This is a genomic window from Enterococcus faecalis (assembly GCF_029024925.1).
Lineage (GTDB): Bacteria > Bacillota > Bacilli > Lactobacillales > Enterococcaceae > Enterococcus > Enterococcus faecalis.
On record NZ_CP118962.1, the window covers coordinates 1,476,717 to 1,534,387 of the forward strand.

A 57,671-nucleotide genomic window follows, 5' to 3' on the forward strand; every position below is an offset into this window, starting at 1 on the left:
GTTTAAATCCTCTTTGCTAGCACTACTTCCTGTAGTTTCTGAGTCACCACCAGTTACGCCAACTTCATCGCCACGACCTTTATAGAGTAAATCATTGATAGGAATGAAATAGGCTCGTTTTTGCTCTTGAACCATTTCTTCGGTTGCTTGATTCCAGTTATCAACGATTTCTTGCATTTCTGTAATTTCGGAAAAGTTTAAGTAGAAGGGATTGTAAATTCCTAAGACATAAATAGGGGCCTTCTCGTTGTACTCTCGGATTTCTTCAAGTAGTCGTCTTACTCGGCGTTGATAGGCTTTTTGTGGACGATTGAACGAGCTGACTTTCAAGTCGAAAATATTACTACTAATTACTTTCATTAAGTCATTTCCGCCAACCGTTAGCGTAATCACGTCCGCAGAGGCAAGGCCTTTTTGAATTTCAGGTTTTTCTTTGATTCGTTTTAAAATTTGATCACTACGATCCCCATTTTTCCCAAAATTGTCTGTTTGAACACCGTTCAAGTTGTAGTGTTCTTTTAAATCATCTGCCACAATAGGAACAAAACCTCCACTATTCGTCAAATCGCCAATTCCTTCAGTTAAAGAATCACCGATTGCTGTATAATGAATGACTTCTTTTTGATTTTTTTGAGCAGTTGTGGCCACTTTCTCTTGCTTTAATAGTGGCTTTGCTTTGGGGATGGCCACACTTAACAATGTAAAAACACCTAGCGCAATGAGGATAGGTGTTAAGACGGTCAGCAAAATATGCTGTGTTTGTTTTTTCATCTTCGTCACTTCCTTTTAAATAAACCAACAAGAAATTTTCCTTTTCTTGTTAGAAAGAGGTTGCGTCTACTCATTTAAGAGTGAGACCCAACCTCGTTATTTCTTAGTCTGTATAGTACATAATAGCAAAGGCATTTTTTCCTGTATGTGTTGCAATGACTGGATTCGTATGTAATACGGGAATATCCATGTCTTTAAAGATTGCTTGTAATCCTTCTTTGAATCCATTTGCTAGTTCTAGCCCATCCGCATGAGAAATGCCAATTTGTCGAACATTTGGAATCTTACTTAATTCTGATTTCAATTCGTCAAACCATTTATTAAACGTTTTAACGCCGCGGCCTTTCGCTACAGGAATCAATTCCGTATTTTCAAAGTCCATGACAACTTTCATATTAAAAATGTTTGATAATAATCCTGTTGTACGGCTGATTCGTCCACCTTTAACCAAATTATCCAATGTTGAAATGCCAATGTATAATTTAGTATTTTGTTTGACGCGTTCAATTTCAGCTAAAATTTCTGGAACACCCGCTCCCGCTTGTGCCAATTTTGCTGCTTGAATGACTTGGAAAGACAAACCTTGGTCTGTAAAATCGCTATCAATCACCGTTACTTTACTTGATGATAAGTTGCTCGCTTGACGGGCCGCTTCAACCGTTCCACTTAAGCCTTTTGTCATGTGAATCGAAATTACTTCACTGCCATCTTCACCTAAGCGATCATATAATTCTACAAATTCACCAATTGGTGGTTGACTCGTTTTGGGTAAGGCCTTCGCATTAGCCATCATGTCCATAAATTTTTCGCCTGGCAAATGATCATCATCTGGATAAACAACGCCATCAACCATAATTGATAAAGGCATCATATGGATATTTAATTCATCTCTAAGACTTTTTTCCATCGTACATGAAGAATCCGTTACGATTTTAACGTTTGTCATAAATTTATCACTCTTTCTTTAAAAGGAACCTGTTTTCATGGTAGAATACCATTAAACGGTTAATTATCTAGTTATAGTATAACAGACACTGCCGAATTTTTCATCAAATTAAAATAAAGGAAGTGAATTTATTGGAAAAAACGCATTTCTCAAAAAAATACCTAATCGTGAACGAAGTCTTGAATGCAGTTACACATGGCATAGGCGCAGGTTTAAGTATTGCTGGCTTAGTCATTTTACTTGTTAAAGGAGCTCGTTTAGGCTCACCGATTCACGTGGTATCTTATGCTATTTATGGCTCCATGTTGATTCTACTTTTTTTATCTTCAACGTTATTTCATAGTTTAATTTTTACAAGAGCCAAAAAGGTCTTTCAGGTCTTCGATCATAGTTCTATTTTCTTATTGATTGCTGGTAGCTATACGCCATTTTGCTTAATTAGTATTGGCGGCTGGTTAGGTTGGACTTTATTCAGTTTAGTTTGGTTAATCGCCATCGTCGGTATTGTCTATAAATCCCTCACGTTGCATAAACAAGAAACAGTGAAAAACATTTCAACGATTATTTATATTGTTTTAGGTTGGCTCTGTATCATCGCTGCTCGTCCGTTATATGAATCTCTTGGGTTTACAGGAACAGCGTTATTGGTCGCAGGGGGTGTGTCTTACACATTAGGTGCAGCCTTCTATTCATTGAAAAATGTGCGGTTTATGCATGTGGTTTGGCATTTGTTCGTCATGCTTGCAGCGATCCTCATGTATTTTTCTGTTCTCTTTTATACGTAATCACAGCACAATAAGAACACGATGCTCAAAGCATCGTGTTCTTTTATTGCCCTAAATCTCTTTATTATAAAGGATTATTCTTCTTTTCGAATTATTTTAACATAAATTAGTAGAAAAGACTTTACAAAACGAACATACATTCGTATAATAACAATACGAACACTCGTTCGAATCAAATGAAGAGGTGATACACATGGAAGCAATTCGTCGTGTTGGATTTTTATTTTTTGTATTGGTTATAGGTATTTTTTTGGGAACATTAGGATTACGTCTTGCTTTTATGATCGTGACGCCGTTATTTATTCTTTGGTTTATGTCATGGGATGAGAAGCGTTATACACGTACACGTAAACAACAGCAAGCAAGATACGTTTATCGTAAGTTCCCTTAATAAATAATAAAACGGTGTGTTCCCCCCAAGCTACGCTCCGTTTTTATAAATATGTCAAAGAAAGAGCGAAGGATTAAATCCTTCGCTCTTTCTAATTAAATTAGATTAGTATTCCATTAAGGTAACAATATCGTAGCCATCAATTTTATCGCGGCCATGTAAATCCATTAATTCAATTAGGAACGCACAACCAACCACAATACCACCTAATTGTTCGACTAATTCGATGGTTGCTTTAATTGTACCACCAGTTGCTAACAAGTCATCACAAATCAAAACACGTTGGCCTGGTGTGATGGCATCTTTGTGCAACGTTAATGTATCTGAACCATATTCTAAGTCATAAGTCACTTCGATGGTTTCACGAGGAAGTTTTCCTTTTTTACGAACCGGAGCAAAGCCAACCCCTAGTTCATAAGCCACTGGACAGCCGACAATAAAGCCACGAGCTTCCGGTCCTACAACCATATCAATTCTTTTTTCTTTCGCGTAATCCACGATTTGTTTCGTTGCTTCACGATAGGCATCCCCATTAGCCATTAATGGAGAAATGTCACGGAACACGATCCCTTTCTCAGGATAATCTGGAATGCTTGCAATGTAATCTCTTAAATCCATTTTTATTTGTCCTCCTCATTCCACAGCCATTGTTGTATTGTTTGACAATCACTGTAAAGTAGAAATTCTTCTGTTTTTATTTTTTTCAATCGTTGTTGGTACACTTGACTTTCAGTCAATGGTCGATTGTCGGGTTTCTCAATACTGTTTAAAACACCGCTTTCTATTGTAACAAATCCTAAGTCAAAAAACACCTGTATCATGAAAATTAATAATTTTTCTTGGATATTTAAGTAATTTGCCACCTTCGATAGCTGGGAACGTAGATTTACTTCTTTTTGCTGCAAAATAAATTTATACAATGTTGCAAATTGTTCACGTGAAGCCATACCGTTTAAATAAGCTTCTTCTGGTGAAATAAACATCATGTATATACGTTGTATCTCAGTCGCTTCAACAATTTCTTTAACCGTGATTGCTTCCACAGGACAGTCGACAAAAACCAGTTGTTCGATTTGATTTTGAGAAACAGCTTCCACCAATTCTTCTTGGTTTGACCAAACAATAATATTAGCGGTTGGATCTGAAATGAATTTTTGATTTTTTTCATCAAACAAAAGATAAGCTGTTGCTTCTGAAGGAATTGGTTTCGTTTGATTATTTTTGCCACGAAAATCAAATAATTGTCTTTCCAATACAGCAAAATCAGTCACCATTAATTGTGGTTTCTTACGACCATTCCATTCATTGATGGAAAGTTGGCCTGCCACATCGGCGGTTCCTTGTGCTAGTTCATCCGCTTGAGGCCCCATTTGAAAAGCAATTGCATCCAATTGTGCCCCTTCTTGATTCATTTGAAATTTCAGATGTGCATTATCTGCACCAATTTGCCGAATTTGCGTAGGCGTGATTTCCTTAAATACAAAAGTTGGCACAGTATTATCAGTCCCAAAAGGCGCCAAAATACGCAATTGATCAATAAAAGTAGTCGTTGCCTGCGAAACCGCTAAGCTCTCACTAATGAGCAACTCTTGTCCATTAGCCATATCAATTTGATTTTTTTCAATAAAGTGTGCCAAATGTTCTTGAACAAAAGGAATATTTTCAACAGGTAAAGTCATTCCCGCTGCCATATGATGCCCACCAAAATGAGTGAATTGCTCACGCACTTCGTTCAACGCCTCATAGAGATTCAATGCGCTAATGCTACGTCCAGAGCCTTTAGCGGTCGTACCAGATTCATCTATTGCTAAAATAATGGTTGGTTTCCCCGTTTCTTGCATAATGCGGCCCGCGACAATCCCTAAGACGCCTTCATGCCAGCCTTGTTTCGCTAAAATATGGACCGGCGCATTCGGGTCGATTAAATCCAGGGCTTCTTTGGCAATCGTCGTTACAATGTCTTTTCGTTCATTGTTTTGTTGATCAATATATTTAGCGATTTCCAGCGCTTGTTCTTCATCAAATGTAGTCATCAATTCAACACCTGGTGCAGCTTCCCCTAATCGACCTAATGCGTTTAAACGAGGTCCAATGGTAAAGCCAATTGATTCTTCTGAAATAGCTTCCTTTTTCACACCCGCTTCTTGTAATAAAACGTCTAAACCAATTCGATCACCAGTTTGAATCATTTGAAGGCCCATTTTGACAAACGTTCTATTTTCATCGGTTAATGAAACCAAGTCAGCAATTGTCCCAATTGCTACCAAATCTAATAACTCAATTGGCAATTCACCAAGTAACGCAGTAGCGACTTTGAAAGCCACACCAACACCAGCTAAATCTCCAAAAGGATAGTCTCCTTGCGGATGTCTAGGGTGGACAATCGCATAGGCTTCTGGTAATTGTTCAGGCAATTCATGATGGTCAGTAACGATTACATCTACTCCTTGTGCCATAGCGTAGTTAATTGCTTCATGTCCGGCTACACCATTATCAACGGTTACAATTAATTGGACTCCTTGTTCAATTTGTTCAGCAAATACGTCTTTATTAGGCCCATATCCATGAACAAAACGATTCGGTAGAAAGTACTGAACCATGCCACCGACTAATTCGATTGCTTCTTTCATAACCGTGGTACTAGTGATGCCATCTGCATCATAATCCCCATAGACAAGGATTTGTTCACCCGCTTCGACGGCTTGCTGGATGCGGGCTACCGCTTTCTCCATATCATGCATTAAGAACGGATCATAAATATCTTCGATAGTCGGATGTAGAAACTTACGTAATGCTTCTTCTGTCCGGATATTGCGGTGCCATAAAAGTTGGCCAATTAATGGATTAATTTCTTCTTTTTTTAATTGTTCTATAAATTCTACAGGTAATTCTGTCTTTGTCTGTAACTGCCATTGATAGTTTGATTTTTTCACGACGTCACTCCTAACCAAGTAATTATAGCAAAATTTTTCCAAAAACTAAAGAAAGCATTTTTTTAAATCTGAGAAAAAAACTGTGATATCTGTTAGATAAATAGCAGATATCACAGTTTTATTTTAAAAGAAACTTAGTGATAAAGTCTCTTCCTTATTTTTGTTCCTCTTCATTCACACGAGGTTTCACATAACGATCAATACGACTACCTGACACAGGCGTTGCGTCTACTTCTGTGTTTGATGTTTGTTCGTTGACCACTGGTTCTGCGACTTGTGGTGCTGCCGCTTGTTTGGCTTGCAAATCAGCCAATTGATTATCAAAAGAACGTTGAACTTTTTCCGTTTCTTCTTTGACTAATTTATCCATATCATTTTTATAAATATCCAACTCTTTTTGTACAGCTTTTAATTCCTTACGTTGGTTCCAAATGGTGGTTGTGGAGGTTAGTAACCCAACTAGTGCGCCAATAATTGCAGAACCTAAAATAATTAAGATTAACGGTCCACTAATTTTAGTAAAACCAAAGTTTACTGGAACAGCTTGATTATTTAAAACAGCAAAAATAACAACAATTAAGACCAACACAAGGCCCAAAATAACACGCCATTGATTTTTCATGACTTGATCGACTCCTTTATTTTTTATTTAAAATATTTCCCGCTATGAAATCTCCTAAATGTGGAAACAATGTATAAAAGCGGGCAGCTGCTTCCATGACAAACGGACGATTAATCTCACGTCGAGAAGTCCCCATACTCCCAACCACTTCTTTCGCTAATTTCGTAGGGTCTAAAACAATTTTATCCACCGCAGCTAGATAAGTGCCTGTCGGGTCCGCCTTATCAAAGAATTCTGTTTGGATTGGTCCTGGATTGACAGTCGTTACTGCTACACCCAACGGTTTCAATTCTAAACGTAAAGCATTTGAAAAACCTAACACAGCAAATTTCGTTGCAGAATAAACGGTTGATTTAGCTGTAGCCATCTTCCCAGCCATTGAAGCAACGTTGATAATATGTCCTTGCCCAGCTTCAATCATTTTAATAGCTACTTTTTGAGTAAACGTCATCATTCCTAGAACGTTGACATCAAACATTTGGCGTGCGACAGCCAAGTCAATTTCAACAAAATTTTCAAACAAGCCAAAACCAGCATTGTTGACTAAAACATCTATAGAACCAACTTCTGCTGAAATAGCTTCAACCACACGTTCAACACTTTCTGGATCGGCAATATCTAATTGATAAGAAAATGCTTCTCGTCCGCTTAAAGCGGCACACTGCTCGCGAACTTTACCAATCAAATTAATTCTGCGGGCGCAGACAACGACGACCGCTCCTTGTTTAGCTGCTTCATAACAAATTTGTTCACCTAAACCAGCTGAACCTCCAGTTACGACAACGACTTTATTTGTTAAATCCATCTAAGCTCCTCCTTCATTGGCAAATGGAATCTCAATGATATCCATATCTTTCACGATTTTTGTATTGGGGAAAATTTCTTGGGCTTCTTCTTGAAGCTGATAGGCCTCTTTGGTTAAATAACGGGCACTAATATGCGTTAAGATAAGTTGTTTTACTTGCGCTTCTTTTGCAACTTCAGCTGCTTGTTGACTGGTTGAGTGGAAGTAGGCTTTTGCCATTTTTGCTTCGTGTTTATTAAACGTACTTTCATGGACTAAAACATCCGCTCGTCGTGCTAAAGTTACACTATTTTTGGTTTTGCGAGTGTCTCCTAAAATCGTCACGATTCGCCCAGGTTTACGCTCTCCCACAAACGCTTGTCCATTAATTTCCTGTCCATCAAAAACAATCGTTTCACCACGTTTGAGTTTGCCATACAATGGCCCAGAAGGAATCCCTAAAGCTTGAAGTTTCTCTACTTGTAATTCTCCTTCATGCGCTGCTTCCTCAATTCGATAGCCAAAGCTCGTGATGCCATGGTCCAAGATATTACAGCGAACAGTGAATTGTTTATCTTTAAAAATAACGTCATTTTCTTTCGTTAATTCAATAAATTTCAGTGGATAGGACAACCGCGATTGCGAGACCCGTAAAGAAGTCTTGACAAAGTCAGCAACCCCAACTGGTCCATAGATTTCTAAAGGTTCTGTCCCGCCCTGAAAAGAACGACTACTTAACAAACCAGGTAAACCAAAAATATGATCCCCATGTAAATGTGTAATAAAAATCTTTTCAATTTTTCTTGGGCGAATACTACTTTTTAAAATTTGCAATTGCGTCCCTTCACCACAATCAAAGAGCCAAACTGCATTTCGTTCATCTAATAATTTCAACGCAATTCCTGTGACATTGCGATGTTTTGCTGGTACACCAGCGCCAGTTCCTAAAAATTGTATTTCCATCTGCTACCATACTTTCTTTTAAACTTCCTTTTTATTTTAGAAGAAGTTTGCTCCTTTAGCAAATAATAATTTATCTATTTTCTCAAAGTTTTCTTCTTATTTTACCGTATTTTACGATAAAATAACAAAAAATTAGCAAACTACCATAAAAAACCGTGATTTCTTAGTATTTTAAAAGACTGTTTCCCTTTATTCAGAAAACAGTCTTTGATCCTTATTCTTCTTTCGATGTCGCTTCTTTATGTTGTTCTTTTTTTGCTTGCCACGATTGTTTCGCTTCATTTGCAACTTCGTTCGCATCGTTAATTTCTTGTTGGACTTCCTCTAAATCAAGCCGCGTGATTTCGCCACCTAAGTCAAACATAACCAACTGGTTGAGTGGACGGTTGTCTTCTTCTTCTGCAATTAATAACAATCCCGTTTGTCCTTCATCAATCTTTTGAATCACATGTTCAAAAACCGTTTGTGCTTCTTGAATTTCTTTGGCGTCTTTGCTTGCACCATACATACTTCCAGCAAACCAGCCAAAAAGAATGCCCAGAGGACCACCTAATATGCCTACTAGCATTCCAATCATGCTATCTTTTGATGTATGATTGTTGCCTGTAAAATCGATAAAATCATTGATTTTAAATTGATGCTGGCCATCATTAACATGCGTAACAACCGCCATTTGCTCACCTTTAAGCTGTCTTTCTGCCTGCATCTTTTTTATTTCGGAAAATGCTTGGTACGATTTACTTTCAATATCAAAGTTCATAATGATAATTCGTTTTGCCATACAAATCGCTCCTTTATTCTGGATACATCTATTTTAGCAAGAAAGGCCTGTCTCTAGCAATGAAAACTTTTTGGTTATGTATAAAAAAAGAAGATAGCTAGGCTACCTCCTTGTTAATGCTTATTTACCATCAAGAATATTTAAACGGACCTTTTTCGGACCATCGATACGTACACTATAAACAATTGTCCGAATTGCTTTTGCAACACGCCCTTGTTTACCAATGATACGTCCAATATCTTCTTTGGCCACAGTCAAATTATACTCGAGGAAATCAGTTGATTCCTCAATTTCTAATGAGACTGCTTCAGGTTGACTGACTAACGGACGGACAATAGTTAAAATTAACTCTTTCACATCTGCCATATTCAATCACCTTATTTCTTAACGTTTTTAGCTTCATGATGTTTTTTCATAACGCCTTCTTTTGAAAGGATGTTACGAACTGTATCAGAAGGTTGCGCACCTTTAGATAACCAATCTAAAACTAAATCTTCTTTTAAAACTACTTCTGCAGGGTCTTTCAAAGGGTTGTAAGTACCTACAGTTTCGATGAAACGTCCATCACGAGGAGAACGAGAATCAGCTACTACAATACGGTAAAAAGGACTCTTTTTAGAACCCATACGTTTTAAACGAATTTTAACTGCCATTATTAAATACACCTCCATTAACTTAATCACAAGAGTTAGTTTAACAGATTAACAACAACCTGTAAAGAGTTTTTTCTTGACACCTTTACTTTTTTTCAATTTTTTTAGCCAATTTGCAGGAAAACAAACGAAATAATGAAGAATTTTTACAAAATTTGATAATAGTTGTACTGGTTTCTCACTTGAAAGCCTTCTGTTTGATAGAGATGAAGCGCTGCTTGATTTTCTGTTTCAACTTCTAAAAAAATAGTCGCTGAGGCTGACTTTTCTAAAATCATTCGGAGCGCAGACTGTAACACTTGACGGCCAAGACCGCGACCTCGTTGCGTTTTTGTCACAACAAAGCCATAAATCCCCCATTCGTTTTCAAAATGATCCAAACGTAGCGTGGCTAAAAGTTGATTGTTTTCTTTATAAATAAGTGTTCGTTGAAGGTCCTCCGGCAAAGGCGTACCTTCTAGTAACCTAGCCAAGGAATGCAAATCAGCCACTTGTGGTCGGAGAAGTGTCAGCTTCGCCAAATCCTGTGAGTAAGTTTCTCTTTGAAAAACCAGATACTGTTCTGAAAAAGCTGGCACAATTCCTTGTCTATTAAAATAATTCAGGCCAACAGATTGCTTGTCGTCCATCACGAGAAAGACTTCTTTCATTCCCCACAAAGCTGCTTGCTTTTCGAGTTCTTGAACAAGTTCTTCAAAAAATGGCCCTACATTTGGCGCAACAATCGTCGCTTCCAAGGTTTCCCCATCAAAACAATACCCTACGATATACGCTTGTATGGTTTGTTCCTTCCTGTATAAACCATAATAAGTATAAGCTGATTCCTCAGGAAATGTTTGTTCCAATTTATAAAAAGTTCCTTGTTTAATCATTTCCTTGTTTTTTAATTCAGTCAATGTTTGTTTCTCCAACTGTGTTAACTGTCGGCGCCAATTTATTTTTTTATTCAAGCAGTTGCTCCTTTACTCATCCTTTTACTAGCTATTATACGTGAAGTTACGAAGTTCAACAATGTACAAGGATAAAACGTTTGCGCTTTTTTTGAAAAAGTACTATCATAAAGTAAGTAAAAGAAAAATGGAGGGATTTACATGACAAAAAAAATTGGTATTTTTGTAGGGAGTTTAAGAAAAGATTCATTTAACAAATTGGTAGCAAAAACAATGGCGGACTTATTTCCAGCTGATTTCGAACCTGTTTTTATTAACATTGGTGATTTAGAATTATACAATCAAGATTTGGATGATGAAGGAACCCCCACCGAAGCTTGGACAACATTCCGTGAAGAAGTCAAACAAGTAGATGGTGTGATGTTTGTAACACCAGAATATAACCGTTCAGTACCAGCTGTTTTAAAAAATGCATTGGATGTCGGTTCACGTCCGTATGGCGAAAGCGTTTGGGATAAAAAACCAGGACTTGTGGTGAGTGTTTCACCAGGTGCAATTAGCGGATTTGGTGCGAACCATCATTTAAGACAATCATTAGTCTTCTTAAATGTTCCAACTTTACAACAACCTGAAGCCTATATTGGCGGTATTACGAACTTAATTGGTGAAGATGGTAAAATTATTGATGGCACTGTTGGCTTCTTACAATCAATTGTAGATGCTTACGTGGATTTCTTTAATCGCTTAACTGCCTAATTGAATCAATCGAGAAAAAGTGAGGCAACTTTTTACAGGTTGTCTCACTTTTTTTATTTTTTTGCTTGACCCTCTCGTTACGTAAAGGTTTATGATAGATTTTGTCAGGAGGAATGAATGATGGAATATACAATTAAAAAAATGGCTTCACTATCTGGCGTCAGTGCACGGACGTTACGATATTATGATGAAATTGGTCTTCTTCAACCAGCCAGAATTAATTCTTCTGGTTATCGAATTTACGGGCAAGCCGAGGTGAATCGTTTGCAACAAATTCTTTTTTACCGTGAATTGGATCTGAAACTAGATGAAATTAAAGAAATTTTGGAGCAACCTGACTTTAATGTTGAACAGGCTTTATACGAGCATCAACAAAAACTATTGGAAAAGCGCAATGAAATTGATCGTCTTTTAGCCTCTGTTCAACAAACCTTACACCATTACAAAGGAGAGATAAACATGTCAGATCAGCAAAAATTCGAAGCATTCAAACAACAACGAGTTCAAGAAAACGAAGAAAAATATGGTAAAGAGATTCGGGAAAAATATGGCAACGAAACGATTGAACAAGCCAACAAAAAATATTTAAACTTGACGGAAAAAGACATGCAAGCAATGCAGAACGTGGAAAAAGATTTATTTTCTAAGTTAGCCATGTATCAAAAATCACCCAAGTTGACTAGTCAACTTGCGCAAGAAATTTTCCAATTACACAAAGATTGGTTAATGTACTCTTGGTCAAGCTATTCGCCAGAAGCACACAAAGGGTTAGGCCTTATGTATGTTGGCGATGAACGATTTACGTCATATTATGAACAACACGGTGCTGGTTTTGCCGAAGCGTTAAACGCAATTATCCAAAACTACGCTTAAACAGAAAGTGCGCCATCAGTCTCTTCGACTGATGGCGCACTTTCTGTTTCTTACGATAATTAACTAAAGCCTGTTTATCTTTTTTTCTTTTTCTTCTTTTTGTTTTTCTTCATCATGCGATTCATGGCCATTTTACCTAGCTTGCCTTTAACGCCGCCACCTAACATTTGATCCATACCAGGAATATTCATATCCCCTTTGGACATTTGTTGCATCATTTTTTTGGATTCTTTAAATTGTTTAATCATGCGATTGACTTCAACCACACTATTTCCTGAACCAGCTGCAATTCTGCGGCGGCGACTAGGATTTAATAGATCAGGATTTTCACGTTCTGCAGGGGTCATTGATAAGACCATCGCCCGTTTCCGTGCCACATCTTTTGGATCGACTTTGACATTTTCAATACCAGGCATGTTACTCATTCCAGGGATCATTTTTAATAAGTCTTCAATCGGTCCCATGCCCATAACTTGATCCAATTGCTCAATGAAATCGTTAAAGTCAAAACTGTTTTCTTTCATTTTTTGAGCAAGTTCTTCTGCTTTTTTCTCATCGTAATCTTGTTGCGCTTTTTCAATTAGCGTCAACATGTCCCCCATACCTAGGATACGACTCGACATACGATCGGGATGGAAAATTTCTAAATCAGTTAATTTTTCACCAGAACCGACAAATTTAATCGGAGCGCCCGTTACTGCCCGAATTGACAGCGCAGCCCCCCCACGAGTATCGCCGTCCATTTTGGTAATAACAACCCCAGTAATTCCAAGCTGTTCATTAAAACTATCTGCAACGTTGACAGCATCTTGCCCCGTCATCGCATCAACAACTAACAGAATTTCATTGGGATTAGCCAACTCTTTAATTTGTTTCAATTCGTCCATTAAAGCTTCGTCAATGTGTAAACGGCCGGCCGTATCAATTAAGACATAATCATTTTTCTTTTCTTTTGCTAATGCTAACCCTTGACGAACAATTTCCACTGGATTAGCATCTGTTCCCATATCAAAAACGGGAACTTCTAATTGTTGACCTAAAACCTTCAACTGATCAATCGCTGCTGGACGATAAACGTCACCAGCGATTAAAAGCGGACGAGCGTTTTCAGTTTTCATTAAGTGTTTGGCTAATTTACCAGTAAAAGTTGTTTTACCAGCCCCTTGTAACCCTGTCATCATAATCACTGTTGGGATTTTTGAAGATTTATTCAATTCAACCGTTTCTGAACCTAACGTTTTCGTTAATTCTTCATCAACAATTTTTACAATTTGTTGGGCTGGTGATAAGCTTTCTAATACTTCGACTCCTACTGCCCGTTCTCTGACGCGTTTTGTGAAATCTTTGACCACTTGTAAATTAACGTCGGCTTCTAATAAAGCCAAACGGATTTCTCGCATCATTTCTTTTACGTCGGCTTCGGAAACTTTTCCCTTACGACGGATTTTACTCATTGCCTGTTGTAGGCGGTTTGTTAAACTCTCAAAAGCCATAGTTTCATTCCTCTATTTCTTGAATTTGTTCAATATATTTTTTGATTTCACTATCTTTGGGATAAGTTTCTTGAACATACTGCTGTAGTTGTTCAAGATATTCTTTCCGTACAACATAGTTTGAATAAAGATGTAACTTTTTTTCGTATTCTTCTAAAATTTTTTCGGTTCGTTTAATGTTATCATAAACCGCTTGGCGACTAACCTCATATTCTTCCGCAATTTCTCCTAAAGAAAAGTCATCAGCATAGTAAAGCTCCATATAATTCATCTGCTTTTCCGTTAATAATGTCGAATAAAATTCAAATAACGCATTCATGCGGTTTGTTTTTTCCATTTCCATGAGCCGTGCTCCCATCTTCAATCCCTTATAGGTTACCGATTTCATAGGGAATAGTCAATCTTTTTTTACTAAGTTTTTACCTTTTAAAAAGAAATGTCCGCAAGTTGCCATGTTTCTTCAGAATAAACGGTCATTCCTTGTTGAATAAAATAAGCAGTTGCGACTCCAACTCCAGCTTTTTTAATGCCAGAAAATTGTCCATCATAAATCAGCTGGCTGCCACAGCTGGGACTTTTTTCTTTCAAGATCAAGGTTGTAATTTGTTGAGTTTTTAATTTTTGATACGCGCGCTGTGCCCCTGCTTTAAATGCCTCAGTGACATCTTCCCCATTATCCGTATATACATAAGCAGTATTCGCCCAAACATCAAAGCCGTCCCCGCCAATGATTTCTGCTGGCGGACGTGGAATGGGCAACTCTCCTAAAACTTCGGGACAAATCATTATTGCTTTTCCATTAGTTACAAGTTGTTTTAACGCTTCTTGTTCTTGAGATTTTCCATCGTAACGGCAACAAATCCCACCTAAGCAACTACTAATACCAATCATTCGCTTCTCCTCATTTCATTTCTCTATTATACCATGAGTTGACTTTTCTCAAAAGTAGCATTCTCGCTTACTTTAAAGTACGTTCTTCCTCTAAAAATATGTTAAACTAACAATAGTGAAATATACACTTATTTTCAGAAATTTCTTGAAGGAGTTATGTAAATGAAAAAAGTTCTTGTCGTCGATGATGAACCATCGATTTTAACTTTGTTAACCTTTAATTTGGAAAAAGAAGGCTATCAGGTGACTACTTCCGAAGATGGTAAAAACGGCTTCGAATTAGCTTTGTCTAATCAATATGATTTTATAATTTTAGATGTAATGCTTCCTGGTATGGATGGCTTAGAAATTACCAAAGCACTTCGTCGAGAAAAAATTGACACGCCTATTTTGATTTTAACTGCCAAAGATGAACAAGTAGATAAAATCATCGGCTTAGAAATTGGGGCAGATGATTATTTAACAAAACCTTTTAGTCCCAGAGAAGTCCTAGCACGCATGAAAGCTATCTTTCGTCGTTTAAAACCTACCACGACCGAAACGCTTCAAGAGGACACACCTAAAGCTCCGCTTGTGATTGGCGAGATTCGTGTAGATGAACAAAATTATGAAGTCTTTGTGCGCAATCAGCCCATTGAGCTAACACCGAAAGAATTTGAATTACTCGTTTACTTCATGAAACGCAAAGATCGGGTCATTAATCGGGAAACCTTGTTGGAACGAATTTGGCAATATGACTTCGCTGGACAAAGTCGCATCGTCGATGTCCACATTAGTCATTTACGTGATAAAATCGAGCCCGATCCCAAACGGCCCGTTTACTTAGTAACTGTCCGTGGCTTTGGCTACCGTTTTCAGGAGCCAAAACGATGAAAAAGAGACTGCGGATTGAATATTTTTTAGTTGCGGCAGTCATGCTTTTATTATTTGTCGGAAGTATTGCAGCGACCAATTTTTTCTTTCAAAAAGAAATGGTTGCTCAGCAAGAAACCTATTTAAGAAGAAAAAATACCCTTTTAACAGACCAGTTGCCCCCTTCCGTTTTCGAAAAAGGGCAACTGACAAACCAACAACAACTCCTTGTCACCCATGCGTTAGATGATGCAGAAGAACGGGTAACTTTGTTGCAAAAAAATGGTACCGTCTTTTTTGACAGCAGCCAAAATGAACCGCTAGAGTCGCACAAAAAACGACCTGAAATCGCTGCGGTTCTATCAGGAGCTACCTATGGTTCAGCTTTACGAAAGAGTAAAACGTTAAATAAAGAACTTCTGTACGTTGCCACGCCTGTTTTAAAATCAGGAGAAATCGTTGGAATTATTCGGATTTCGGAACAAACCGCGCTATTTTCTAAAAATATCCAATCTTTTCGTCGCTATATTATCTTTACATTTGGCATCTTGTTCCTACTAATTACCTTGTTTATCTTTTTATTGTTACGGCAAAAAAATCAACCGCTAGTGACTGTCTTACCGATTCTGAAACGAATGCTTAAACATCCAGATGAAAATCGATCCATTATCCAGCAATCTTCTGAATGGAATGAACTTTACGAAACTATTAACTTACTGAGTCAACAAGTAAGTCAAACGTATAAAGCGTATACGTCTGCGGATGAGCAATTTCACGAACTTTTAGATGAGTTGATGATTGGTGTCTTTATCATTGATACGCAAGGACGGCTTCGTCTGTTGAACCCTAAAATGCAGGAAATGTTAGGACTCTCTGCTAAAAATATGCAAAGCAATTATCTCGAAGTGATTCAAGACGCCGATTTGATTCATTTAATCCATCAAGTCGTTGCTGAAAAAAACAGTTTACATCAAGAAATCACTGTGACACAAGGACCCACACCTTTACGATTAGATCTTTCTCTTCGTTACTTGGATGATCAAAGCGCCAATGATTATCAAGTGTTAGGAATTGCCTATGATTTAACGCGCGTTCGCCAACTAGAAAAAATGCAAAAAGATTTTGTATCAAACGTGTCTCATGAATTAAAAACGCCTGTCACTTCTCTTTTAGGCTTTACCGAGACACTCATAGACGGCGCCAAAGAAGATCCGGAAGTCCTTAATCAATTTTTGCACATCATGCAAAAAGATGCCCAGCGTCTGCAACAATTAATTCAAGAAATTTTAGAACTTTCTCGGGGCAGCGCGACAATTCCTTATGCAGAACAAGAAATTACTTTAGAAAAATTTATTACAGAAATTCTCGGTTCTTATCAGCAACAATTGGCAGCAAAACAGCTGAAAACAGTCGTTCATGGTCTGCCAGAGAGCCAGTTTTTCACCAAATACGAATTGTTTTATCCAATCGTGAAGAATCTAATTGAAAATGCCATTCAGTATTCCCAAGAAAATGGACAGATTACTATTTCTTATGCTATTGAAAATCAGCAATTACGTTTATCTGTTCAAGATACTGGCATTGGCATTAGTCAAAAAGACCAAGAACGGATCTTTGAACGGTTCTATCGTGTCGATAAAGCACGTAGCCGTCATTCTGGTGGCACCGGTCTAGGTCTAGCTATTGTCCAAAATTACACAGAATTATTAGGCGGTAAAATCGCCATTGATAGTCACTTAGGCTTAGGGACCACTTTTACAATCACCTTGCCTTTAACAAAAAAAGAAGCCTAAAAAAACTCAGCCAATCCTGTTTATTGGCTGAGTTTTTTTGTTTATTTTTCAGTTACTTTTCCATTTACATCACGTTCTACTTGCATGTCTGTGATGGCTAAATAACCTAAGTCTTTGACAATTGTCTTTTGAACATCATCGGTGACCATATAGTCTAAGAAGGCTTTTACTTCTTTATTAGGCTCCCCTTTTGTATACATATGTTCATAAGACCAGATTTTCCATGAATTGTCTTTCACGTGTTCTTCTTTTGGTTCAACACCATCAATGCTTAAGGCAACGGTGGAATCATCCATATAAGAAAAAGCTAAATAGCTGATTGCTCCTGGTGTTTGTTCAACAATTTTACGAACTGTTCCCGAAGAATCTTGTTCTTGTGATTGAACTGGTTTAGCTCCATCTAAGCCCCATTTTTCAAATGTTGCTCGGGTGCCACTTCCGTTTGCGCGATTTATTACGACGATTTCTTGATCTTTGCCGCCCACTTCTTTCCAGTTTTTGACTTTGCCAGTAAAGACATCAATCAATTGTTGCTTCGTTAAATTCTTCACGCCGACTTCTTTGTTGACCACTGGTCCCATACCAACCACGGCCACCCGATGATCAACTAATTTAGAGGCATCCACGCCATCTTTCTCTTCGGCAAACACATCGGAATTTCCAATGGTCACTGCGCCATCTGCAACTTGCGAAAGTCCTGTTCCGCTGCCGCCACCTTGGACAGAAACTGTATAATTGGGATGTTCTTGTGTAAATTGATCTTTCGCAGCATCTACTAACGGTTGTAAAGCGGTGGAACCAACAGCGACAATTTTAACTGGTTTGTTACTATCCGCTTCGCTGGATTTTTCAGTTGTGCCTCCTTGAGCTCCGCACCCAGTTAATAATAACCCTAGACTCAGCATAGTTGCTGCAATTACACGTTTTTTCATCTTTGCACTTCCTTTTCAATTAGTTACAAGTTTAGTCTACCAAGACTCTGTTAATTCTGTTTCAATTAAATGTAAATAAAAGGTAAAGGTGTGTAAAGAATCTATAAAGGCTAGTGCGTTACGCGTTGTGTCGCCATGTAATGTGCGATTCGTTCCATGGCCGTTGTTAATTTATCCATATCGGACGCATAACTAATTCGGACGTATCCTTCTGCTTCTGGACCAAAAGAAATACCTGGAATCAACGCTACTGCTTCTTTTTGCGCTAAATCAATACAAAATTTCATAGAATCTTGTTCATAACCAGTAGGAATCTTAGCAAAAATATAAAAGGCGCCATTTGGACGCGCAACCTCAAACCCCAATTGAGTCATCTGTTCATAAACAAAATCGCGCCGTTTCCGATACTCTTCTTTCATAATTTCAGCATCATGCATTCCTTCGATTAAGGCACGAACAGCCGCTTTTTGAGACACTGTTGCAGCCGCAGTAACTAAATACTGATGAACTTTAATGATCTCCGCTGTTAAAATCGCTGGTGCAAAAATAAAGCCAATCCGCCAGCCTGTCATGGCATGTGATTTCGACAAACCGTTAATTAAAATCGTTTGGTCACGTAACATTTCAGCAATCGAAACATGACTCTCATCATAAGTTAACTCACTATAAATTTCATCACTAATCACAAAAATGTCGTATTTTTTTAGAACATCAGCAATTGCTTGCAACTCTTGGCGGTTATAGGTGACACCAGTTGGGTTGCTAGGATAATTTAAAATAATTGCTTTGACTTGTTCCCCATGCTCGGCCATTGCCGCTTCAATCATTTCAGGGGTCAAGACAAAATCGTTGCCTCGTGTATCCAAATATACCGGTTCCGCCCCCGCCAATGTAATAATTGGTTCATACCCTGGGTAAATAGGTGCTGGCAATAGCACTTTGTCACCTTGTTCTAAAATTGCTAATAACGAAGCTGAAATCGCTTCTGTTGCTCCAACTGTTACTAAAATTTCTGTCCCAGGCTGGTAAGTCAAATGGTACTTTTCTTTCATAAAATAAGCGGCTGCTTCACGGACATCTAATAAACCAGACATCCCTGTATAATGAGAAAAATTCGCATCAATTGCTTCTTTGGCTGCTTTTTTGACATGCTCAGGTGTGTTAAAATCCGGCTCTCCTAGCGTTAATTTTAAAATACCTTCAATTCCTGAGACTTGTTCGTCAAATTGACGAATTAAAGAAACAGCAATTTTATTTACTTGACGATTAAAACGATTGGTTAAATCCATTTAGCTTCACTCCTTCAGTTGACGTTATAGTAGCACAAATTGACCGTAAAATGAATGATTTTCTCATTGTTTCGCTAGATTTTTATTATAAATATCTCAAAAAAACGACAGAGAAGAAAATAGGAGAACTTTGTCCTTTTCAACAAAGTTCTCCTATTTATTTATTTTTCGAAACGCCATGTCCGAATTTCAAACGGACGTAATGGTGCATCAACTTCTATCGCTGGTGTCAACGGTTCTTCTAATACATTTGTTAAACAAGTCGCTGGTTGTGTCTCTTTGTGAAGTTCACAAGGAATATTTTGCGCTGTTAGATTAAAGCCACGAACGACTAAATGATTTGTTTGCTCTTGACGTTTAACGGCTGTCCAACCAATTGGTCCTTCTGCCGTTGTCAAATAGACATGGTTCGGTGCTAGTTTACCTTCATGACGCGTAGTAGTAGCTGCAGTAAAAGGAATTTGTGCACTATAGGCTTGTTGATACGTAGCAAAGCGTTCTTCTGGTTTTCCATGCAATGACAAACCATATTTAAAGGTATATTCTCCTTGGCATTGTGCTTCTGGTGTCGCAAAATAGCCCCAATCACCTAGTTCGCCAACACAACGAATTAATGTGACCGCAATGGTTCCATCTGCCAAGACTTCATACTCATTTAAGCCTTCATTGAAGATAGTCACGCCTTTATTTTGGTCATGAACATTCACAAACGCTTGTTGGTGCTGCGGGTTTGTTGGATTTTCCCATGCGTCGCTTACTTGATTTGGTCGTGTCACGACTTCATAAATACTATCCGCTTCGTGTGTTTCTGTGACCATGCCAGTTGGGAAAAGCACGCGTAAACGATGATCTTTGATTTGATTATTAATGGTTGTTTCAAAGAATAATTGGTTACTTTCTTTGATCATTGTAACCACTGTCGTTATTTCGAACGGGCGAAGCGTCGTTGAACGTTGTGCTTGGCGTTCTCTAAACTCACGAACAGCCTTTTGTTCTTCTTCTAATCGTTCATCTGCTGAAACTGGTAACATGACGGTTTGTTTAATTTGATAACTTGCTTTTACAGGGGAATTTTCTTTATTCGTAATTTCAGCCGTTACATTTTCGGTTGTAATTCCTTGGTCTTCGGTCGGTTTGAAAAAGATATATTCATTCCCAATGTCGCCAGTATCTTCAAATGTTAACAATTTTGAAAATGTTTCTCCTGTTTTTTTGTCAGCAATGGTTAAGCTACCATTGTTTTCAATTTTCACTTGAATAAATTCGTTTTCCATTTCATTTGTTGCTGGTTGAGCCAAAAGACTTCCTTCAAAAGCTTTCGTTTTTCCTTGAATCAATGCAAAGCTATCCCAAGAGAATGGCGCCATTTCTTTGACAGATAATTCGACCGTTAAGTATTTAGCCATGTACGGTTGACGGAAAGCATCTTTAGGTAAATCGTAACCAAAACGAACATCTTCTTTGACAATACGGCTTGCAACGGCTTTTCCAGTTGGATCAATCACTTGATAATCTGGGGTGGCTTTTTGTTTTAATTCATGATAAAGATCTTCAGGTTTTCCTGTATAAAATGGCAATCGTTCAATCTCCACTTCCACAGTGACAACCTCCGTTTTCTGATAGCCACTAGTATTAAATAAAACAAACGGGTGCGCTTTTTCTGGGAAAACACTTGTATCAATTGCTTCTGTTAATTGTCGTGTTGCTTCATCTGCTAAGAAATGCCCGACATCATTGGCATTTTCAAAGCGAGTCATCATGCCTCGGTGAACCTCGTCGACAGAACAGCCACAAATACTATCGTGCGGATGGTTTTGAAGCAATGTTTTCCAAGCATAATCAAATTGGTCATGTGGGTAGTCGCCAGTTACTTCGTAAGCCATCGCTGCTAAAGGTTCTGCGATATTTTCTAATTGGCGTTGGACTTTTGTGTTCCACTGTTTTAAATAGACGCGAGCAGAAGAAGTATTGGCTAATGTGTACCAGCCGTCCGTTTCTTGACTCGTTAATTCGCCTGTTACTGTTCCTAAATCTTCTGGTAACTCCTCTTGAACAGCTTTCAAATAGTCATCGAAATTGGAATGAATAAATTCATATTCTGGGAATAGTTCATTGGCTAAAGCGATGGCCTTAGTAATATCTCTTTGTACCGGTTGGTGGTCGACCCCATTCATCATTAATAAATGGTTTGTGGAAGCGTAACGTTCCACATCAGCCAATTTTTGTTTCCAAAAAGCGATTGCCGCTTCTTTTTCTGAAGGAATTTCGTTCCCGTTACTATACCAGTTTGCAAAAAGCAAGCCGAAAATTTTGGTTTGGTCTGGACCTTCCCACCACATTTCAGAATATTGTGAGCTATAGTCGCTTTCTAAGACTTGATTATCAAAGCCAATCGGTTTCACCCCGCGTCCAAAGGCAGCCGCAGGCAGATTTGCTAATTGCATCATTTGAGGCGTTTGACCCATGTTACCAAATGTATCCGGGAAGTAACCTAATTGAACTGGTGCTCCCCATTTTTGACTTTCTAAATGCCCAATCAGCATGTTTCGAACATTGGATTCAGAGCTAATTAAAAAGTCATCTTGTAAAATATAAAATGGTCCGATTTTTAGTTTGCCTGCTTGGACAGCTTTTTTCACGGCTTCTTTTTTCTCTGGGCGAACTTGTAAATAGTCGTCTAAGATAATCGTTTGTCCATCTAAATGGAAACTGTTAAACTCTGGATCATTTTCAATTAAATCTAATACATTATCCACTAATTCAATTAAGCGCATATGATGTTCTTCATAAGGAAGATACCATTCACGATCCCAATGACTATGGGAAACAATATAGACTTTTTTCTTTGTCATCACTTTTCCTCCTATTTTTCCACTCGGATGTCAAAATAATCCATAACTAATTCACAAAACATCATATTAGCCCATGAAAACCATTCTCTTGTATAATTTTCAGGATTATCTACGTCAAAACCTTCATGCATCAAATGAGTCCCCGCATCTGTGGCAACTAATAAATCTAAAATCCGTTCTTTTTCTGCTTTATCTTTGGTTGTCATTCCTTCCATTGCTAAAGCAATCGGCCACACGTAATTTTCTGGTGTATGCGAGCTACCAATCCCTTTCGCGTATTTACCTTCATAGAAGTAAGGATTTTCTTTACTTAATAAGGTTTGACGGGTTGTTAAATATTGTTCATCCTCTGTTGAACAATAACCCAGATAAGGGGCTGCTACTAAATTGGGAACATTACTGTCATCCATCACGCTTGCATTGCCTAAGCCATCCACTTCATACGCATAAATCGTTTCGTTATTTTGATTTTTTGTTCGTCCAAATGTTTGGATGCCTTCTTCAATCTCTTCTTGTAATTTTTTAGCAATCGCCACAATCGTAGCATCTTCTAAAACATCAGAGAAAATTTCTTGAATATAGCCTAAAATTACGACTGCAAACATGTTAGAAGGAACTAAGTAACCATATTGGCAGGCATCATCACTAGGACGGAAGCCTGACCATGTCATCCCTGTTTTGCCAACTGGTATTCCTTTCCCTGCTTCAACCAACGTATCTTCTTGACGCCACGTATCTCGTTCAAATAAATAAGGTGACTGTGCGTGATCTTGTTCTGTTGTAAAAACGTTGAGAATTTTTTTGACGCCTTCCACAAAATCTGAATTAAATTGTTCGGTCATCCCAGTATTTTTATAAAGTAAATAGGCTAATTGGACCGGGTAACATAATGAATCAATTTCATATTTCCGTTCCCAAATCCAGCCATTCATTTCGGTCTTATCAGTTTGATGGCCTGCATGATTATCTGTTTCATTAAACGCATTGGCATATGGATCAATGCAAATATAACGAAACTGACGCTTAACCAACCCAGCAATCATTTGAGCAAGGTCTTCGTCTTCTTTCGCAATCACTAAATAGGGACGAACTTGTGCTGTTGAGTCTCTCAACCACATTGCTGGAATATCGCCTGTTAATAAAAAGGTAGTACCATCTTCTTGACGTTTCACTGTTGTTAGTAAAGTATTGGCAAAGGCCGCCTGAAAGTTTTTTGCCCAATCTTGATGTGCTTCACCGCATTTTTCTGTAATTGTCTCCATAAATGTTGCTACGGATTTTGGAACTTCTGTATAAACCATTCTCGTCACCTCTTAAATTTGATATATCATTTCACAATTGAATTATAGCGTTTACATTTCACTTTGTCTAGTGATTTCAATCATTTTTTTCATTTTAAAACCAATTAATTTATGGTAAACTATAAATAAGATATATCTTATTGTGAGGTGAAATGAATGAAGCAGCCATTATATCAACAAATTATTGATTATTTACAAAATGAAATTGATTCAGGGCGATTGCCTGTTGGAGCGCAAGTGCCTACCGAAAAAGAATTATCGGCTCAGTTTAACGTCAGTAGAATTACGTCCAAACGAGCGCTAACTGAGTTGGAAACGCAAGGCGTAATCCAACGTCACCAAGGAAAAGGAAGTTTTGTTCAAGCACCAAAGCATCCTCTTCATACCTCTTTAAATAAAGTTCTTTTTTTATTGCCTTTTGCAGACGATTTATCAGTAGGAAATTTCTATAGCGGTTTGGCCCCTACTATTCAAGCAGCTGGTTTAGAAGTCTTTATGACCTCGCCTAATTTTTTGAGAGAGAAAAATGCTGCGGACATTGTGAATGAGTTTGCCGGGCTTGTCTATTATGCTGCTACTAGTAATGACTACCTCGACTTATTGTTTGAGTTGGCTTTGATGAATTTTCCAGTCGTTGTCTTGGATAAAAAGATCCATGATTTACCTTTTGCAACCATTCAATCAGACAACTTTGCTGGTGGTAAAACAGCAACCGAACGCTTAATTGGCTTAGGACATACAAAAATTGGATATATCCTTTCAGGAAGTCCGGCCCTACAATCCGTTCGGCAACGTTATTTAGGTTATCTCCAAGCTTTAAAAGAAGCCAATCTGGCGTTCCATACAGCAATCACGGAAACCAATCTCTTAGATGAACACAACTTTAAACAGTATTTTGAGGCGCACCAACTCACAGCCGTGGTCTGCGATAATGACTTCAGCGCGTTACATTGTTTACGAAACTGTAAAAACCTAGGTATTCATGTGCCTGAAGAATTATCGATTATTGGTTTTGACGATATTCAAGCAGCAGCATTTGTCGAACCGCCATTAACAACCATGGCGCAAGACTTTAAAGAAATGGGAAAACTAGCTGGTGAAGTGTTATTACAAACGATGCAACAAGACATTCAAATCATAGAAGACATTCAAGTACCTGTCACATTAATTGAAAGAGAAACCATTTCTACTGTTTCAAAATGAGCCAAAAAAGAAGAGCGTGGGACAAAAATCACTTTGGATTTTTGCTCCACGCTCAAAAACTAATAAACGGCGGGAACAGAAGCAACTCCTTCGGAAATAAGCCGAAATTCTCCAAAAATTAAAGAACAATTTTCGGAAATTCCTTCTTATTTCTCGGAGTTAAACACTTCTATCCCGACCTCTTCTTTTTATTCCTTAGTGCTAAACGTTTTGGTATCTACCTCTTTTTTAAACAACGCTTTTAGTTCTTTGATAAAGTAGCGACCAATCGGACTGATTTCCCGATTTTTGGGAAAGAGTAAACAAATACGATTTTCCAAGGCTGGCGCCAATGGTACTAACCGAATTTCTTTCTTCGTAAAACCCGTTACGACACCTGAACCAGAAGCATAAGCATTGGTTTCTACCAACAAATTCATTAAAGTTCCACGATCCGTAGTATGAATGACCGATTCCTGTTCAGGAATTTCAACTAAATCTTCAGAAAAATAGGAAAAATTGCTTCCTTCTTGATTAAAGCGAACTTGTGGATAGGGAACTAATTCCTCTAAATGAATTTCTTTTTGCTTGGCTAAAGGATGATGATTTCCTAAAAAAATGTGTGTATTAAAAGTACTAATTACCTCGTAGGCTAGATTAGCTTGTTCTAAATACCGTTCAATACTGACACTATTTTGTTCATTTAAATAAATAATCCCCAACTCACTGTGAAATCCTTTGACGTCTTCAATTACTTTTAAGGTTGTGGTTTCAAAGACACGAAAATCTTTATATTGATCCCCATACTTTTTAAGAACTTTGGCAATTACTTCACCTAAAAAATCGTAATGTTGCGAAGAGATGGAGAATCGTTCGCTGGTCACTGTCTCACGATAGCGATTTTCCAATAACTCCATTTGAACTAAAACTTTCTCTGCTTGTTCTAAAAAAACCATTCCTTCTTCTGTTAAAAAAGCACCCTTATTGGTACGTAAAAAGAGGGAAATCCCTAGTTCTTCTTCTAATTCCCGAATACTATTTGACAAGCTAGGTTGTGTAATAAATAGTTTTTTGGCTGCTTCCCGAAAACTCCCATTGTTAGCTATGGCAGCAACATACTTCATTTGTTGAATATTCAACCCTTTTTCCTCCACACACTAATCATTTGAAAAATAAATCTTACGCCCATTCAACGGCTGAAGGGGCCGATTGTTAAAGGCCAACATACCTTCCTTGATCTTATTTAAAAAGGCTTGATCCATTTTTTGAATGGTATCAAATACAAACCATTTCACTGGACCCTTAGTTGGCGGTGTTGTTAACGAGCCTACATAATGGTAGTGTAGACGCTCCTCTGGTAAAAAGATTGACGGATTAAACCATTGTTGGTGCGTGCCGTTTTCCCAGTCCATCGGATGATTCGCTTCTGAAAAACGATTTTCTTCCTCTGTGATGGTAAACAGGCAACCGACAACTAAATTTTCGCCAGCATCATTCATATGAACCAAATGGAATTCTAGCGGATACTGCTTTCCCGACAGCAAATGTTCGCTAGGCATATGAAAATGGATATCGGTTAAATGATACGCAACATTTTCAAACATTACGTAACTTTCCGTATTTGGTGGTACAAAATGAAACGTATTTTTGAATTCCTTTTCAGTGAATTCTTCTTTTTTATAATGAAACGTAATCTGAGAATTTACTGTCTCAGCACTTTCTTTTTCTAAAGCAATTGGCGATTGATAAGCAAACTTAGCACCTTCTGCAAACCAGTCACATAGCGTATGCCAATGTTCTGGTCCATCGTTGCCTGTATAGCTCCATTCAACGTCCATATTTTTTATTTTTTTCATACACTCTTCCTTCATTTCCACATAGTAATCAGGTAAAACTCATGTTAAAACTCTATCCTAACATCTTTTCTACGTCAAACAAAAGAACTTAGATCATTACGCTCCTCGGCAAATGACCTAAGTTCTCCTACCGTTAAATCTGGTTACTGAAAATGACACTAAAAATCAGACGACAATAACCGTCTTTAGTTCAACGGTTATTTGCCCCAGTTTTCAGGATCTTTTTTCCATTCTTGTAATAAGGTAACATCTTTTTCTTCGATATAATTTGCTTCTAATGCAGCATCAATTAAAGTTGAATAATTGGTTAACGTTAGTAACGTCATCTGTTTATCTGCAAAATTTGCCGTTCCTTTGGGTAACTCATAAGTGAAGATTGCCGCAACACCTAAAACCGTTGCTCCTTCACGTTCCGCCGCTTCTGCCGCTTCTAACACGCTACCGCCTGTTGAAATTAAATCCTCGATAACTACCATTTTTTGTCCTTCAGAAATTCGGCCTTCAATTTGATTCCCTTTGCCGTGATCTTTGGCTTTACTGCGGATATAAACCATTGGTAATCCTAAAATATCGGCTACCCATGCCGCATGTGGAATCCCTGCGGTAGCTGTCCCAGCAATCACTTCGACTTCTGGGAAAGTCTCTTTAATTTTTGCCGCTAAGCCTTCTGCAATTTCTTTACGCACAGCAGGATAACTCATCGTGATACGGTTATCACAATAAATCGGGCTTTTTATGCCACTAGCCCAAGTAAAAGGCTCATTAGGGTTTAAAAATACCGCTTCAATATCTAATAAATCTTTGGCAATCTTTTTTGCTACTTTTGTCATGTTACTTTCCGCTCCAGTCTTTTTTGATTTCTTGATAGGCTTCATAAGGATTTTCTGCTTGGGTAATAGGTCGGCCAACAACGATATATGTGGACCCGATTTCGCGAGCATGTTGCGGCGTAACGACCCGTTGTTGGTCACCTACTGCACTTCCTGCTGGACGAATACCAGGTGTTAAGCAAATAAACGTTTGCTTGGTTGCTTCTTGAATACCACGTGCTTCTAATGCTGAACAAACCACGCCATCCAGACCCGCTTTTTCCGCACATTTAGCATAATGAATGACACTTGTCTCTAAAGGAACGTTGATTAATTGATCATGGTGCATCTCTTCTTCACTAGTAGAAGTCAACTGGGTTACAGCAATTAACTCAGGAACCTTAGCGCCTGGCTGAGTCCCTTTGATTAGACCTTCCTTAGCTGCTTGCATCATTCGAACGCCCCCTGCTGCATGGACATTGGTAATGGCAACGCCTAATTTTGCTAAATTTGTCATAGCTTTTTCCACAGTATTCGGAATATCATGTAATTTTAAATCCAAGAAAACATCGTGTCCTTGTTCTTTAAGCCAGCGAACAATCGCTGGTCCTTCTGCGTAAAAAAGTTCCATCCCCACTTTAACAAACAAGGCTTCTTCCTTAGGAAATTTTTCTAAAAAAACAGCCACTTCTTTTTGCGTGGGAAAATCTAACGCAATAATTGGTCTATCGTGCATTTTGCTGCCCCTCTCTCACTTCTTTAATTAATTGTTCCAACGATTCAATGCCTAACTCTTCCATTCGCTTAGGTAATCCGTCAATCAACTTCGGACAAATGTATGGATCTGTAAAGTTGGCCGTACCAACCCCGACAGCGCTAGCACCTGCCATGAACATTTCCAAGACATCGTCCACTGTTTGAACACCGCCCATTCCAATAATTGGCAACTGAGAAACACTGGCGACTTGTCGGATTAAGCGAATAGCAACAGGTTTAATGGCTGGTCCAGATAGTCCACCAGTTTGATTGGCTAAAATAGGTTTTCTCGTTTTTAAATCAATGCGCATCCCTAGCAATGTATTAATCATAGAAAAACCGTCTGCGCCCCCTGCTTCAATTGCTTGGGCGATCGGCACAATGTCCGTTACGTTTGGTGATAGTTTAACATAAATCGGAACAGAGGCGACTTTTTTGACTGCTTGTGTTAATTGAAAAGCAATGTCTGGATCTGTACCAAAAGCTATGCCGCCATGTTTCACATTAGGACAGGAAATATTCAGTTCAATTGCCTTGACGTTAGGCGCTTGCCCAATTTTTGCGCAAACAGCCACATAGTCCTCTTCGCAAGCACCTGCAACATTTGCGATAATCGGTAAGTTAGGGTATTTTTCTAATTTTGGTAATTTTTCTTGCATAACCACGTCTAAGCCTGGATTCTGCAATCCAATGGCATTTAGCATACCACTGGGTGTTTCAGCTACACGTGGTGTGGGATTTCCATATCGTGCTTGGGGCGTTGTCGCCTTAATCATAATTGAACCTAATTGATCAAGGTCATAATAGTTAGCATATTCTTCCCCGAACCCAAAGCAACCACTGGCGGGAATAATTGGATTTTTTAATGTTAAACCTGGAATTGAAACAGCTAAAGGATTTTTCATCATAAGATAACCTCACTTGCTTTAAAAATCGGACCTTCATCACAGACCTTGACACTTTTTGCTCCAGTAGTGTCTCCTTTTTTATGGCAAACGCAGGCATAGCAAGCCCCAATTCCACAGGCCATCCGTTCTTCTAAAGAAAGGTAAACGTGTGGATGTGTTGGAAATAAAGAATCAATTGCTTTTAACATACCATTCGCACCACAAGCATAAACTGCATCAGGGATCCGTCCTTTTGCTAACGCTTCTGACAATAAACGGCCCACGTTGCCATGAGCGCCAAACGAGCCATCATCTGTGGCAAAATGTGTTTCTCCTAATGCCATAAATTCTTGTTGGTAATAAGCAGCCTCTTTTGATGCATAACCAAGAAAATGAATCACTTTCACGCCTTTTTCATTGAGTTGCTTTGATAATTCATACAATGGGGGAATCCCGATTCCTCCGCCAACGATAAAAGCAGTTTGACCAGCTGCTACGGTAGTTATATCAAAGCCGTTTCCTAAAGGACCTAAAATATCTAATTGTTCACCAGCCTTCATGGTGGCAAACACTTCCGTTCCAGCGCCTTCGACTCGATAAATCAAACGACAGGTTTCGTTCGAATGATCAATTTGGTTGATGCTAATCGGTCGCCGCAAAAGTAAATCTGCACGCGGAACCTTGATATGCACAAACTGTCCAGGTCGTGTCATCTCTTTCACTAACTCGCCTTGTAAGTCTAACTGATAAATCCGTGGCGCTAACTGTTTTTGAGCTACAATGGTCATCATTTCTTGCTTTCTCTGCATCAGTATCCTTCACTCCTTTATTCTCTGATTCCCCTATAAATGATTTTCTATTTCTTCGTAAAAGAATCTGGAACAGTCCTCCTCAGACGATTGTTCCAGATTTTTGCTTAAATGGCTTCTGTCGTAAAGGCTCTTGATTCTAAAACTTTTAAAATCGCATTTGCTGTGTCAAGTGAGGTAAACAATGGAATCCCATGTTCGACTGCTTCCCGACGGATTGAAAACCCATCTTGGTTGGCACTGGAACGATTTTTATCCATGGTATTGATTACCACTTGTGCATTCCCATTGCGAATGACATCCAGCACGGTTTCCCCTTCAGGATTAGAAATTTTCGTCACTTTCTTAACAGGCAACTGATGCTTCGCTAAAAAGTCAGCGGTTCCTTCCGTTGCGACTAAACTATAGCCAATTGCTGAAAAACGCTTAGCAATTTCTAACGCCTCTTCTTTTGTTTCATCAGCAATGGTGAAAAGTACAGCCCCATAACTTGGCAAATGCAAGCCAGATGCTTCAAAGGCTTTATACAAGGCTTTTTCTAAATAATAATCACTACCCATCACTTCCCCAGTTGATTTCATTTCAGGCCCTAAGTACGTATCTACTTTTTGTAGTTTCGTAAAGGAGAATACAGGGGCTTTCACATGAACTTGTTTACTTTCAGGATATAATCCATCTTGATATCCTAGGTCAGTCAGTTTCTCACCAAGAATCGCTTTTGTAGCAACTTGGGCCATCGGAATCCCTGTGATTTTACTTAAGAAAGGAACTGTTCGACTCGCACGAGGATTCACTTCAATCACATAAACACGATTTTCATGAATAACAAATTGAATATTCATCATACCTACACAGTTTAAACCAAGTGCCAGTTTTTTTGTATAATCGGCAATCGTTGCTTGAATTTCTTGAGAAAGATACTGCGGTGGATAAACCGCCATTGAATCGCCAGAATGCACGCCAGCTCGTTCAATATGTTCCATAATCCCTGGAATTAGTACTGTTTCACCATCACAAATGGCATCAACTTCACATTCTTGTCCCAATAAATAGCTATCAACTAAGACAGGATGTTCTGGAGAAGCTTTGACTGCATGTCGCATATAATCTTCCAAATCCTTTTGATTTTCGACAATTTCCATTGCACGACCACCTAAAACATAACTTGGACGCACTAAAACGGGATAGCCGATACGATCAGCAATCACGACTGCTTCTTCTGCACTTGTGGCTGTATCTCCTGGTGGTTGAGGAATCGCTAACTCTTGCAAAGCTTGTTCAAATAAATCACGATTTTCCGCACGATCTAAATCTTCAATCGTTGTTCCAAGAATTTTAACGCCTTGTTTTGTGAGCGGCTCAGCTAAATTAATCGCTGTTTGTCCACCAAATTGGACGATCACGCCAATCGGATTTTCTAAATCAATCACATTCATGACGTCTTCTAAAGTTAATGGCTCAAAGTATAATTTATCAGAAACAGAGAAATCTGTTGAAACTGTTTCAGGATTACTATTCATAATAATTGCCTCATAACCAGCCGCTTGGATCGCTTTGACAGAATGAACCGTTGCATAATCAAACTCGACCCCTTGACCAATGCGAATGGGACCAGAACCTAATACTAGTACAGAAGGCTTTTTCGAAACATTGCTTTCGTTTTCCACTTCATACGTGCTATAAAAATAAGGCGTGTGTGATTCAAACTCTGCAGCACACGTATCCACCATTTTATAGACGGGCACAATTTGATTGGCTCTGCGGAAGTCAGCGATGGCTTGTTCTGTTTGTCCCCAAAGTGCTGCGATTTTCCGATCAGAAAAGCCATTTTGTTTGGCTTCTTTCAAGATAGCTACGTTGTCCACGTGACTTTCAAGGGTCGTTTCAATTTCGATAATGTGTAAAAGTTTATCCAAGAAGAATAAATCAATTTTCGTTAAACTTTGTAATTCTTCGATGCTATATCCTCTACGAATGGCTTCTGATAAGTAGAACAATCGATCATCTTGCGCATGGACCATTTTCTTCGTTAATTCTAAATCACTGACATGACTTAGTTCTGCTAACTCGTTGTGATAAGCACCAATTTCTAAAGAACGAACTGCTTTTAATAAGGATTCTTCAATATTGCGGCCAATTGCCATGACTTCCCCGGTTGCTTTCATTTGCGTTCCTAGTTCTCGAGCACCTTTTTCAAATTTGTCAAAAGGCCAACGAGGAATTTTGGAAACAACATAGTCCAAAGCCGGTTCAAATTCGGCATAAGTGGTTCCAGTAACTGGATTTTTCATTTCATCTAATGTTAAACCAACAGCAATTTTTGCGGCTAACTTCGCAATTGGATACCCTGTGGCTTTACTAGCAAGTGCAGATGAGCGAGAAACACGAGGATTCACTTCAATCACATAATAATTAAAGCTATGCGGGTCCAAAGCTAATTGAACATTACAGCCACCTTCAATTTTTAATGCACGAATAATTTTCAAAGACGCATCTCGCAACATTTGGTATTCATAATCTGATAAGGTTTGACTCGGAGCAAAAACAATCGAATCCCCAGTGTGAATACCGACAGGATCAAAGTTTTCCATGTTACAAACCACAATCGCATTATCGGCCGAATCACGCATCACTTCATATTCAATTTCTTTAAAACCAGCAATACTTTTTTCAATTAAACATTGTGTAACTGGTGATAATTTCAGACCGTTTTCGGCAATCTGACGGAGTTCTTCTTCCGTATCACACATGCCGCCGCCTGTTCCACCTAAAGTAAATGCGGGACGAACGATAATTGGATAGCCAATTCGTTTGGCAAAAGCCACGGCTTGTTCCACCGTATTGACAATTTCACTTTCTGGAATCGGTTGTTCTAATTCTTCCATCAATTGTTTAAATAAATCACGGTCTTCCGCTTGGTCAATCGCACTGAGCTTTGTTCCTAGCAATTCTACATTTAGCTCATCTAAAATTCCTGATTCCGATAATTCCATCGCCATATTTAATCCAGTTTGACCACCTAATGTTGGTAGAAGAGCATCAGGACGTTCTTTTCGCAAAATTCTTGAAACAAATTCTAAAGTAATCGGTTCGATATAAACATGATCCGCGATTTCCTTATCGGTCATAATAGTCGCTGGATTTGAGTTTACTAAGACAACTTCATACCCTTCTTCTTTTAGCGCTAAACAGGCTTGTGTGCCTGCATAGTCAAATTCTGCTGCTTGTCCAATAATGATTGGTCCTGAACCAATCACCATGATTTTCTTGATGTCCGTTCGTTTTGGCATTAGTTTTGCTCCTTCCATGCATCCATTAATTCCATAAATTCGTCAAATAAATGAAGACCATCGTGCGGTCCTGGAGCCGCATCTGGGTGATATTGCACAGTAAAAGCTGGATAATCTCGATGACGCACGCCTTCAACCGTTCCATCATTGACTTCCACGTGGGTCACAAGTAATTTTTCTGGATCAATTGTTGCTTCATCCACGGCATATCCGTGATTTTGTGAAGTGAAATCAATGCGTCCTGTTGCAATTTCTCGTACAGGATGATTCAAACCGCGATGTCCAAACTTCATCTTATACGTATCCGCACCATTTGCTAATGAAAATAACTGATGACCTAAGCAGATGCCGAAAATTGGAACTTTTCCTTGAATTTCTTGAATCATTTCAATAGCTTCAGGCACATCTTTGGGATCTCCAGGCCCATTTGTCAACATGACACCATCGGGACTTAATTCTAAAATCTCTTCGGCCGTTGTATTATAAGGCAACACGGTTAAGTTGCATTGCCGTTTTGATAATTCTCGCAAAATACTATGTTTCAACCCAAAATCAACGACGACTACATTACGCCCAATACCTGGACTTGGATAAGGCTTAGTGGTAGACACTTGTGCCACTTGATTTTTCGGCATGACTGTCGCTTTTAATTGATCAAACGCATGCGGCAAATCATCCACGGCATCAATGATGCTCCCTTTCATTGTTCCAGCTGATCGTAACTTACGAGTCAGCGCACGCGTATCAATTCCTGAAATTCCCGGAATCCCTTTGCGCTTTAAAAATTCATCCAAGGTCATTTGTTGACGCCAATTTGAAGCAACCCGCGCATGCTCTTTAACAATGACACCTTTACAGGTTGGGGCAATGGATTCATAATCATCTCGGTTGACTCCGTAATTTCCAACTAATGGATACGTAAAAGTAATCATTTGTCCATTAAAACTTTGGTCAGTAATTGCTTCTTGGTAACCTGTCATGCCAGTAGTAAAAACAACTTCTCCTACTACATTGCCTTCTGCACCAAACGCTTTTCCTTCAAATACTGTTCCGTCTTCTAAAATCAATAACCTTTTCAAACCTACTGCGCCTCCTCCGACCAAGCTAATGCTCCGTCAACAAATGTCATAAGTGTCTTTCCTTTGACTGTCCACCCTGTAAATGGTGTATTGACAGCCATTGATTCAAATGCTTCTGCATCAATTGGTGCAGCTGTTGCTAAGTCAAAAACTGCAATATCTGCTGGTGCACCAATTGTTAGTGTTCCTGCGTTTAATCCAAAAATTTCTGCCGGTTTCACTGCCATCCAATCAATCACTTGTTCTAATGTGAAAATGCCTGTTTCGACAAAGTTCGTATAAATCAATTGGAAGGCCGTTTCACTACCGACAATACCAAAAGGTGCGTTTAAAAATGATTGTTGTTTTTCTTCTAAACCATGGGGCGCATGGTCGGTAGCAATACAGTCAATCGTGCCATCTAACAAGCCGTCAATCAATGCTTGTCGATCTGCTAAACCACGTAATGGTGGGTTCATTTTCCAAAACCCTTCGTCACCAGGAATATCCTCATCGACTAAAATTAAATGGTGTGGCGAAACTTCGGCTGTTACGTGAATCCCTGCTTTTTTAGCATCCCGAATAACGCGCACGCTTTCTTCTGTTGAAACATGACAAACATGATAATGAACGCCTGTTTCTTTCGCTAAAGTAATATCCCGAGCAATTTGTGAAGCTTCCGTTGCACTTAAAATCCCTGGTAGGCCTAATTTCTTAGAAACTTCTCCTTCATGCATCACACCACCAAATAATAAAGATTCATCTTCCGTGTGCGCAACAAGTGCCATATTTAATGCAGCCGCTTCTTTCATGGCTAAGTACATCGTTCCTGCCGTTTGGACACCAACACCATCATTCGTAAATGCAAAGGCGCCCGCTTCTTTTAAGGCCTTCTGATTGGTTAAAACTTCACTCCGTAGCTCTTCTGTAATGGGGGCATATTGTAAAACTTTCACGACTGCATCTTTTTGAATTAAGTCGTAAACCTCACTTAATTTTTCAGCCGTATCTGGTACTGGATTCAAATTGGGCATTGCGCAAACCGTAGTAAAACCACCGCGAGCAGCAGCTTTACTACCCGTTTTAATCGTTTCTTTATACGTAAAGCCTGGTTCTCTAAAGTGAACATGCACATCCACCAAGCCTGGCGTGATTAGTTGCCCTTTCGCATCAAACACTTGCTCAAAATCTGCTTCGTCAAACGATTCTCCGATTGCGTGAATCACACCATTTTCTAGCCAAAGTGCTGCCTCAATCAATTGATTCTCTTTTTTGATGATTTTTCCATTCTTAATTAACGTCTTCATTTCTCCACCTAGGCCTTTCCATGTAAAATTGCTTCCAAAATTGCCATGCGCATAAAGACTCCGTTACTCATTTGCGCGACGATTCTTGATTGCAGACTTTCCACTAATTCATCTGCCAGTTCAACATCCCGATTGACTGGCGCTGGATGCATAATAATTGCGTGTTTCTGTAAACGAGTTGCCCGTTCGTTGGTTAAACCATATTCCAAATGATAGCCTTCTTTTGAAAAACTTTCCTTACCATCATGACGTTCGTGCTGCACGCGAAGCAACATCATCACATCGACTTTTTCAACAATTTCATCTAATGGCACATATTGTCCATAGACATCAAACTGATGATCGTACCACTCTTCTGGACCTGAAAAATAAATTTCAGCGCCTAAACGGTTTAATAACTGCATATTTGATTTAGCAACGCGAGAATGTGTAATATCTCCCACAATCGCCACTTTCAAGCCTTCAAATCCACCAAATTCTTCATAAATAGTCATCAGATCCAATAAACATTGTGTAGGGTGTTGTCCACTCCCGTCCCCACCGTTAATAATAGAACATTGAATCGTTTTACTTTGAATCAATTCATCGTAATAATTTTCTTTACCATGACGAATGACTGCTACATCTACACCAATTGCCGACATCGTTAGTACTGTGTCGTATAACGTTTCTCCTTTTTGAACAGAACTTCTACTTGCTTCAAACTCAATCACTTCTAAGCCTAATTTTTTCTCAGCTACCTCAAAACTTTTATGTGTTCGAGTACTATTTTCAAAAAACAAGTTTGTTGCAAAATATTGACGTTCTTCTGGGTGCCATTTTGCCCCCTGTTTAAATTCTCCTGCGCGACGGATTAACCCCATGACTTCACGGTCGGTTAAAGCCTCTGCAGTTAAAAGATGTTTTAAACTAATTCGTTCAGATGTAATAATCATTCGTCCAGTCCTCCTACTGTTCTTCGCTACGTGCGTTTTCCGGTAAAATTAAATTCAAAACAATTCCTAAGACGGTTGCTAATGCCATTGAAGACAATTCAAAGGTTCCTACTTTGAAGACTAAGCCACCAATGCCGATGACTAAAATTACTGAAGCAATCAATAAATTCTTTTTCTTATCAAAATTAATCTTATTATCGATTAAGATTTTCAAACCACTTGCGGCAATCACACCGAACAAGACGAAACTAATTCCTGAAATAACTGGTCCTGGGATACTTAGAATCAAGGCACTTAATTTCCCAACAAAGCCTAAAGCTACAGCGAACACCGCGGCTCCACCAATCACGAAGACACTGTGTACTCTTGTAATTGCCAGCACGCCGATATTTTCACCATAACTTGTAACTGGCGGTCCACCAACAAAACCTGCTACAATTTGCGCTAAGCCATCTCCCATTAAAGTTTTAGATAAGCCTGGGTCTTGGAAAAAGTTGCGCTTGGTTAATTTATTCAAGACCATTAAATGACCAATATGTTCTGTCATTGTTACAAAAGCAATTGGTGCCATTGTTGTAATGGCATTTAAATACAATTTCGGTTGGTATTGAACAAAAGGTACTTCAAAATTCGGTAAAGCAAACCACGCAGCTTCTTTAATAGGGGTTAAGTCAATAATTCCGAAAGCTAAAGCGACTAGGTACCCACTGACAATTCCCAAAAGAATTGGAATTAATCCTAGGAAGCCTTTGAAAAACATGTTGTAAAAAATGGTTAAGCCTAAAGTAATTAAGGCTACGGCAATATATTTAAAATCATAAACGTTGTTGTTATACATTGCGTTATTTGCGGCATTAGCTGCCAAGCCTAAACCGATAACCATCACGACAGGTCCTACAACGATAGGCGGTAAAATTTTATCCAACCAGTCGGAACCAATTTTTTTAATGATTAATGAAACGATTAGGTATACCAAGCCGGTTGTCATAGCACCTTGGGCAATGGCTGGATAACCATCACTCTTCATTAACATCTGCATCGCTGCAATAAAAGCAAAGCTACTGCCAAGATAGGCGGGGATTTTTCCTTTTGTAGTAATCAGATAGACCATTGTTCCTAATCCTGAACTGACTAACGCAATCCCTGGGTCAATTCCTACTAAGATTGGTACTAAAACCGTTGCACCAAACATCGTAAATAAATGTTGTAAACTTAGGCCAACCCAGTGAAAAGCTTGCGGTCTGTCTTTAATATCTAAGACTGCATCCTCATTTCGAAATTCTTTTTCTGACAACGTTGTTCACTCCTTTTTATTCGTTTCCTTTACTGATCATAATACGATCTGCGCCGTCACGCTCTTCCATTTCCACAATAATTTCCTCAGTTTTTGATGTTGGAATATTTTTTCCTACATAATCGGCACGAATCGGTAGTTCCCGATGCCCACGATCTACTAAGACTGCTAAAGAGATTTTTCTCGGACGACCTAAATCCATAACAGCGTCCATCGCAGCACGAATGGTCCGGCCCGTGTACAAGACATCATCCACTAAAATAACTTCTTTACCTTCAATTGAGACTGGTACGTCAGAAGAATGTAATTCAGGTTCCTCCATATCTTTCACATCATCACGATACAAAGTAATATCTAATTCACCAACTGGCACGTCAATATCTTCTAATTGTTTTAAGCGTTCGGCTAGACGTTGTGCAATGTATATCCCACGCGTTTTAATTCCTACTAAAACAATGTCTTGAATTCCTTTGTTTCTTTCAATAATTTCATACGAGATTCGAGTAAGCGCTCGTTTCATTGTGACTGCGTCAACAACTTCTTTCTTTGGCATAATAATTTCCTCCTCATTTCTTTTTTATCTACGTCCTCGCTGTCTTGGGGTCAGCGATTCTTCCTTCAATTGAGCAGCTGAAAAATAAGTGGATTTTTATTGAAATTGTCCTGTTATTTTTTCCAACAAAAAATCCTCCTACCCGTATGAGGATAGGAGGATGTTGGTTACAGTTTAAAAAGGTACAAGGGTACCATGTAGCCCACACAACTTACTAACTAAGCGCACCTAGTGTTCTTTTGCATGATTCCTTCTTAGCCTCACGGGACTAAACTTAAAGGTTACAGTTATTTAGTTATTTTTCTTCTTAAAAAAGAGTTTACCTCTTCTTCAGAAAAAAATCAATGATTATTTCTTAATTGGTGTAAAGTTTTTTCAAAAACTTCTGGTAAAGGTGCTTCAAAGACTAATTGTTCACCTGTAGTAGGATGTGTAAAGCCTAATAACTTCGCATGTAAAAATTGTCCATTGCCAGGCAATGTTTTTTTCGGTCCATATAATGGATCTCCAGCTAATGGATAACCGATATATTTCATGTGAACACGGATTTGATGTGTCCGGCCTGTTTCTAGTTGTAATTCAACTAAGGTAAATGCATCAAAACGCTCTAAAACAGTAAAATGCGTGACTGCTTCTTTACCGCCTTCAATGACCGCTTGCATTTTGCGGTCAACCTTGGAACGACCAATAGGCGCATTTATTTCTCCCTTATCGTGAGGAATAACACCGTGGACCAAGGCAACGTATTTGCGTAACGATGTTTTTTCTTTTAGCTGTTTCGCTAATGATTCATGGGCTTGATCATTTTTAGCCACCATCAATAGCCCCGAAGTATCTTTATCAATTCGATGAACAATTCCTGGTCGCACCACATCATTAATCGCCGATAAGTGATCCGCATGATGAAGTAACGCGTTCACTAATGTACCCTTGGGATGCCCTGCCGAAGGATGAACAACCATGCCTTGAGGTTTGTTGACGACAATCACATCATTGTCTTCATAAACAATGGTCAAAGGAATATCCTCTGCTACCATATCTAGAGCTTCTGGTTCAGGAATTGTTACAACAATTTCATCGCCTGCTGTAACTTTGTAATTTGCGCGGACCGTTTCACCATTAACTGTTACGTGTTTTTCTTTTAACCATTGTTGAATTTGCGAGCGGGAATGATTGGGTAAATGTTCACTTAATACTTTGTCAATCCGGCCTTTTTCTGTTTGAATCGTTACGTTAATTTGTTCCATTTTTGCCTTCCTTTGCTGCTTTTTCATCTAAAATCAAATAAATAAATATACAAATAACGCCGACCACTAACGTACTATCTGCAACATTAAAAATAGGAAAATTCATAAAATCCGTTTGGAGCATGTCCACCACGTAGCCTAAACGTACACGATCAATAAAATTCCCAATGGCACCTGCTAAGACAAAAGATAAACCTACAGAATACCAGATACTTTTTTTATAATTCTTAATTAATAAATAAATAATCACGACACTAACAATTACTGTGATGACATAAAAGAATATCATCTTTCCTTCTAATAAGCTCCAAGCGGCTCCGGTATTTCTTAAATGGGTCAGCGACAAAAATCCAGGAATGAATTCTTTTGTTTCACCCAAAGAAATGTTTTGGACCGTCAAATATTTGCTCCATTGGTCAAGCCCTACTAATAAGGCACTGATTAAAAAATATACTACTAACAATCGCGTCATTCCTTTTCTCTATGAATACTTGCTAAATCTCTTGGTCGAACAATGCCTACTAACTCACCATTAGGATGGCCACTTTTACTAATAAGCACAGCTTCTAAGCGTGGCTGCTCCCGAAACATTTGTTCAACTTCAAAAACGGTTGCTTCAATTGAAACAAATTGATAGTTGCTGCGTTTATAATTTGATGCCAACAATTCTCGCACCGTTCGGTTGGCAATGTGAACTTCGCCTTTGGTGCTCTCAATGGCAAACCATACACCAATCCCTCGAACCGTGATTAATCCTTTAAATACACCTTTTTCATAAATCGGAAATTGGGAATATTGTTTTTTTGCAATAATCGTTAATAACGTTTCTAAAGAAGTGGTGATTTCAAAAGCTGTAACACGTTTCGCAAATTTAGGCACTACTTTTTCTGGTTTTGTTAAAGCTTGTTCAATCGTTTCAATTCGTTGAACTGCCCATTCGTTTGGCTCTGCAATTACAAAATCATCAGCAATTCGCTCATGAACGATGGCATTTCTTAACTGAGCCATTTGAAGCAAATCCTCTTCAAATTGAGCAATCTGTCCTTTTTCTTTTCGGGAAAGACGTCTTGTCATTTCACTGAATCCCATATTGACAGGATTGTTCAGTCTCTCTCTCATCCACTTTTCAATGCGATTAAAGTGTGCTAAAAATGTATCTGCTCGTTCCCCCATAGTCGTTGCTCCTTATAATAAACTACGCAATAAATTTCCGTCATTATTTTTTATTGAGCTACTTTCAAGTATATACTAAAAATAGGTCTAAGGAAAGAGCGGCTTTAAAAGAGACCGCTCGCTTGACCCGTTTCGTCCACATCCATATTTAACGCAGCAGGAACTTTCGGCAAGCCAGGCATCGTTAAAATGTCACCCGTTAACGCCACGATAAACCCTGCACCGATTTTTGGAACTAGTTCACGAATTGTAATCGTAAATCCTTCTGGCCGTCCTAATTTTTGAGGATCGTCAGAAAGTGAATACTGTGTCTTCGCCATGCAAATTGGTAATTGATCCCAACCATTTTTTGTAAAATCTGCGATTTGTTTTTGCGCTTTCGGAGAAAAAATCGCCTGTTCCCCGCCGTAAATCGTTTGTACAATGGCTTGAATTTTTTCTTCAATTGTTTGGCGAGGGTTATATAAAGGTTGAAACTGCTTTGTATTGGCTTCAATCTCTGCTACTACTGTTTTCGCTAGATTCGTGCCACCTGCGCCACCTTGCGCCCAAACACTTGTTAACTCGACGGGCACGCCTAACGCTTGGCAGGCTTCTTTCAACAGTTGAATTTCCTTCTCTGTATCCTGTGTAAATTCATTAATTGCAACAACTACTGGTACATCATAACGTTGCATGTTTTGAATATGTTTTTCTAAGTTGGTAAAGCCTTTTTGTAACGCTGGTAAATTTTCTTCTGCTAACTGATCTTTCGCCAAACCGCCATGCATTTTCAACGCGCGAATCGTTGCCACAATCACAACGGCATCGGGTGCTTTTCCTAAAGAAGGTACTTTAATATCTAAAAATTTTTCGCCACCCAAGTCGCCACCAAAACCTGCTTCTGTTACGACATAATCCCCTAGATGCAAAGCTGTTTTTGTCGCTAAAATACTGTTACATCCATGAGCGATATTGGCAAAAGGACCACCGTGAACAAAAGCTGGAGTTCCTTCAATCGTTTGAACTAAATTAGGTTTTAAGGCGTCTTTTAATAATAAAGTCAGGGCACCTGCCACGTTTAAATCTTTAACCGTCACCGGCTCTCTTTGGTCATTATAGGCGACAATAATCCGACTTAAGCGTTCTTTTAAGTCCGTTAAATTTTGCGCTAAACAAAGAATCGCCATAATTTCGCTCGCCACAGTAATATCGAAACCGTCTTCTCTTGGTACACCTTGGAAAGGACCGCCTAAACCAACAACGACCTGTCTGAGCGCACGATCATTTAGATCCACTGCCCGTTTCCAAATCACCCGTCGAAAATCAATCTTTAATTCATTTCCTTGCTGTAAATGATTATCTAGTAACGCAGCTAAGGCATTATTGGCTGTCGTAATCGCATGCATATCACCAGTAAAATGCAAATTAATTTCTTCCATTGGTAATACTTGTGCGTAACCACCACCTGTTGCGCCACCTTTAATCCCCATCACAGGACCTAATGATGGTTCTCTTAGGGCAATAACTGTTTTTTTATTGATTTGATTTAATGCATCTCCTAAACCAATGGTCACGGTTGACTTTCCTTCTCCTGCTGGTGTTGGATTAATCGATGTAACGAGGATTAATTTACCTTCTGGTTGCGCTTCTAAGGATTGAAGCGTTGGAAAATCTATTTTCGCTTTGTATTTTCCATAAAGTTCGAGCGAATCTTCTGAAAGACCGATTGTTTCGGCAATCTCTTGAATAGGTTTTAATGTTGCTGCTTGTGCAATGTTAATATCTGTCTTCATAACGGACCCCTTTTCAATTCTTTATCGTCTTTGTGACACATTGTTTCTTTTAAATTATAGCTTGTATTGAATAGAATGGCTAGAATAACCTTTTTTAAACAACCCAACCATTGACGTTTGGTAGCCTTTTCTCGTATAATGAAAGTGTCTTTACAAATCTAAAAGGAGCGTGAATTGGATGCAAAAAGGAATTGTCAAATGGTTCGATAACAGAAAAGGTTATGGTTTTATCGTTTACAACGAAGAAGATGAGATTTTTGTCCACTTCACTGCTATAGAAGGTGACGGATTCAAATCACTTGATGAGAATCAATCTGTAGAGTTCGAGATAATGGAAGGCAATCGTGGGCTACAAGCAGCACATGTCAAAAAAATAGATAACTAAAAAAGCTGAACCAACAACGCTTTGCTCCAAAAAGTAAGTAAACGTAGCGTTTGTTTCAGCTGATTATTTTAAGATTTTGAGAGTGGGTCACCAGTCGTTTCGACTTATGACTCACTCTTGTTTTTTTCTTCTTTTTTATGAAGGCCCAAAGAATGATCTTCTGCTACCTTCAATTCAGGCTTTTTTATCTTAAGTGCCTCAAGAAATAACGGAATCGTTTTCTTTTTCATTAAAAAGACTTTTGAGCCTTCCTTAAATTCTGAGGAAAAAATTTCGATGCTTTTTTCATTGTAGGTTACTTTTTCTATCTGAGAAAGCGGAAGTGCTTTTTTGCGAAACCATAAAACATCTCTGACAATTAAAGATGTTTCTGTCATGTTAAAAGACCGCGCAATTCCTAGATAAGCAAACACAAAAAATGGAACCATCACCAGATTACTAATCAAGTAAGGACCATTATTTTCCAATGCTAAAATTAAACTAATAAATAATATACAAAATGTGCAAGACCAGTAAATAATTGTTGATGCTAATTCTGGCTGCCAATAGAATTTCTGTTTTTTCATAAAGTGCCCTCACTACTTCTGGATCAACGCCGCTAAATTTAAATATGTTATAATAGTAACATACTTTTTTTAAGAACAAAAAGAAATTAGGAGTAATTTTATGTTAAGAATTTATGTAGATGCTGCAACAAAAGGCAATCCAGGTGAATCTGGCGGCGGTATCGTTTACCTCACCGACCAATCGCGGCAACAATTGCATGTGCCTTTAGGCATTGTTAGTAATCACGAAGCCGAATTTAAAGTGCTGATTGAAGCTTTAAAACAAGCGATTGCCAATGAAGACAATCAACAAACCGTTCTTCTCCACTCAGATAGTAAAATTGTTGTCCAAACAATTGAAAAAAACTATGCTAAAAACGAAAAGTACCAGCCTTATTTAGCAGAATATCAACAACTAGAAAAGAATTTTCCTTTGCTCTTAATCAAATGGCTACCTGAAAGTCAAAACAAAGCGGCCGATATGCTTGCACGGCAAGCATTACAAAAATTTTATTCCAATAAAAAGTAGCACTGTTTACTTAATGCTTTTCCTTTATTAATTTGATAATTAAACACGTGGAGCAAAAATTCCAAGTGATTTTTGCTCCACGTTTAAAAACAGATAAACGGTTCTGTCTCGACTTCTTCTTATAGCCACTTATTCTTTTGTCGTTATTTCCGCAAATTGTCCATTGGTTAGCGAAAGGATTGCTTCAGGAGCTAATTCAATTTGCATGCCACGTTTGCCTGCAGAAACAATAATTGCAGAATATTGTTGAGCTTCTTCAGCCAAATAGGTGGGAAATTGTTTTTTCATCCCAATTGGTGAACAGCCCCCACGAATATAGCCTGTGGTTGTTTCTAAATCTTTTAAGTGAAGCATTTCTACCTTTTTGTTGCCACTAGCTTTCGCTAATTTTTTCAAATCTAATTCTTGATTACCAGGAATGACAGCCACGACTGGACCTGTTTTATTACCTACTGTAACCAAGGTTTTAAAAATTCGTCCTTTTTCAATACCTAAACTTTCAGCGACACTTTCTGCACTTAAATGATCTTCACTCCAAGCGAATTCATATTCTTTATATGGTACTTTATGTTGTTCTACCATGCGCATCGCATTCGTTTTTTGTTGTGTTTTTTTCTTTGCCACTTTTTTCACCTTCTGAATCACTTGTTTTGTTCGAATGTCTTTAAATAATTTCTTAATACTTGTACGGATAGTTGGCCTGGTGCAGACGCTTGCTGGGCTGAGCCAAAAGTTAGTGCCGACCCGAACAGTTGACCTGTTACGCGACTAATCATCCCTAACTGTCCCATTGACATAGTAACGATTGGGACGGATGCATAATGGGTGTACATTTCATTGGTTGCTGAAAGTAACGTAAGTACATCTGTCGCATCTTGTGGCATCACAGCTATTTTACAAATATCCGCCTGACGCATTTGCATTTGGCGTAACCGCGCGACAATCTCCTCTTGCGACGGTGTTTTCTGAAAGTCGTGATTACAGAGAACAATTTTAATCCCCATCTTTTTAGCTTCGTGAATTAACGTATCTGCCGCCAGCGGATTCGCAAATAATTCAATATCTAATAAATCCAAGGCACCTTTTTTCACTAATTCATGATACAAAGCAAAATAATTTTCCTCAGAAAAAGCCATTTCGCCGCCTTCTTTTTGTGTACGAAAAGTTAACAATAACGGTTTTTGCCCCAACCGTTCCATTACTTGTTGTGAAAGATTACATACATCGGAAAAATCAGCGACATTTTCATAATAGTCTAAACGCCATTCCACCAAATCACAATCTAGTGTTTGGCTCGCCGTTGCTTCGGCCAAAATATCCTCGGCTGTTGGAGCAACAATGGGCACCACAATTTTGGGATTCCCTTCACCTATTCGCACATTTTTGACTATAACTGGCTTCACAGTTCCACCTAACTTCCTCGTTTGTTTTTCTCTCTTCATATCATACCATTTCTCTTCTTTTTTGCAATTTAAAGAGCTACAAAGACACCTAGAATTAGGAATTTCCTAACACTAAATGCCTTTGTTTAGGTTATTTAACTCTTTCTGTTGTTACGTTAAACTTCCGTACTTTGTAACTGATACATATCCGCATAAAGGCCACCTTCTGCCAGTAACGTTTCGTGCGTTCCTCGTTCTACAATCTGCCCTTTGTCTAAAACTAAAATCAAGTTTGCGTCACGAATCGTCGAAAGGCGATGCGCAATCGCAATTGTCGTTCTCCCTTGACGCATTTTGGCTAATCCTTCTTGAATCAATCCTTCTGTTTCTGTATCAATATTAGCGGTTGCTTCATCTAAAACTAAAATTTTGGGATCAGTCACAATCGTTCGTGCAAACGAAATTAATTGACGTTGTCCGCTAGAATAACTAGCTCCTCGTTCAATGACTTTCGCATGATAGGTATTGGGTAACGTGTGGATAAATTTATCCGCCTGAACAAATTCCGCAGCCTGTTTAATTTGTTCATCTGTGATAGTTGGATTCAGTAAACGGATATTTCCAGCAATATCTCCATAAAACATGAAAGCGTCCTGTAATACTAAGCCCATCTTTTCCCGTAATTCTGTCATGGGAAAATCACGAATGTCACGATCATCAATTAAAATCTGCCCTTCATAAAATTCATAGAAACGCATGAGTACATTAATAATTGAACTTTTACCACTTCCTGTATGACCGACTAAAGCGACGGTTTCCCCGGGATTTGCGACAAAGCTAATATTTTTCAATACTTCGTTTTTGCCGTCATAAGAAAAAGTAACATTGCGAAATTCAATTTTCCCGCGAATAATTTCCCCATTCGCACCTACTGATTGTTGCGGCGTTAATTCTTCCGTATCCATAATTTTTAAAATACGACTACCTGCGACAATCCCATCTGTAAAGATACTTAGGAAGTCCATCATTTGTGTCATCGGATTAAAAAAAGCTTGGACATACGTTACAAAAGCATAAATCATCCCCGCTTCTACAGGAGAATGTAAAGCATCGATGCCAAACATAGTTAAGGCCAATGCAATCGCCAACGTATACAACAAATTAATGATAGGACTTAATAATAACGAATTCATACGAATCATTGCTACTCGTGTTTTTAAATAATCATCATTGGTTTCCTCAAATTCTTTTTCCAAACGCTTTTCTTGGCGAAATTGTTGAATGATTTGCATACCAGAGATGTATTCATTTAGTTTGGTGTTTAATTGACTTAATTTTTCCCGCATACTGCGATATAATTTTGAACTAAATTTTTGGTAATACCAAATTACAACTAATAAAATTGGCAAGAAAATTAGACAATAAAATGAAATTTCTGGACTGAGTTGAAACATTGCAAAAAATGACGAGATTACGGCAAAAATTCCTGTAATCACCATTAGGAATACATACCAGAATTCAAACAATGTTTCTGTGTCATTTGTAACACGAGACACCGTCGAACCCGCTGGTGTTTGATCAAAATAACGCATACCTAAAGTGTGTAATTTTTCAAATAATTTCACTCGTATATATTGATACGTTTTTAAAGAAGCCATCGAATACAAATACCATTGGAAAAACCAAACAATACTTTTGACAATGACACCAAAGAAATAAATAGCAGCAAAAGTTAGAATCACTTGCATTGTAGCAGTTTTAGGCGTTAAATAATTATCCATAAAAACTTGAATGACTCTAGGCAAAAGAATATTGATAATTGATAAGCCAAATGCAAAGAGAATAGCTGTGTAAAACATGCGTCGAAACGGTTTGGCAAAACGAAACAAACGCTGAACAATCGTTAATTGTTCTTTCATCGGTAATTCTCTGGACCATTCGGATTGATACTTTTCTTCCATTAACTCTCACTCCCTTCAATTTTCGCTTCTAATTGCTGTTTTTCCCACATCCGCTGATACCAACCCTTCTGAGCCAGTAACTCTGGATGCGTCCCCCGTTCAATAATTTTCCCTTCATCCAACACTAAGATTTCTTTTGCATGCATGACACTACTTAAACGATGCGCTGTAATGATAGTGGTTTTTTCTTGGCGCGTTTCTTTTAGATTTGATAAAATCGCCTCTTCAGTCTTCGCATCGACTGCAGATAAGGCATCGTCTAAAATTAACAATTCTGGTTCAACAATCAAGGCCCGTGCAATAGAAATCCGTTGTTTTTGTCCTCCAGAAAGCGAAACGCCACGTTCCCCAACCATTGTGTCATAGCCTTCAGGGAATGCTTTAATTTCTTGGTTAATAAATGCTAATGCTGCCGCTTGTTCAACTGCCGCTTGTTCCAAGTCTGGTTTAGCAAAACGAATGTTATCTCGTACCGTCATGGAAAAGAGAAAGTGGTCCTGTGGCACGTACCCCATTGCACCCATCAATGCATCTAATGTGTAATTTTTAATGTTATGTTTTCCAAAGGAAATCGTTCCTTGGTATTGGTCATATTCACGCATCAACAACTTCAAAATAGTGGTTTTACCAGCGCCTGTTTTACCAACAATCCCCAAGGTTTCTCCTTCTTGCAACGAAAATTGGATGTTTTCCAATGCCACTGCCTCTTCTTTTGGATAAGAAAAAGAATCAATCTTCATTGAAATTGTCCCTTGCGCCATTGTTTTGATGGCATTTCGTTCGATAATATGCGTTTTTTCATGTAATAATTCGTTCACACGATCGTAACTAGCATTCCCACGTTCTAACACATTAAATAAGCGCCCAATCGCAAACATTGGCCAAACTAGCATCCCAATATAGGCAATGAAAGAGACCAACTGACCTAAACTAATCGTTCCTTCCATGATGAAACGACCACCAATAATAATTGTCAAAACATAAGAAACACCAATAATCAGCGTAATAAACGGATCAAACAGTGCATCTAAAAAGTTCGTTCGTTTATTTTTGACGATAGCATCATCAATTTTCTCTGTAAAATCAGCAAGATCTTCTTTTTCTTGCCCAAATGTTTTAATGACTTTAATTCCAGTGATACTTTCTTGTGTTTTATCATTAATCGCTGAAAAAGCAGCTTGTGAATCTCGAAAGGCATCATGCAACTTAGAACCTAGAACTCGTGAAGTGACGGCTAATAAAGGCAGCGGTAATAAAGCAATTAATGTTAAGCGCCAATCGACAAATAGAACCATTGCGATAATCGTTGTTCCTCCCGTAATCACAGAGTCGGCAAACGTTAAAATCCCAGCTCCAGCCACATTTTGGATGGCATTTAAATCATTGGTTGCATGCGCCATCAAGTCACCTGTCCGATATTTCTGATAAAAGATGCTATCCATTTTTGTGAAATGATGAAATAATTGAGTCCGTAGCTCTTTTTCCAAACGAGCGGCACTCCCCCAAATATGCATCCGCCAAATATAGCGAAAAAGATATTGGGCAAGCCCAGCACCAATCAAGAGTGCAACCCACACAATAATTTTCGTTAAGCGAATTTCTTTGTTAACGATTTCATCTACAACGACGCCAATAACTTTGGGCGGGACTAATTGAACAAGAGCGACCATCATTAATGAGAAAACCCCAATAATATAACTTTTTTTCTCTTGCTTAAAAAACCAGCCTAATTTTTTGAATATGGACATTCAGTTGTCCCTCCTTTTACTTTGTTGTTCTACGAAGACTACTTTCGAGCTAGAAGGTTTCTTCGTTATTGTTGTTTTTGATTAAACGTTTCGCTCTTTTCCTCCTAGATTATCCTATTCTCCCGCAAAACAACAAAAAAACGGACTGAAAATCAGCCCGTTTTTACACTTATTCATGATTACCTGAATAACCTTTACTATTTTCCTTGGTTTTTCATTTGTTGCATCATTTGTCTAACCTTTTTCTCTGACGGTTTTTGACCCATTGATGCCATCATCATGCGTAACATATCCTCATTAACGGGAGGATTTTTTTTGAAATAATCTTGCATATATTTGCGTGCAAGGAAAAAGCCCCCTGCAGCGCCTACTAATAAAGCGATTACTGCGATTAATACTACCCAACCTGTTGCCATTGAAACTCTCTCCTCTCCGTATAGTTTTGCTCTCAATGAATTATTTTACTAGAAATAGCAAAAAAAGAAAAGTTCTTTTTGCGGGATTTCTCTTAAATAATGAAAAAAGTCTGATTTTTTTTGCAAAATAGTGATTAAAAGTCAAAAATATACGCTCTTAAATGTCAATAGGACCTTTAAGAGCGATTGTTGCTTTAGTTTTGTCCTTGAATTTTTTCTAATAATTCTGGATCAAATGTTTGATTTTTTAACATCGCAATTTCAAAGCCGTAAGGGGCCTTTTTATTTTTTTTGTCTTCTCCGACATAAGGTGTTTCTAAAATTTTTGGTAAAGCAGTTAATTTTTCATGGTGAACCACACCGTTTAAAGCTTCAAAACCAATAGTGCCAAAGCCAATATTGGCATGACGATCTTTATGTGAGCCCATAGGATTTTTAGAATCATTCACATGAATAACTTTTAAACGATCCAATCCGATAATTTTATCAAATTCAACTAATACGCCATCAAAATCATCTTTTACATTATACCCTGCATCATTAATGTGGCAAGTATCCAGAGTGACAGAAAGCTTATCATTTAGCGTAACTCCGTCAATAATCGCAGCTAGTTCGTCAAACGTACGGCCGATTTCGGTTCCTTTACCAGCCATTGTTTCTAAAGCGATTTGAGGGATTTGCTCTTTCCACAAGACTTCGTTTAGACCTTTAACAATTTGTTTAATGCCGGCTTCTGGACCTGCGCCAACATGCGCACCTGGGTGTAACGTGATTTGCGTTGCTCCCAACGCTTGTGCTCGCTCAATTTCTTGTCGCAAAAAGTCTACGGCAAAACCGAAATTTTCCGTTTTAATTGTATTGCCTAAATTAATAATATACGGGGCATGAACGACGATATTACTTAAATTGTGTTCCTTCATAAACGCTTGCCCAGCTTCAATATTCATTTCTTCAATCGGTTTCCGGCGCGTGTTTTGTGGCGCACCTGTATAAATCATAAAGGTTGTTGAGCCATAACTAGCCGCTTCCTCGGCAGAGCCTAATAGCATTTTCTTGCCACTCATACTAACGTGTGATCCTAATAACATGTGGTTCCTCCTAATAATTCTTCTTTTTCTTTTGGTAGTGTTGATACTGTTGCAGCCATTCTTCAAGCGTGATTTTTGTTACTAATTCGCCAATTAGTTCATAGGGTATTCGCTTAGGATTAGTGAAGCGAAGACAACTTTTCCCCATGTTTAGCTTTGTTGACACTTGTTCCTGATAGGCTTCTTGAAACCAACTTCGGACGGCTTCATTTCCCATTAATCCCATGTGATATAAAGCTACTTGCCTTTTAGTAGCGCCTAAGCTGATAAATGGTAACGGCTCATCACCACGGTTGAGATAGCCTTCTGGAAATACTGAAAGCGGCACAACAAAGGTTGGCATGCCATATTGCATTGTTAATTCAAATCCTGCTGGCAAATTTTGCGAAACGGCGTCTAATACTTGCTGATAAGCAATTCGCCATTTTGGTTCGACTGTTTCGATGTATGCTGTAACTGTTTCAATTGACTGCCCCATTATTTCTTCCTTTGCTGATAAAGAGCTTTGGTTTTATAGCCTTCTTTTAAAATGACTAACATTTCAGTTTGCCGCTTTTTCCGTGTCTCCGCTCGCTTTGCACTAAATACATACCGCGCCCACTCTTTTTGATAACCAGGCGTTAATGCAGCGAATGTCGCTGCAGCAGCTGGTTCTGTTTGTACCAACGCTTCAATTTCTGGTAAATATTGAACATAATCCCCAACAGCAGAACTGGTCTGATTCTTCGCTGGCTTTTTAAGAACATTCTTCATGCCGACAACCGTAAAAGTCTCATCTAAACTAACCATGCGATTAAATTTTAAGGTTGAGCCTTTAATATACCCATCTGTCTCGTTTACTTGTAATGTTGGAAAAATTTCATCTCGGTGGACAAAGGTTGGATACATTTTATTGCCTTTTTTCGGATAAGCCACATATAACAACCCATTTTCTACTAAATGTTGACCTTCAATCACCATTGAAACAATCTCTTGAAATTCCGCCATCGTTTTCACAAATGCAAAAATCAGCTCAACTGGTTCTGAGGGTAATTGCTGCGCGGCTGAAGCAAATTCAGATAGATACTCTCCCTGTGGTCTATTTAAAATAACTAGTTGCTGATACTTCGTTAAGTTTAACTTTTCGACAATTGATTTCATAACCTACTCCTTATAGCGACTGCACTTTTTATTCTAGCATAGCACAAGTTATCTGTAATTGAATATGCCCAATAGTAAAAAAGAGTTTTTTGTAACAGAATTAATCCCAATTTATCTTTTTTAAAAGCGAAAGCTTGGAACCTGTTGTCTAAACGACCTTCGTTCCAAGCTTTCATTTTTTTAGTATTTTAACAAGAAATATTTTTTCTTCCCGCGACGAATCACAGTAAATTGTCCTTCGATTTTATCAGTTTCTGTCAATTCAGCTGCTAAATCTTGTCGACGTTCTCCATTGACGTAAATCGCTCCATTTTGAACATCTTCACGGGCTTGACGTTTGGATGGTTCTATTTTTGAGGTAACTAATAAGTCGACTAAACTTAATTGATCCTCTGGTTGCACCTCATACGTTGGTACATCTTTAAAGCCTTGTTTAATTTCTTCTGCTGTTAAGCTTTGGATATCCCCGCTGAATAAAGCTTCTGAAATTTTAACCGCTTGATGATAGGCTGCTTCACCGTGGACTAAAGTAGTCACTTCTTTGGCTAACGCTTTTTGCGCAGCACGTTGACCTGGGTTCGCTGTAAATTCTTCTTCAATTGTTGCAATTTCATCCAATGTTAAGAAAGTAAAGTATTTCAAGAATTTCACGACATCACGATCATCTGTGTTAATCCAGAATTGATAAAATTCATATGGCGAAGTTTTTTCCGCATCTAGCCAAACTGCGTTTCCTTCTGTTTTACCAAATTTGGTACCATCTGCTTTTGTAATTAAAGGCATGGTTAAGCCGAATCCTTGAACTTCTTGTTCTCGGCGTAATAATTCAATCCCTGAAGTAATGTTCCCCCATTGATCACTGCCGCCTAATTGCAATAAACAGCCTTCTGTTTCGTACAATTTCAAGAAATCATACGCTTGTAATAATTGATACGCAAATTCAGTATAAGAAATTCCTGTTTCGATTCGGCGTTTCACGCTTTCTTTACTCATCATATAGTTAATTGTAAAGTTTTTTCCAACATCACGTAAGAAATCAATTAACGAAAGCTCTCCAAGCCAATCATAGTTATTTGCTAGAATCGCTGGATTTTTTTCATCTTCAAAATCGATAAAACGTGACAACTGGCCCTTAATACTTTCAGACCAAGCTTTCACTGTATCAAGTGTGTTTAAACTACGCTCTGCATCTTTGAATGATGGATCACCAATCATGCCTGTTCCGCCACCAACTAAAGCAATGGGCACATGACCATTTTGTTGGAAACGACGTAACATAAGAATTGGGAGTAGATGCCCGATGTGTAAACTGTCTGCCGTTGGATCAAAGCCGATATATAATTTAACAGATTCTTCATTTAATTGTTTTTGTAAGGCTTCTTCATCTGTGACTTGGTAGACCAACCCACGGGCTTTTAATTCTTCAAAAAAAGCTGAATTCATGATTTTCCTCCTATAGTAAAACATAATAATAGATCAAATTCCCCTATTCATAGTAACCGATTCTGTCACACTTGAAAAGTCAAAAAATGAGATTTCCCTATTTTCTCTTAAGTTTTTTCAACAAAAAATGGCAATTGGTGTAGAAACTATTCATAGAAGCTTTTTTTTGCTATAATAACACAGAATGTATCATTTTATTGAGGTGAAGCTTTTGAAAAATAATTCAAGTAACAATAAGCAAAAACCAACGACCTCTTCTGGCGGCAATGTCTTTTTACTTATTTTAAATGTCATTATTCGCGTTTTTCAGTCATTAGTGGTTTTTGGGGTTATTCTGATTGTCTTAGGTGGCTCTCTTGGCTTAGGTATTGGAATGGGCTATTTTGCTTTTCTAGTTGAAGATACACAGCCCCCAACGAAGGAAGAATTGCAAAAAGAAATCAGTGATATTACCGAAGTGTCAAAAATGACTTACGCAGATGGTACTCCGATTGCTAACATCAAATCAGATTTAATTCGGACACGAATTAATGGCGATCAAATGTCTCCATTGCTAAAAAAAGCCATTATTTCAACAGAAGATGAATATTTTGAAGAACATCATGGGGTGGTACCAAAAGCGCTAGTTCGAGCGTTGATTTCTGATGCGACAGGTATCGGCGGTTCTTCTGGTGGTTCAACATTGACTCAGCAATTGGTCAAGCAACAGATTTTAACTGACGAAACGACTTTTAAACGGAAAGCCAACGAAATTTTATTAGCTTTACGTATTGAAAAATACTTTTCTAAGGACGAAATCGTGACAACTTATCTAAATGTCTCCCCTTTTGGTCGTAATAACAAAGGTGAAAATATTGCAGGCGTGGAAGAAGCAGCCAAAGGACTCTTTGGTAAAAGTGCCAAGGACTTGAATCTTCCTCAAGCGGCCTTTATCGCAGGTCTTCCCCAAAGTCCTATTGTTTACACGCCCTATACTAACACTGGTGCCTTGAAAGACGATTTGTCTTTAGGAATGAAGAGAAAAGATTTTGTTCTTTTCAGTATGTACCGAGAAAAAGCTATTTCGCAAAAGGAATATGAAGAAGCCAAAGCTTACGACTTGAAAAAAGACTTTTTACCAACAGAGCAGGCCAATGTCAATACAGAAGGCTATCTATACTACACGGTGTTAGATAAAGCAGTTGAGATTGTCATGGATTTAGATATGAAAAAAGCTAAAGTTAATCGTGATGATTTAGATCAAGTTGGTTTAGATCAATATGAAGAACAAGCACGTCGCGAAATCCAGTCGCAAGGCTATACAATCCAATCGACCATTGATCAGAATATTTACAACACGATGCAAACCGCTGTCGCAAATTATGGTTATTTGCTTGATGATGGCACTGCAGATGTCAATGGGAATACAATGATTGAAACTGGCAATATTTTAATGGATAACGCTACTGGTCGTATCCTTGGTTTTATCGGCGGCAGAAACTTCGATATAAATCAAAACAACCATGCCTTTAATGCCGATCGTCAAGTTGGTTCTACGATTAAACCAATTTCTGTCTATGGTCCTGCGATTGATCAAGGACTCATTGGTTCTGAAAGTCGTCTGGCCAACTACCCAACGACTTATGCTGATGGTCGTGAATTTGTGAACTCAACAACTGTGGATTTAAATCAATTCGTGACTGTTCGGAATGCCTTGAATTGGTCTTTCAATATACCTGTCGTTCATGTTAATAATGAGCTAAGGAAAAAAATGGGTGATGATAATTTTTCTTATAATCACTACTTAAGCAAAATGAACTATCCAGCTTCAGATGCTTGGGCTTACGAATCTGCACCTTTGGGTCCAGTAGAAACAAATGTTGTAACTCAAACAAACGGTTTCCAAGCACTTGCTAACAAAGGGAAATATCAAAAAGCCTACATGATTGAAAAAATTACAGACAATAGCGGACATGTGGTCTACGAACACAAAGATGAAGGAACGCAAGTTTATTCACCGGCGACCGCTTCTATTATGAATGACTTGTTGCGTTCAGTGGTGGATTCTGCGAATACGACAAAATTCAAACCAACGTTAGCTGGCTTGAATCCTCATTTAGCCAGTGCTGATTGGGTCGGAAAAACTGGGACAACTGATGAGTTTAAAGATTCATGGCTGATTGTCTCTACTCCAACTGTGACACTAAGTTCTTGGACGGGACATGATCTACCAGCGCCAATGACGACAACCAGCGGCGACAATAACGGGAATTATATGGCGAACTTAGCTAATGCGCTGTACTATGCGAATCCAGAATTGTTTGGCATTGGTCAAAAATTTGAATTAGACCCAAGTGTCATTAAATCAAAAGTTTCTGAATTTACTGGTGAAAAACCTGGCTCAATTACCTATAATGGTGCTAAGTTCAATACACCTGGCAAAACAACGACTTCATACTATGCCAAAGATGGTGCACCACAAAGTACCTATAAATTTGGGATCGGTGGAACAGACAGCAATTACGCTTCTTACTGGGGAAATCTTGCTCCACGTGCCACTACAAATAATAACAACAACAATAAAAACAACGATAATAAAAAGAACAACTAAAGAATTTGGTAAGTTAAGCTTGCAACCAAAATTATGTAAAAAAGTAGAGACGTAATCCATCAATTGATGAATTATGTCTCTACTTTTATTGCTTCTCTTATTCTTTACCATCGATACTAGCTCGAGCTATTCAAAAATAGCTCCTACATTTAATGAAATAATATGCAGCAATCAACCTATTTTAACTAAAATAATCCCTTTCTGTTTCTCAAAACAATAGCAGATACTATTAAACTTATTAATACATAGACAACTATCATCTTTAAAGAAAAATCAAATGTGAGACCTATCTCATCCATCGGCTCATACCCATTTCCTCCATTAATAATTTTAGGAAAATTCATATAAGCTGTAAAGAAAAATTTATTGGAAATCAGGCTAACTCCTGAAGATAATACCACACCAACAATTAGCAAGCTATGAACAATCAAATTTCCAGTAAACAGCGAAAGCAAGAAACTGAATACTGTCAATGCTAATAACAGCATACCAAACATAATTAGGCTTCTCGACAAATAGTTAGAAAGAGAAATGATTGTAACACTTTGTCCCTTTTCAATAATCGCGACTGGATAATCAGGGTTTCCCAGACCATTTTTGAAAAATGCACTGATTACAGAAAGAAAGATTGACAGATAAGAAACCAATCCGACTGTAAACAAAATACTACTTATTTTAATAGAATATTTTTTCCATAGTTTTAAGGGAAGTCCATTCCATAAAGAAACAGTATTTTTTCTTTTTTCTAAAGTTGCGAGCGCTATAATCATTAAACTAGGGATAATTAATAATAATGTGTATGGAAAATCCATCGATAAAAGAAAACCTAGGTAATTCAAAGCAGGCATTTTAGCAACTTCAGAAGAATCCACTTGTTTGATCCTGTTTTCAGATAAATATTGTAATTCTTTGACTCTTTTTTGTTGCTCAATAATTGGTATACTATACAACGTTCCTTTTAACATTGCATTTAAATTACTTTCTTCCAATTTTTTCTCAGCTTCTAATAAAGCCCATTCATCACCAATTTTGATGGCATTAATTGCTTTCCTTAATTGCTCACTTTCATCTTCTATCTCATTTAAAGTTTCTTTTGCTGCAGGTTCATTTTTCATTTTTCCTTTCGCTTGTTCGTTATTTTTGATTCGGTTTTCATATTGCATTTCTTTAAAAGAAAGTTGTTGGGGTTGAGCTAGCAGCGGATAAATTAACATTAAAATAAAGGCTATAAACACAAACCACAGACTCTTCTCTTTCAATATTTTTATCGTTTCTATCTTAAGCATTTCTCTCTTCTCCTCTTAAATATAAGTTATCATATTGTTCACGTAAAGAAAGGTTACGTTGATCGTTCTCAACCAGCTTTTTATTTTTCATAAATAAAATACGTGTACATGTGTGTTCAACATTATACAAATCATGAGAAGATAAAATAACTATTTTATCTTTATAAACTATTTCTTTTAAGCACATTATGAATAAACTAACACTAGTAGGATCCAATCCATTAAAAGGTTCGTCTAACAAAAGTATTGTTGCATCACTTGCTAGATACATTGCTAATAATACATGTTGTTTCATTCCAAGAGATAATTTTTTTATTGTTCTATTTTGATATTCTTTCATCTTTAATTGTTCAAAAATATGCTCTATATCGCTATTGCTTTTCCAAGCGGCTTTAATATATTCAAGATGTTCTTTCGGCGTCAAATAATCATATAAATTTTTACTACTTTCAAGAAAAAATAGTTCTTTTAAATACGTTGCACTTCTACTATTGTAATCAATCTTATTTAAACTAATATTTCCATTTTTTCTAGGGATTAAACCAGATATAGCTTTAAAAAACGTGGTTTTTCCAGTTCCATTAGGAGCAACTAAGCCAATTATTTCACCAAATTCAGCTTGCATAGATAAATTTTCTATAATTGTTCTATTACCATACTCGACAGTTAATTCTTT

The 57,671-nt window shown here is 38.1% G+C and carries 57 protein-coding genes (2 of these 57 cut by a window edge); 10 read left to right on the top strand and 47 right to left on the bottom strand.

Annotated elements, in window-relative coordinates; translation table 11 throughout:
- On the bottom strand, positions 1–771 hold the 5' portion of the coding sequence (locus PYW42_RS07255; protein WP_002365717.1) for an SGNH/GDSL hydrolase family protein. It extends 129 nt beyond the left edge of the window; only the first 771 of its 900 coding nucleotides appear in the window; the start codon lies at positions 769–771; the stop codon falls past the left edge of the window.
- A gap of 103 nt (positions 772–874) precedes the next feature.
- A complete protein-coding gene (locus PYW42_RS07260) occupies positions 875–1,717 on the bottom strand; it encodes a DegV family protein (protein WP_002357444.1) in 843 nt (280 codons plus the stop codon).
- Between the two features lie 131 nt (positions 1,718–1,848).
- On the opposite strand from PYW42_RS07260, the gene trhA reads away from it, so the two are divergent.
- Both trhA and PYW42_RS07270 read left to right on the top strand, forming a co-directional pair.
- Positions 1,849–2,502 (top strand): PAQR family membrane homeostasis protein TrhA, encoded by a 654-nt coding sequence (gene trhA, locus PYW42_RS07265; protein ID WP_002357443.1) that lies wholly within the window; start codon positions 1,849–1,851, stop codon positions 2,500–2,502.
- Between the two features lie 193 nt (positions 2,503–2,695).
- Positions 2,696–2,893 (top strand): hypothetical protein, encoded by a 198-nt coding sequence (locus tag PYW42_RS07270; RefSeq protein WP_002360203.1) that lies wholly within the window; start codon positions 2,696–2,698, stop codon positions 2,891–2,893.
- Positions 2,894–2,998: 105 nt separating this feature from the next.
- Here the strand turns inward: PYW42_RS07270 and PYW42_RS07275 are convergent, their stop codons facing one another.
- The 9 genes from PYW42_RS07275 to PYW42_RS07315 form a co-directional block, all read right to left on the bottom strand.
- The gene (locus tag PYW42_RS07275; RefSeq protein WP_002357441.1) at positions 2,999–3,511 is read right to left on the bottom strand and encodes an adenine phosphoribosyltransferase; all 513 of its coding nucleotides are present in this window, start codon (positions 3,509–3,511) and stop codon (positions 2,999–3,001) included.
- A gap of 2 nt (positions 3,512–3,513) precedes the next feature.
- Positions 3,514–5,826 carry a single-stranded-DNA-specific exonuclease RecJ gene (gene recJ, locus PYW42_RS07280; protein ID WP_275063412.1) on the bottom strand — a complete coding sequence of 771 codons (2,313 nt, stop codon included), beginning with the start codon at positions 5,824–5,826 and terminating at the stop codon, positions 3,514–3,516.
- A 154-nt stretch (positions 5,827–5,980) separates the two neighbouring features.
- Positions 5,981–6,448 (bottom strand): LapA family protein, encoded by a 468-nt coding sequence (locus tag PYW42_RS07285; RefSeq protein WP_002357439.1) that lies wholly within the window; start codon positions 6,446–6,448, stop codon positions 5,981–5,983.
- Positions 6,449–6,464: 16 nt separating this feature from the next.
- Positions 6,465–7,253 carry an SDR family NAD(P)-dependent oxidoreductase gene (locus PYW42_RS07290; protein ID WP_002377298.1) on the bottom strand — a complete coding sequence of 263 codons (789 nt, stop codon included), beginning with the start codon at positions 7,251–7,253 and terminating at the stop codon, positions 6,465–6,467.
- Positions 7,254–8,195, bottom strand: a complete 942-nt coding sequence (rnz, locus tag PYW42_RS07295; protein ID WP_002361891.1) for a ribonuclease Z — start codon at positions 8,193–8,195, stop codon at positions 7,254–7,256.
- Positions 8,196–8,409: 214 nt separating this feature from the next.
- On the bottom strand, positions 8,410–8,976 hold the full coding sequence (locus tag PYW42_RS07300; RefSeq protein WP_002357436.1) for a hypothetical protein: 567 nt from the start codon (positions 8,974–8,976) through the stop codon (positions 8,410–8,412).
- A 120-nt stretch (positions 8,977–9,096) separates the two neighbouring features.
- Positions 9,097–9,342, bottom strand: a complete 246-nt coding sequence (locus tag PYW42_RS07305) for a KH domain-containing protein (RefSeq protein ID WP_002357435.1) — start codon at positions 9,340–9,342, stop codon at positions 9,097–9,099.
- An 11-nt stretch (positions 9,343–9,353) separates the two neighbouring features.
- The gene (rpsP, locus tag PYW42_RS07310; protein WP_002357434.1) at positions 9,354–9,629 is read right to left on the bottom strand and encodes a 30S ribosomal protein S16; all 276 of its coding nucleotides are present in this window, start codon (positions 9,627–9,629) and stop codon (positions 9,354–9,356) included.
- Between the two features lie 146 nt (positions 9,630–9,775).
- The gene (locus PYW42_RS07315; RefSeq protein ID WP_002378368.1) at positions 9,776–10,579 is read right to left on the bottom strand and encodes a GNAT family N-acetyltransferase; all 804 of its coding nucleotides are present in this window, start codon (positions 10,577–10,579) and stop codon (positions 9,776–9,778) included.
- 141 nt (positions 10,580–10,720) lie between these two features.
- On the opposite strand from PYW42_RS07315, the gene PYW42_RS07320 reads away from it, so the two are divergent.
- Together PYW42_RS07320 and PYW42_RS07325 are read left to right on the top strand one after the other, a co-directional pair.
- Positions 10,721–11,275, top strand: a complete 555-nt coding sequence (locus tag PYW42_RS07320; RefSeq protein ID WP_002357432.1) for an NADPH-dependent FMN reductase — start codon at positions 10,721–10,723, stop codon at positions 11,273–11,275.
- A gap of 117 nt (positions 11,276–11,392) precedes the next feature.
- Positions 11,393–12,148, top strand: coding sequence for a MerR family transcriptional regulator (locus PYW42_RS07325; RefSeq protein WP_002377293.1), 756 nt, complete (start codon positions 11,393–11,395; stop codon positions 12,146–12,148).
- Positions 12,149–12,222: 74 nt separating this feature from the next.
- Here the strand turns inward: PYW42_RS07325 and ffh are convergent, their stop codons facing one another.
- From ffh to PYW42_RS07340, 3 genes are all read right to left on the bottom strand, one after another.
- Positions 12,223–13,641 (bottom strand): signal recognition particle protein, encoded by a 1,419-nt coding sequence (gene ffh, locus PYW42_RS07330; protein WP_002409459.1) that lies wholly within the window; start codon positions 13,639–13,641, stop codon positions 12,223–12,225.
- A gap of 4 nt (positions 13,642–13,645) precedes the next feature.
- Positions 13,646–13,984 (bottom strand): putative DNA-binding protein, encoded by a 339-nt coding sequence (locus PYW42_RS07335; protein ID WP_002357429.1) that lies wholly within the window; start codon positions 13,982–13,984, stop codon positions 13,646–13,648.
- An 83-nt stretch (positions 13,985–14,067) separates the two neighbouring features.
- Complete coding sequence (locus PYW42_RS07340) at positions 14,068–14,532, bottom strand: 2-thiouracil desulfurase family protein (protein WP_002357428.1); 465 nt, start codon at positions 14,530–14,532, stop codon at positions 14,068–14,070.
- A gap of 162 nt (positions 14,533–14,694) precedes the next feature.
- On the opposite strand from PYW42_RS07340, the gene PYW42_RS07345 reads away from it, so the two are divergent.
- Together PYW42_RS07345 and pnpS are read left to right on the top strand one after the other, a co-directional pair.
- Complete coding sequence (locus PYW42_RS07345; protein WP_002357427.1) at positions 14,695–15,405, top strand: response regulator transcription factor; 711 nt, start codon at positions 14,695–14,697, stop codon at positions 15,403–15,405.
- Positions 15,402–17,177, top strand: a complete 1,776-nt coding sequence (gene pnpS, locus PYW42_RS07350; RefSeq protein ID WP_002390658.1) for a two-component system histidine kinase PnpS — start codon at positions 15,402–15,404, stop codon at positions 17,175–17,177. The genes PYW42_RS07345 and pnpS overlap by 4 nt, the downstream gene beginning before the upstream one ends.
- A gap of 41 nt (positions 17,178–17,218) precedes the next feature.
- Here the strand turns inward: pnpS and PYW42_RS07355 are convergent, their stop codons facing one another.
- From PYW42_RS07355 to PYW42_RS07370, 4 genes are all read right to left on the bottom strand, one after another.
- Positions 17,219–18,109, bottom strand: a complete 891-nt coding sequence (locus tag PYW42_RS07355) for a phosphate ABC transporter substrate-binding protein PstS family protein (protein WP_002357425.1) — start codon at positions 18,107–18,109, stop codon at positions 17,219–17,221.
- Positions 18,110–18,219: 110 nt separating this feature from the next.
- Positions 18,220–19,398 carry a pyridoxal phosphate-dependent aminotransferase gene (locus PYW42_RS07360; RefSeq protein ID WP_002364035.1) on the bottom strand — a complete coding sequence of 393 codons (1,179 nt, stop codon included), beginning with the start codon at positions 19,396–19,398 and terminating at the stop codon, positions 18,220–18,222.
- Between the two features lie 161 nt (positions 19,399–19,559).
- Entirely contained in the window at positions 19,560–22,250 is a 2,691-nt protein-coding gene (locus PYW42_RS07365) for an alpha-mannosidase (RefSeq protein WP_002384461.1), read from the bottom strand.
- Positions 22,251–22,261: 11 nt separating this feature from the next.
- On the bottom strand, positions 22,262–23,551 hold the full coding sequence (locus PYW42_RS07370; protein ID WP_002364038.1) for a glycoside hydrolase family 125 protein: 1,290 nt from the start codon (positions 23,549–23,551) through the stop codon (positions 22,262–22,264).
- A gap of 156 nt (positions 23,552–23,707) precedes the next feature.
- On the opposite strand from PYW42_RS07370, the gene PYW42_RS07375 reads away from it, so the two are divergent.
- Positions 23,708–24,754 (top strand): GntR family transcriptional regulator, encoded by a 1,047-nt coding sequence (locus tag PYW42_RS07375; protein WP_002360181.1) that lies wholly within the window; start codon positions 23,708–23,710, stop codon positions 24,752–24,754.
- Positions 24,755–24,942: 188 nt separating this feature from the next.
- Here PYW42_RS07375 and PYW42_RS07380 read toward each other — a convergent pair whose 3' ends face one another.
- From PYW42_RS07380 to PYW42_RS07455, 16 genes are all read right to left on the bottom strand, one after another.
- Complete coding sequence (locus tag PYW42_RS07380) at positions 24,943–25,872, bottom strand: LysR family transcriptional regulator (protein ID WP_002361904.1); 930 nt, start codon at positions 25,870–25,872, stop codon at positions 24,943–24,945.
- 18 nt (positions 25,873–25,890) lie between these two features.
- Positions 25,891–26,604 (bottom strand): carbonic anhydrase, encoded by a 714-nt coding sequence (locus tag PYW42_RS07385; protein ID WP_002382382.1) that lies wholly within the window; start codon positions 26,602–26,604, stop codon positions 25,891–25,893.
- A gap of 182 nt (positions 26,605–26,786) precedes the next feature.
- On the bottom strand, positions 26,787–27,419 hold the full coding sequence (gene pyrE, locus PYW42_RS07390; protein ID WP_002357418.1) for an orotate phosphoribosyltransferase: 633 nt from the start codon (positions 27,417–27,419) through the stop codon (positions 26,787–26,789).
- 1 nt (position 27,420) lies between these two features.
- Positions 27,421–28,134 (bottom strand): orotidine-5'-phosphate decarboxylase, encoded by a 714-nt coding sequence (gene pyrF, locus PYW42_RS07395; protein ID WP_002357417.1) that lies wholly within the window; start codon positions 28,132–28,134, stop codon positions 27,421–27,423.
- Positions 28,124–29,062 (bottom strand): dihydroorotate dehydrogenase, encoded by a 939-nt coding sequence (locus PYW42_RS07400; RefSeq protein WP_002364039.1) that lies wholly within the window; start codon positions 29,060–29,062, stop codon positions 28,124–28,126. The genes pyrF and PYW42_RS07400 overlap by 11 nt, the downstream gene beginning before the upstream one ends.
- Positions 29,059–29,850, bottom strand: coding sequence for a dihydroorotate dehydrogenase electron transfer subunit (locus tag PYW42_RS07405; RefSeq protein ID WP_002364040.1), 792 nt, complete (start codon positions 29,848–29,850; stop codon positions 29,059–29,061). The genes PYW42_RS07400 and PYW42_RS07405 overlap by 4 nt, the downstream gene beginning before the upstream one ends.
- Before the next feature lie 107 nt (positions 29,851–29,957).
- Positions 29,958–33,140, bottom strand: a complete 3,183-nt coding sequence (gene carB / locus PYW42_RS07410) for a carbamoyl-phosphate synthase large subunit (protein ID WP_002389195.1) — start codon at positions 33,138–33,140, stop codon at positions 29,958–29,960.
- Positions 33,140–34,219: a carbamoyl phosphate synthase small subunit gene (locus PYW42_RS07415; protein WP_002364043.1), complete on the bottom strand. Its 1,080-nt coding sequence runs from the start codon at positions 34,217–34,219 to the stop codon at positions 33,140–33,142. The genes carB and PYW42_RS07415 overlap by 1 nt, the downstream gene beginning before the upstream one ends.
- A 2-nt stretch (positions 34,220–34,221) precedes the next feature.
- On the bottom strand, positions 34,222–35,505 hold the full coding sequence (locus PYW42_RS07420; RefSeq protein WP_002364044.1) for a dihydroorotase: 1,284 nt from the start codon (positions 35,503–35,505) through the stop codon (positions 34,222–34,224).
- An 8-nt stretch (positions 35,506–35,513) separates the two neighbouring features.
- Positions 35,514–36,440 (bottom strand): aspartate carbamoyltransferase catalytic subunit, encoded by a 927-nt coding sequence (locus PYW42_RS07425; RefSeq protein ID WP_002357411.1) that lies wholly within the window; start codon positions 36,438–36,440, stop codon positions 35,514–35,516.
- Between the two features lie 13 nt (positions 36,441–36,453).
- Positions 36,454–37,734 carry a solute carrier family 23 protein gene (locus PYW42_RS07430; RefSeq protein WP_002364045.1) on the bottom strand — a complete coding sequence of 427 codons (1,281 nt, stop codon included), beginning with the start codon at positions 37,732–37,734 and terminating at the stop codon, positions 36,454–36,456.
- A 16-nt stretch (positions 37,735–37,750) separates the two neighbouring features.
- Positions 37,751–38,290 carry a bifunctional pyr operon transcriptional regulator/uracil phosphoribosyltransferase PyrR gene (gene pyrR / locus PYW42_RS07435; protein ID WP_301280621.1) on the bottom strand — a complete coding sequence of 180 codons (540 nt, stop codon included), beginning with the start codon at positions 38,288–38,290 and terminating at the stop codon, positions 37,751–37,753.
- A gap of 338 nt (positions 38,291–38,628) precedes the next feature.
- Complete coding sequence (locus PYW42_RS07440; protein ID WP_002364047.1) at positions 38,629–39,534, bottom strand: RluA family pseudouridine synthase; 906 nt, start codon at positions 39,532–39,534, stop codon at positions 38,629–38,631.
- Positions 39,521–39,997: a signal peptidase II gene (lspA, locus tag PYW42_RS07445; protein ID WP_002360174.1), complete on the bottom strand. Its 477-nt coding sequence runs from the start codon at positions 39,995–39,997 to the stop codon at positions 39,521–39,523. Before lspA ends, PYW42_RS07440 begins: the two co-directional genes overlap by 14 nt.
- A 5-nt stretch (positions 39,998–40,002) precedes the next feature.
- The gene (locus PYW42_RS07450; protein ID WP_002360173.1) at positions 40,003–40,707 is read right to left on the bottom strand and encodes a CBS domain-containing protein; all 705 of its coding nucleotides are present in this window, start codon (positions 40,705–40,707) and stop codon (positions 40,003–40,005) included.
- 104 nt (positions 40,708–40,811) lie between these two features.
- Positions 40,812–42,482, bottom strand: coding sequence for a formate--tetrahydrofolate ligase (locus PYW42_RS07455; protein WP_002364049.1), 1,671 nt, complete (start codon positions 42,480–42,482; stop codon positions 40,812–40,814).
- A 178-nt stretch (positions 42,483–42,660) separates the two neighbouring features.
- Between PYW42_RS07455 and PYW42_RS07460 the strand changes: the two genes are divergently transcribed.
- Positions 42,661–42,867 carry a cold-shock protein gene (locus PYW42_RS07460; protein ID WP_002357404.1) on the top strand — a complete coding sequence of 69 codons (207 nt, stop codon included), beginning with the start codon at positions 42,661–42,663 and terminating at the stop codon, positions 42,865–42,867.
- Between the two features lie 104 nt (positions 42,868–42,971).
- On the opposite strand, the gene PYW42_RS07465 is transcribed toward PYW42_RS07460, so the two are convergent.
- A complete protein-coding gene (locus PYW42_RS07465; protein ID WP_002364050.1) occupies positions 42,972–43,433 on the bottom strand; it encodes an EbsA family protein in 462 nt (153 codons plus the stop codon).
- Between the two features lie 100 nt (positions 43,434–43,533).
- Between PYW42_RS07465 and PYW42_RS07470 the strand changes: the two genes are divergently transcribed.
- Entirely contained in the window at positions 43,534–43,941 is a 408-nt protein-coding gene (locus tag PYW42_RS07470) for a ribonuclease HI family protein (RefSeq protein WP_002364051.1), read from the top strand.
- A gap of 129 nt (positions 43,942–44,070) precedes the next feature.
- On the opposite strand, the gene ybaK is transcribed toward PYW42_RS07470, so the two are convergent.
- The 10 genes from ybaK to tyrS all read right to left on the bottom strand — a co-directional run bounded on the left by ybaK (position 44,071) and on the right by tyrS (position 53,119).
- Positions 44,071–44,586 carry a Cys-tRNA(Pro) deacylase gene (gene ybaK / locus PYW42_RS07475; protein WP_002384452.1) on the bottom strand — a complete coding sequence of 172 codons (516 nt, stop codon included), beginning with the start codon at positions 44,584–44,586 and terminating at the stop codon, positions 44,071–44,073.
- Positions 44,583–45,344: a type I 3-dehydroquinate dehydratase gene (aroD, locus tag PYW42_RS07480; RefSeq protein ID WP_010824699.1), complete on the bottom strand. Its 762-nt coding sequence runs from the start codon at positions 45,342–45,344 to the stop codon at positions 44,583–44,585. Before aroD ends, ybaK begins: the two co-directional genes overlap by 4 nt.
- A gap of 155 nt (positions 45,345–45,499) precedes the next feature.
- Complete coding sequence (locus tag PYW42_RS07485; protein ID WP_002364054.1) at positions 45,500–47,284, bottom strand: ABC transporter ATP-binding protein; 1,785 nt, start codon at positions 47,282–47,284, stop codon at positions 45,500–45,502.
- Positions 47,284–49,032, bottom strand: a complete 1,749-nt coding sequence (locus tag PYW42_RS07490) for an ABC transporter ATP-binding protein (RefSeq protein WP_002411060.1) — start codon at positions 49,030–49,032, stop codon at positions 47,284–47,286. Before PYW42_RS07490 ends, PYW42_RS07485 begins: the two co-directional genes overlap by 1 nt.
- A 197-nt stretch (positions 49,033–49,229) precedes the next feature.
- Positions 49,230–49,448: a YneF family protein gene (locus tag PYW42_RS07495; RefSeq protein WP_002357397.1), complete on the bottom strand. Its 219-nt coding sequence runs from the start codon at positions 49,446–49,448 to the stop codon at positions 49,230–49,232.
- Positions 49,449–49,642: 194 nt separating this feature from the next.
- On the bottom strand, positions 49,643–50,536 hold the full coding sequence (locus PYW42_RS07500) for a deoxyribonuclease IV (protein WP_002357396.1): 894 nt from the start codon (positions 50,534–50,536) through the stop codon (positions 49,643–49,645).
- 10 nt (positions 50,537–50,546) lie between these two features.
- A complete protein-coding gene (locus tag PYW42_RS07505; protein WP_002364059.1) occupies positions 50,547–51,014 on the bottom strand; it encodes a DUF1801 domain-containing protein in 468 nt (155 codons plus the stop codon).
- Positions 51,014–51,676: a YdeI/OmpD-associated family protein gene (locus PYW42_RS07510; RefSeq protein ID WP_002364060.1), complete on the bottom strand. Its 663-nt coding sequence runs from the start codon at positions 51,674–51,676 to the stop codon at positions 51,014–51,016. The genes PYW42_RS07505 and PYW42_RS07510 overlap by 1 nt, the downstream gene beginning before the upstream one ends.
- Entirely contained in the window at positions 51,673–51,852 is a 180-nt protein-coding gene (locus PYW42_RS14155) for a hypothetical protein (protein WP_002364062.1), read from the bottom strand. The genes PYW42_RS07510 and PYW42_RS14155 overlap by 4 nt, the downstream gene beginning before the upstream one ends.
- Positions 51,853–51,856: 4 nt before the next feature.
- The gene (gene tyrS, locus PYW42_RS07515) at positions 51,857–53,119 is read right to left on the bottom strand and encodes a tyrosine--tRNA ligase (RefSeq protein ID WP_002357324.1); all 1,263 of its coding nucleotides are present in this window, start codon (positions 53,117–53,119) and stop codon (positions 51,857–51,859) included.
- A gap of 184 nt (positions 53,120–53,303) precedes the next feature.
- Between tyrS and PYW42_RS07520 the strand changes: the two genes are divergently transcribed.
- Positions 53,304–55,709, top strand: coding sequence for a transglycosylase domain-containing protein (locus PYW42_RS07520; RefSeq protein ID WP_002384450.1), 2,406 nt, complete (start codon positions 53,304–53,306; stop codon positions 55,707–55,709).
- Between the two features lie 185 nt (positions 55,710–55,894).
- Here PYW42_RS07520 and PYW42_RS07525 read toward each other — a convergent pair whose 3' ends face one another.
- Together PYW42_RS07525 and PYW42_RS07530 are read right to left on the bottom strand one after the other, a co-directional pair.
- Complete coding sequence (locus PYW42_RS07525; RefSeq protein ID WP_002364064.1) at positions 55,895–56,995, bottom strand: ABC transporter permease; 1,101 nt, start codon at positions 56,993–56,995, stop codon at positions 55,895–55,897.
- Positions 56,988–57,671, bottom strand: the 3' portion of a protein-coding gene (locus tag PYW42_RS07530) for an ABC transporter ATP-binding protein (protein ID WP_002364065.1). It continues 9 nt past the right edge of the window; 684 of the gene's 693 nt are visible here — the last part of the coding sequence; its start codon lies off the right edge, out of view; its stop codon occupies positions 56,988–56,990. The genes PYW42_RS07525 and PYW42_RS07530 overlap by 8 nt, the downstream gene beginning before the upstream one ends.

Coding starts and splice junctions, on each gene's coding strand:
- PYW42_RS07260 (WP_002357444.1), bottom strand. CDS start 1,717: ATGACAAACGTTAAAATCGTAACGGATTCTTCATGTACGATGGAAAAA.
- PYW42_RS07270 (WP_002360203.1), top strand. CDS start 2,696: ATGGAAGCAATTCGTCGTGTTGGATTTTTATTTTTTGTATTGGTTATA.
- PYW42_RS07275 (WP_002357441.1), bottom strand. CDS start 3,511: ATGGATTTAAGAGATTACATTGCAAGCATTCCAGATTATCCTGAGAAA.
- PYW42_RS07285 (WP_002357439.1), bottom strand. CDS start 6,448: ATGAAAAATCAATGGCGTGTTATTTTGGGCCTTGTGTTGGTCTTAATT.
- PYW42_RS07290 (WP_002377298.1), bottom strand. CDS start 7,253: ATGGATTTAACAAATAAAGTCGTTGTCGTAACTGGAGGTTCAGCTGGT.
- rnz (WP_002361891.1), bottom strand. CDS start 8,195: ATGGAAATACAATTTTTAGGAACTGGCGCTGGTGTACCAGCAAAACAT.
- PYW42_RS07300 (WP_002357436.1), bottom strand. CDS start 8,976: ATGGCAAAACGAATTATCATTATGAACTTTGATATTGAAAGTAAATCG.
- PYW42_RS07305 (WP_002357435.1), bottom strand. CDS start 9,342: ATGGCAGATGTGAAAGAGTTAATTTTAACTATTGTCCGTCCGTTAGTC.
- rpsP (WP_002357434.1), bottom strand. CDS start 9,629: ATGGCAGTTAAAATTCGTTTAAAACGTATGGGTTCTAAAAAGAGTCCT.
- PYW42_RS07320 (WP_002357432.1), top strand. CDS start 10,721: ATGACAAAAAAAATTGGTATTTTTGTAGGGAGTTTAAGAAAAGATTCA.
- PYW42_RS07325 (WP_002377293.1), top strand. CDS start 11,393: ATGATGGAATATACAATTAAAAAAATGGCTTCACTATCTGGCGTCAGT.
- ffh (WP_002409459.1), bottom strand. CDS start 13,641: ATGGCTTTTGAGAGTTTAACAAACCGCCTACAACAGGCAATGAGTAAA.
- PYW42_RS07335 (WP_002357429.1), bottom strand. CDS start 13,984: ATGGAAATGGAAAAAACAAACCGCATGAATGCGTTATTTGAATTTTAT.
- PYW42_RS07340 (WP_002357428.1), bottom strand. CDS start 14,532: ATGATTGGTATTAGTAGTTGCTTAGGTGGGATTTGTTGCCGTTACGAT.
- PYW42_RS07345 (WP_002357427.1), top strand. CDS start 14,695: ATGAAAAAAGTTCTTGTCGTCGATGATGAACCATCGATTTTAACTTTG.
- pnpS (WP_002390658.1), top strand. CDS start 15,402: ATGAAAAAGAGACTGCGGATTGAATATTTTTTAGTTGCGGCAGTCATG.
- PYW42_RS07355 (WP_002357425.1), bottom strand. CDS start 18,109: ATGAAAAAACGTGTAATTGCAGCAACTATGCTGAGTCTAGGGTTATTA.
- PYW42_RS07360 (WP_002364035.1), bottom strand. CDS start 19,398: ATGGATTTAACCAATCGTTTTAATCGTCAAGTAAATAAAATTGCTGTT.
- PYW42_RS07365 (WP_002384461.1), bottom strand. CDS start 22,250: ATGACAAAGAAAAAAGTCTATATTGTTTCCCATAGTCATTGGGATCGT.
- PYW42_RS07370 (WP_002364038.1), bottom strand. CDS start 23,551: ATGGTTTATACAGAAGTTCCAAAATCCGTAGCAACATTTATGGAGACA.
- PYW42_RS07375 (WP_002360181.1), top strand. CDS start 23,708: ATGAAGCAGCCATTATATCAACAAATTATTGATTATTTACAAAATGAA.
- PYW42_RS07385 (WP_002382382.1), bottom strand. CDS start 26,604: ATGAAGGAAGAGTGTATGAAAAAAATAAAAAATATGGACGTTGAATGG.
- pyrE (WP_002357418.1), bottom strand. CDS start 27,419: ATGACAAAAGTAGCAAAAAAGATTGCCAAAGATTTATTAGATATTGAA.
- pyrF (WP_002357417.1), bottom strand. CDS start 28,134: ATGCACGATAGACCAATTATTGCGTTAGATTTTCCCACGCAAAAAGAA.
- PYW42_RS07400 (WP_002364039.1), bottom strand. CDS start 29,062: ATGATGAAAAATCCTTTAGCTGTTTCAATTCCAGGTTTAACATTAAAA.
- PYW42_RS07405 (WP_002364040.1), bottom strand. CDS start 29,850: ATGCAGAGAAAGCAAGAAATGATGACCATTGTAGCTCAAAAACAGTTA.
- carB (WP_002389195.1), bottom strand. CDS start 33,140: ATGCCAAAACGAACGGACATCAAGAAAATCATGGTGATTGGTTCAGGA.
- PYW42_RS07420 (WP_002364044.1), bottom strand. CDS start 35,505: ATGAAGACGTTAATTAAGAATGGAAAAATCATCAAAAAAGAGAATCAA.
- PYW42_RS07425 (WP_002357411.1), bottom strand. CDS start 36,440: ATGATTATTACATCTGAACGAATTAGTTTAAAACATCTTTTAACTGCA.
- PYW42_RS07440 (WP_002364047.1), bottom strand. CDS start 39,534: ATGGAACAAATTAACGTAACGATTCAAACAGAAAAAGGCCGGATTGAC.
- PYW42_RS07450 (WP_002360173.1), bottom strand. CDS start 40,707: ATGGGGGAACGAGCAGATACATTTTTAGCACACTTTAATCGCATTGAA.
- PYW42_RS07455 (WP_002364049.1), bottom strand. CDS start 42,482: ATGAAGACAGATATTAACATTGCACAAGCAGCAACATTAAAACCTATT.
- PYW42_RS07460 (WP_002357404.1), top strand. CDS start 42,661: ATGCAAAAAGGAATTGTCAAATGGTTCGATAACAGAAAAGGTTATGGT.
- PYW42_RS07465 (WP_002364050.1), bottom strand. CDS start 43,433: ATGAAAAAACAGAAATTCTATTGGCAGCCAGAATTAGCATCAACAATT.
- PYW42_RS07470 (WP_002364051.1), top strand. CDS start 43,534: ATGTTAAGAATTTATGTAGATGCTGCAACAAAAGGCAATCCAGGTGAA.
- PYW42_RS07485 (WP_002364054.1), bottom strand. CDS start 47,284: ATGGAAGAAAAGTATCAATCCGAATGGTCCAGAGAATTACCGATGAAA.
- PYW42_RS07490 (WP_002411060.1), bottom strand. CDS start 49,032: ATGTCCATATTCAAAAAATTAGGCTGGTTTTTTAAGCAAGAGAAAAAA.
- PYW42_RS07495 (WP_002357397.1), bottom strand. CDS start 49,448: ATGGCAACAGGTTGGGTAGTATTAATCGCAGTAATCGCTTTATTAGTA.
- PYW42_RS07500 (WP_002357396.1), bottom strand. CDS start 50,536: ATGTTATTAGGATCACACGTTAGTATGAGTGGCAAGAAAATGCTATTA.
- PYW42_RS07505 (WP_002364059.1), bottom strand. CDS start 51,014: ATGGGGCAGTCAATTGAAACAGTTACAGCATACATCGAAACAGTCGAA.
- PYW42_RS07510 (WP_002364060.1), bottom strand. CDS start 51,676: ATGAAATCAATTGTCGAAAAGTTAAACTTAACGAAGTATCAGCAACTA.
- PYW42_RS14155 (WP_002364062.1), bottom strand. CDS start 51,852: ATGAAAGCTTGGAACGAAGGTCGTTTAGACAACAGGTTCCAAGCTTTC.
- tyrS (WP_002357324.1), bottom strand. CDS start 53,119: ATGAATTCAGCTTTTTTTGAAGAATTAAAAGCCCGTGGGTTGGTCTAC.
- PYW42_RS07520 (WP_002384450.1), top strand. CDS start 53,304: ATGTATCATTTTATTGAGGTGAAGCTTTTGAAAAATAATTCAAGTAAC.
- PYW42_RS07525 (WP_002364064.1), bottom strand. CDS start 56,995: ATGCTTAAGATAGAAACGATAAAAATATTGAAAGAGAAGAGTCTGTGG.